The sequence below is a fragment of the Micromonospora desertarenae genome, from assembly GCF_056150265.1.
Genome location: NZ_JAXCFQ010000006.1, coordinates 1 through 56,465 on the forward strand (window position 1 = coordinate 1; position 56,465 = coordinate 56,465).

The 56,465-nt window shown below is 73.3% G+C and carries 55 protein-coding genes, 1 tRNA gene and 1 pseudogene (1 of these 57 running past the window's edge); 32 read left to right on the plus strand and 25 right to left on the minus strand.

Features of this window, described 5'->3' with window-relative positions; all coding sequences use genetic code 11:
* Positions 1-795, minus strand: a 795-nt coding sequence (locus tag SM577_RS14215; RefSeq protein ID WP_474587076.1) for an MFS transporter, incomplete at its 3' end; no start/stop codon positions are given.
* A gap of 17 nt (positions 796-812) precedes the next feature.
* Positions 813-1,352 (minus strand): ArsR/SmtB family transcription factor, encoded by a 540-nt coding sequence (locus SM577_RS14220; RefSeq protein WP_474587077.1) that lies wholly within the window; start codon positions 1,350-1,352, stop codon positions 813-815.
* Between the two features lie 630 nt (positions 1,353-1,982).
* Here SM577_RS14220 and SM577_RS14225 point away from each other — a divergent pair.
* Entirely contained in the window at positions 1,983-2,645 is a 663-nt protein-coding gene (locus tag SM577_RS14225) for an HAD family hydrolase (RefSeq protein ID WP_302918362.1), read from the plus strand.
* Here the strand turns inward: SM577_RS14225 and SM577_RS14230 are convergent.
* From SM577_RS14230 to SM577_RS14240, 3 genes and pseudogenes are all read right to left on the minus strand, one after another.
* Positions 2,629-3,378 (minus strand): annotated as a pseudogene (locus SM577_RS14230) (IS5 family transposase). The gene SM577_RS14225 and the pseudogene SM577_RS14230 sit on opposite strands and share 17 nt — an antisense overlap.
* A gap of 46 nt (positions 3,379-3,424) precedes the next feature.
* Positions 3,425-4,000 carry a DinB family protein gene (locus SM577_RS14235; protein WP_474587078.1) on the minus strand — a complete coding sequence of 192 codons (576 nt, stop codon included), beginning with the start codon at positions 3,998-4,000 and terminating at the stop codon, positions 3,425-3,427.
* Positions 4,001-4,039: 39 nt separating this feature from the next.
* Positions 4,040-4,411, minus strand: coding sequence for a hypothetical protein (locus SM577_RS14240; protein WP_474587079.1), 372 nt, complete (start codon positions 4,409-4,411; stop codon positions 4,040-4,042).
* Positions 4,412-4,571: 160 nt separating this feature from the next.
* On the opposite strand from SM577_RS14240, the gene SM577_RS14245 reads away from it, so the two are divergent.
* On the plus strand, positions 4,572-4,958 hold the full coding sequence (locus SM577_RS14245) for a YybH family protein (RefSeq protein WP_302918359.1): 387 nt from the start codon (positions 4,572-4,574) through the stop codon (positions 4,956-4,958).
* A 117-nt stretch (positions 4,959-5,075) separates the two neighbouring features.
* Here the strand turns inward: SM577_RS14245 and SM577_RS14250 are convergent, their stop codons facing one another.
* Together SM577_RS14250 and SM577_RS14255 are read right to left on the minus strand one after the other, a co-directional pair.
* Positions 5,076-6,275, minus strand: coding sequence for a low temperature requirement protein A (locus tag SM577_RS14250; RefSeq protein ID WP_302918358.1), 1,200 nt, complete (start codon positions 6,273-6,275; stop codon positions 5,076-5,078).
* Positions 6,276-6,416: 141 nt separating this feature from the next.
* On the minus strand, positions 6,417-6,875 hold the full coding sequence (locus SM577_RS14255) for a carboxymuconolactone decarboxylase family protein (protein WP_474581175.1): 459 nt from the start codon (positions 6,873-6,875) through the stop codon (positions 6,417-6,419).
* Positions 6,876-7,029: 154 nt separating this feature from the next.
* Between SM577_RS14255 and SM577_RS14260 the strand changes: the two genes are divergently transcribed.
* Entirely contained in the window at positions 7,030-7,890 is an 861-nt protein-coding gene (locus tag SM577_RS14260) for a sigma-70 family RNA polymerase sigma factor (protein WP_474587080.1), read from the plus strand.
* Positions 7,891-7,978: 88 nt separating this feature from the next.
* Here SM577_RS14260 and SM577_RS14265 read toward each other — a convergent pair whose 3' ends face one another.
* From SM577_RS14265 to SM577_RS14285, 5 genes are all read right to left on the minus strand, one after another.
* Positions 7,979-8,170, minus strand: a complete 192-nt coding sequence (locus SM577_RS14265; RefSeq protein WP_302918355.1) for a general stress protein CsbD — start codon at positions 8,168-8,170, stop codon at positions 7,979-7,981.
* Positions 8,171-8,294: 124 nt separating this feature from the next.
* Entirely contained in the window at positions 8,295-9,140 is an 846-nt protein-coding gene (locus SM577_RS14270) for a hypothetical protein (protein WP_302918354.1), read from the minus strand.
* Positions 9,141-9,226: 86 nt separating this feature from the next.
* A complete protein-coding gene (locus SM577_RS14275; RefSeq protein ID WP_474587081.1) occupies positions 9,227-9,811 on the minus strand; it encodes a hypothetical protein in 585 nt (194 codons plus the stop codon).
* A 190-nt stretch (positions 9,812-10,001) separates the two neighbouring features.
* Positions 10,002-11,099, minus strand: coding sequence for a DUF4352 domain-containing protein (locus SM577_RS14280; protein WP_302918352.1), 1,098 nt, complete (start codon positions 11,097-11,099; stop codon positions 10,002-10,004).
* A 188-nt stretch (positions 11,100-11,287) separates the two neighbouring features.
* Positions 11,288-11,938 (minus strand): 4'-phosphopantetheinyl transferase family protein, encoded by a 651-nt coding sequence (locus tag SM577_RS14285; RefSeq protein ID WP_474587082.1) that lies wholly within the window; start codon positions 11,936-11,938, stop codon positions 11,288-11,290.
* A 226-nt stretch (positions 11,939-12,164) separates the two neighbouring features.
* On the opposite strand from SM577_RS14285, the gene SM577_RS14290 reads away from it, so the two are divergent.
* A complete protein-coding gene (locus tag SM577_RS14290; RefSeq protein WP_302918350.1) occupies positions 12,165-12,425 on the plus strand; it encodes a hypothetical protein in 261 nt (86 codons plus the stop codon).
* Between the two features lie 392 nt (positions 12,426-12,817).
* Here the strand turns inward: SM577_RS14290 and SM577_RS14295 are convergent, their stop codons facing one another.
* The gene (locus SM577_RS14295; RefSeq protein WP_474587083.1) at positions 12,818-14,506 is read right to left on the minus strand and encodes a dolichyl-phosphate-mannose--protein mannosyltransferase; all 1,689 of its coding nucleotides are present in this window, start codon (positions 14,504-14,506) and stop codon (positions 12,818-12,820) included.
* Positions 14,507-14,598: 92 nt separating this feature from the next.
* Between SM577_RS14295 and rsmI the strand changes: the two genes are divergently transcribed.
* Positions 14,599-15,438 carry a 16S rRNA (cytidine(1402)-2'-O)-methyltransferase gene (gene rsmI, locus SM577_RS14300; RefSeq protein WP_474587245.1) on the plus strand — a complete coding sequence of 280 codons (840 nt, stop codon included), beginning with the start codon at positions 14,599-14,601 and terminating at the stop codon, positions 15,436-15,438.
* A 105-nt stretch (positions 15,439-15,543) separates the two neighbouring features.
* Here the strand turns inward: rsmI and SM577_RS14305 are convergent, their stop codons facing one another.
* Positions 15,544-16,470 (minus strand): hypothetical protein, encoded by a 927-nt coding sequence (locus SM577_RS14305; protein ID WP_474581153.1) that lies wholly within the window; start codon positions 16,468-16,470, stop codon positions 15,544-15,546.
* A 150-nt stretch (positions 16,471-16,620) separates the two neighbouring features.
* Here SM577_RS14305 and metG point away from each other — a divergent pair, with 150 nt between their 5' ends.
* Positions 16,621-18,423, plus strand: a complete 1,803-nt coding sequence (metG, locus tag SM577_RS14310) for a methionine--tRNA ligase (RefSeq protein ID WP_474587084.1) — start codon at positions 16,621-16,623, stop codon at positions 18,421-18,423.
* A 59-nt stretch (positions 18,424-18,482) separates the two neighbouring features.
* Here the strand turns inward: metG and SM577_RS14315 are convergent, their stop codons facing one another.
* Positions 18,483-19,334, minus strand: coding sequence for an alpha/beta fold hydrolase (locus tag SM577_RS14315; RefSeq protein WP_474581152.1), 852 nt, complete (start codon positions 19,332-19,334; stop codon positions 18,483-18,485).
* 70 nt (positions 19,335-19,404) lie between these two features.
* The gene (locus SM577_RS14320) at positions 19,405-20,646 is read right to left on the minus strand and encodes a hypothetical protein (protein ID WP_474587085.1); all 1,242 of its coding nucleotides are present in this window, start codon (positions 20,644-20,646) and stop codon (positions 19,405-19,407) included.
* Positions 20,647-20,915: 269 nt separating this feature from the next.
* Between SM577_RS14320 and SM577_RS14325 the strand changes: the two genes are divergently transcribed.
* The 6 genes from SM577_RS14325 (at position 20,916) to SM577_RS14350 (ending at position 27,048) form a co-directional block, all read left to right on the plus strand.
* Positions 20,916-21,833: a TatD family hydrolase gene (locus SM577_RS14325; protein ID WP_474587246.1), complete on the plus strand. Its 918-nt coding sequence runs from the start codon at positions 20,916-20,918 to the stop codon at positions 21,831-21,833.
* Positions 21,830-22,732, plus strand: a complete 903-nt coding sequence (gene rsmA / locus SM577_RS14330; protein ID WP_474581172.1) for a 16S rRNA (adenine(1518)-N(6)/adenine(1519)-N(6))-dimethyltransferase RsmA — start codon at positions 21,830-21,832, stop codon at positions 22,730-22,732. Before SM577_RS14325 ends, rsmA begins: the two co-directional genes overlap by 4 nt.
* A 145-nt stretch (positions 22,733-22,877) precedes the next feature.
* Positions 22,878-23,831: a 4-(cytidine 5'-diphospho)-2-C-methyl-D-erythritol kinase gene (locus tag SM577_RS14335; RefSeq protein WP_474587086.1), complete on the plus strand. Its 954-nt coding sequence runs from the start codon at positions 22,878-22,880 to the stop codon at positions 23,829-23,831.
* Positions 23,832-24,012: 181 nt separating this feature from the next.
* A complete protein-coding gene (locus tag SM577_RS14340; RefSeq protein ID WP_302918342.1) occupies positions 24,013-25,812 on the plus strand; it encodes an ABC-F family ATP-binding cassette domain-containing protein in 1,800 nt (599 codons plus the stop codon).
* A 114-nt stretch (positions 25,813-25,926) separates the two neighbouring features.
* Positions 25,927-26,382: a DUF4383 domain-containing protein gene (locus SM577_RS14345; protein WP_302918341.1), complete on the plus strand. Its 456-nt coding sequence runs from the start codon at positions 25,927-25,929 to the stop codon at positions 26,380-26,382.
* Between the two features lie 183 nt (positions 26,383-26,565).
* Positions 26,566-27,048 carry a DUF4383 domain-containing protein gene (locus SM577_RS14350; RefSeq protein WP_302918340.1) on the plus strand — a complete coding sequence of 161 codons (483 nt, stop codon included), beginning with the start codon at positions 26,566-26,568 and terminating at the stop codon, positions 27,046-27,048.
* Positions 27,049-27,055: 7 nt separating this feature from the next.
* Here the strand turns inward: SM577_RS14350 and SM577_RS14355 are convergent, their stop codons facing one another.
* Entirely contained in the window at positions 27,056-27,745 is a 690-nt protein-coding gene (locus SM577_RS14355) for a TetR/AcrR family transcriptional regulator (protein WP_302918339.1), read from the minus strand.
* A 107-nt stretch (positions 27,746-27,852) separates the two neighbouring features.
* A complete protein-coding gene (locus SM577_RS14360; protein WP_474587087.1) occupies positions 27,853-28,815 on the minus strand; it encodes an acyl-CoA desaturase in 963 nt (320 codons plus the stop codon).
* Between the two features lie 136 nt (positions 28,816-28,951).
* On the opposite strand from SM577_RS14360, the gene SM577_RS14365 reads away from it, so the two are divergent.
* From SM577_RS14365 to SM577_RS14405, 9 genes are all read left to right on the plus strand, one after another.
* Positions 28,952-29,800: a helix-turn-helix domain-containing protein gene (locus tag SM577_RS14365; protein ID WP_474587088.1), complete on the plus strand. Its 849-nt coding sequence runs from the start codon at positions 28,952-28,954 to the stop codon at positions 29,798-29,800.
* Positions 29,801-29,825: 25 nt separating this feature from the next.
* Positions 29,826-29,897 (plus strand) — tRNA-Gln (locus SM577_RS14370).
* A 92-nt stretch (positions 29,898-29,989) separates the two neighbouring features.
* Complete coding sequence (glmU, locus tag SM577_RS14375; protein ID WP_474587089.1) at positions 29,990-31,525, plus strand: bifunctional UDP-N-acetylglucosamine diphosphorylase/glucosamine-1-phosphate N-acetyltransferase GlmU; 1,536 nt, start codon at positions 29,990-29,992, stop codon at positions 31,523-31,525.
* Between the two features lie 60 nt (positions 31,526-31,585).
* Entirely contained in the window at positions 31,586-32,566 is a 981-nt protein-coding gene (locus SM577_RS14380; protein ID WP_302918336.1) for a ribose-phosphate diphosphokinase, read from the plus strand.
* 427 nt (positions 32,567-32,993) lie between these two features.
* Positions 32,994-33,683, plus strand: a complete 690-nt coding sequence (locus SM577_RS14385; RefSeq protein WP_302918335.1) for a 50S ribosomal protein L25/general stress protein Ctc — start codon at positions 32,994-32,996, stop codon at positions 33,681-33,683.
* A 94-nt stretch (positions 33,684-33,777) separates the two neighbouring features.
* Entirely contained in the window at positions 33,778-34,368 is a 591-nt protein-coding gene (gene pth / locus SM577_RS14390; RefSeq protein ID WP_302918334.1) for an aminoacyl-tRNA hydrolase, read from the plus strand.
* A 139-nt stretch (positions 34,369-34,507) separates the two neighbouring features.
* Positions 34,508-35,341: an inositol monophosphatase family protein gene (locus tag SM577_RS14395; RefSeq protein ID WP_302918333.1), complete on the plus strand. Its 834-nt coding sequence runs from the start codon at positions 34,508-34,510 to the stop codon at positions 35,339-35,341.
* Between the two features lie 72 nt (positions 35,342-35,413).
* Positions 35,414-36,322 carry a sulfate adenylyltransferase subunit CysD gene (gene cysD, locus SM577_RS14400; protein ID WP_302918332.1) on the plus strand — a complete coding sequence of 303 codons (909 nt, stop codon included), beginning with the start codon at positions 35,414-35,416 and terminating at the stop codon, positions 36,320-36,322.
* A complete protein-coding gene (locus tag SM577_RS14405; protein WP_302918331.1) occupies positions 36,322-37,626 on the plus strand; it encodes a sulfate adenylyltransferase subunit 1 in 1,305 nt (434 codons plus the stop codon). The genes cysD and SM577_RS14405 overlap by 1 nt, the downstream gene beginning before the upstream one ends.
* Positions 37,627-37,645: 19 nt before the next feature.
* On the opposite strand, the gene SM577_RS14410 is transcribed toward SM577_RS14405, so the two are convergent.
* The 3 genes from SM577_RS14410 to galE form a co-directional block, all read right to left on the minus strand.
* Positions 37,646-38,776 carry a tetratricopeptide repeat protein gene (locus SM577_RS14410; RefSeq protein WP_474587090.1) on the minus strand — a complete coding sequence of 377 codons (1,131 nt, stop codon included), beginning with the start codon at positions 38,774-38,776 and terminating at the stop codon, positions 37,646-37,648.
* Positions 38,777-38,867: 91 nt separating this feature from the next.
* The gene (gene galK, locus SM577_RS14415; protein ID WP_474587091.1) at positions 38,868-40,028 is read right to left on the minus strand and encodes a galactokinase; all 1,161 of its coding nucleotides are present in this window, start codon (positions 40,026-40,028) and stop codon (positions 38,868-38,870) included.
* Positions 40,025-41,047 carry a UDP-glucose 4-epimerase GalE gene (gene galE / locus SM577_RS14420; protein WP_474581145.1) on the minus strand — a complete coding sequence of 341 codons (1,023 nt, stop codon included), beginning with the start codon at positions 41,045-41,047 and terminating at the stop codon, positions 40,025-40,027. The genes galK and galE overlap by 4 nt, the downstream gene beginning before the upstream one ends.
* A gap of 142 nt (positions 41,048-41,189) precedes the next feature.
* On the opposite strand from galE, the gene SM577_RS14425 reads away from it, so the two are divergent.
* The 6 genes from SM577_RS14425 (at position 41,190) to SM577_RS14450 (ending at position 45,871) form a co-directional block, all read left to right on the plus strand.
* A complete protein-coding gene (locus SM577_RS14425; protein ID WP_474587092.1) occupies positions 41,190-42,212 on the plus strand; it encodes a hemolysin family protein in 1,023 nt (340 codons plus the stop codon).
* Positions 42,213-42,245: 33 nt separating this feature from the next.
* Positions 42,246-43,271, plus strand: a complete 1,026-nt coding sequence (gene trpS, locus SM577_RS14430; RefSeq protein ID WP_302918326.1) for a tryptophan--tRNA ligase — start codon at positions 42,246-42,248, stop codon at positions 43,269-43,271.
* Positions 43,272-43,317: 46 nt separating this feature from the next.
* Positions 43,318-43,881 (plus strand): 2'-5' RNA ligase family protein, encoded by a 564-nt coding sequence (locus tag SM577_RS14435; RefSeq protein ID WP_088996107.1) that lies wholly within the window; start codon positions 43,318-43,320, stop codon positions 43,879-43,881.
* A 76-nt stretch (positions 43,882-43,957) separates the two neighbouring features.
* Positions 43,958-44,884: a YihY/virulence factor BrkB family protein gene (locus SM577_RS14440; RefSeq protein WP_302918325.1), complete on the plus strand. Its 927-nt coding sequence runs from the start codon at positions 43,958-43,960 to the stop codon at positions 44,882-44,884.
* A complete protein-coding gene (locus SM577_RS14445) occupies positions 44,881-45,270 on the plus strand; it encodes a GntR family transcriptional regulator (RefSeq protein WP_302918324.1) in 390 nt (129 codons plus the stop codon). The genes SM577_RS14440 and SM577_RS14445 overlap by 4 nt, the downstream gene beginning before the upstream one ends.
* A gap of 157 nt (positions 45,271-45,427) precedes the next feature.
* Positions 45,428-45,871: a hypothetical protein gene (locus tag SM577_RS14450; protein ID WP_302918323.1), complete on the plus strand. Its 444-nt coding sequence runs from the start codon at positions 45,428-45,430 to the stop codon at positions 45,869-45,871.
* A 34-nt stretch (positions 45,872-45,905) separates the two neighbouring features.
* Here the strand turns inward: SM577_RS14450 and SM577_RS14455 are convergent, their stop codons facing one another.
* The 3 genes from SM577_RS14455 to SM577_RS14465 all read right to left on the minus strand — a co-directional run bounded on the left by SM577_RS14455 (position 45,906) and on the right by SM577_RS14465 (position 49,338).
* On the minus strand, positions 45,906-46,274 hold the full coding sequence (locus SM577_RS14455) for a VOC family protein (protein ID WP_302918322.1): 369 nt from the start codon (positions 46,272-46,274) through the stop codon (positions 45,906-45,908).
* Positions 46,275-46,477: 203 nt separating this feature from the next.
* Positions 46,478-48,112, minus strand: a complete 1,635-nt coding sequence (locus SM577_RS14460) for a glycoside hydrolase family 13 protein (RefSeq protein ID WP_474587093.1) — start codon at positions 48,110-48,112, stop codon at positions 46,478-46,480.
* A 137-nt stretch (positions 48,113-48,249) separates the two neighbouring features.
* Positions 48,250-49,338, minus strand: coding sequence for a LacI family DNA-binding transcriptional regulator (locus SM577_RS14465; RefSeq protein ID WP_302918320.1), 1,089 nt, complete (start codon positions 49,336-49,338; stop codon positions 48,250-48,252).
* Positions 49,339-49,536: 198 nt separating this feature from the next.
* On the opposite strand from SM577_RS14465, the gene SM577_RS14470 reads away from it, so the two are divergent.
* The 4 genes from SM577_RS14470 (at position 49,537) to SM577_RS14485 (ending at position 55,571) form a co-directional block, all read left to right on the plus strand.
* The gene (locus SM577_RS14470; RefSeq protein ID WP_302918319.1) at positions 49,537-50,784 is read left to right on the plus strand and encodes a sugar ABC transporter substrate-binding protein; all 1,248 of its coding nucleotides are present in this window, start codon (positions 49,537-49,539) and stop codon (positions 50,782-50,784) included.
* Complete coding sequence (locus SM577_RS14475; protein ID WP_474587094.1) at positions 50,784-52,424, plus strand: ABC transporter permease subunit; 1,641 nt, start codon at positions 50,784-50,786, stop codon at positions 52,422-52,424. The genes SM577_RS14470 and SM577_RS14475 overlap by 1 nt, the downstream gene beginning before the upstream one ends.
* A 290-nt stretch (positions 52,425-52,714) precedes the next feature.
* On the plus strand, positions 52,715-53,527 hold the full coding sequence (locus SM577_RS14480; protein ID WP_302918734.1) for a sugar ABC transporter permease: 813 nt from the start codon (positions 52,715-52,717) through the stop codon (positions 53,525-53,527).
* A gap of 232 nt (positions 53,528-53,759) precedes the next feature.
* Positions 53,760-55,571, plus strand: coding sequence for a glycoside hydrolase family 13 protein (locus tag SM577_RS14485; RefSeq protein ID WP_474587095.1), 1,812 nt, complete (start codon positions 53,760-53,762; stop codon positions 55,569-55,571).
* A gap of 106 nt (positions 55,572-55,677) precedes the next feature.
* Here the strand turns inward: SM577_RS14485 and SM577_RS14490 are convergent, their stop codons facing one another.
* A complete protein-coding gene (locus SM577_RS14490; protein ID WP_302918316.1) occupies positions 55,678-56,280 on the minus strand; it encodes a TetR/AcrR family transcriptional regulator in 603 nt (200 codons plus the stop codon).
* 101 nt (positions 56,281-56,381) lie between these two features.
* On the opposite strand from SM577_RS14490, the gene SM577_RS14495 reads away from it, so the two are divergent.
* A protein-coding gene (locus SM577_RS14495; RefSeq protein WP_474587096.1) for a hypothetical protein crosses the window boundary here: on the plus strand, positions 56,382-56,465 show its 5' end (the start). The gene runs 915 nt beyond the window's last position; the window shows 84 of its 999 coding nt (coding positions 1-84); the start codon lies at positions 56,382-56,384; the stop codon falls past the right edge of the window.

A 56,465-nucleotide genomic window follows, 5' to 3' on the forward strand; every position in this document is an offset into this window, starting at 1 on the left:
GCCGAGCAGGCCGCCGGTGGCCTCCGCCGTGAGGAGCAGACCGAAGCCGAAGGCGCCGATGCCGAGACGCTCGTGGGCGAAGAGGGCGAGGACGGTCCCCACGGCGAGGAAGGCGACGTTCCCGACCGCCGGGCGCAGCGCGAGCCCGAGCAGCAACCGGTCCCGGAAGACGTACGAGGCCCCGGCCCGAGCCTGCCGCAGCAGCGACTCGCGGACCTGCGGTACGGGCCGGGGCACGGCGGGCAGGGACCGTACGAGCAGTGCGGAGAGCGCGAACGACAGCGCGTCGGCGAGCAGCGGAACCGCCCGCCCCAGCGCGAGCAGCGCACTGCCCGCAGGCGGCCCCGCGAAGCCGGACATGGCGGTCTGGGCCCCGCGCAGGCGGGAGTTGGCTCGCTGCAGGAGTGCGGGATCGCGGCCGAGCAGATCCGGCAGATAGGCCGTGGCGGCCGTGTCGAAGAAGAGCCCGCCGAGGCCGAGCAGGAAGGCAACGGCCGCGAGCAGCGGAATGCTCAGCACGTCGAACGCGGCCGCTGCCGCCGGTATCGCGAGCAGCAGCGCACGCGCCGCGTCCACGACCCACATCGTGCGCCGGCGGTCCCAGCGGTCCACCAGCGCACCGCCGAGCACCCCGAACAGCAGCCACGGCAGCGTCCCGGCGGCCGTGACGACGGCGAGCGCCATCGGATCCCGCGTCAACCCCAACGCGAGCAGCGGCAGCGCGGCATGCGACACCCCGTCACCGAGCGAGGACACCGTCTGCGCAGCCCACAGCCGCCCGAACCCGGTCGGCAACCTCTGAGCGTCTGAGGTCACTTGGCGTCCCCTTCGGCCTTCTCGCGCCGCGCCGGGTGGAACAGCGCGAAGACGAGGGACGCGTCCGGCAGCGACGGATCCGACAGCTCCCGGTACTCGTCCGCCAGCGCCGCCAACCGCGCCCCCAACTCCGCGAACTGCTCGTCGGTGAGCCGCAGGTGCGCCATCCGTACGTGCCGCTCGCCATCCCGCGGCGCTGCCTCCAGGTCCGCCACCGCGTGCCGCATCAGCACGTCCGGCCCTCCCTCGCCCGGATCCGGCAGCACGATCGTCCGCGCGGCCATGGCGTAGTACCGCTCGGTGACCCCCCGCACCTTCCGCGTTCGCACCACCTTCACCAGGCCGGCCCGTTCGAGCAGTCGAATGTGGTAGCTGGAGCTCCCCTTCGCGAGGCCCACTCGTTCGGCGATCTGCGTGATCGTCGCGGGCTCGAAGCGGAGCACGGCCATGATCCGGTGACGCGCGAGGCTGGAAATGGCGCGTAGCTGTTCGTCGGTGGTGACGTGAAACGTCTCGGGGAGGTCATCGATAGGCACGTGAGCAATGGTCAACGATTCTTGACCATTGCGCAAGGGGATTCTCTGCGGTCTGTCCGGCGTGGACGAGGAGAAGGGCCGATTCGGGGGAGCTACCTCATAAAGCGAGCGCCCAAAACGGCGAATACTCTCGCATAACGTCGCATGCTCAGTGAACAGGGTCACACCTGTCCGCCCGCCACGGTCAGCAGTGCTGCGCCGGGCTGATCACCCGGGGTCGATTCATGGAGGCGTGGCCCGCTGCTACTTCGGGCGGGGGAGTTTGGCGGCCGCCGAAGCAGGCGAGGAAGCAGCCGAACCAGCGATACCGGCGGACGGTCGCGAACCGGAACAACGTAAGACGAGGGCCCGGCGGTGGACCAGCGCCCGGGACTGGCTCGTGATGCGTCGGTCAACGGCCGACGCGGCTGTGATCGGCGGCGTACAGCTCCGGGAGCCGTCACACGGAGGATGACGATGACTGGGACCCCTCGCCGATCGCCAGCTCGCGTCGTTCCGCCGGGGTTCGCATCCGGGCGGGGGCGGATCGCCCTTGACGAGAGCGATGGCTGGGGCGGCCCTGCTAGGGCCTGTCTTAGAAGTGGGCGCACACCTTGATCCGGCGCGTGACACGGGTGCCATCCTTGGCCAGTGCTCTTATCTGATCATGTAGGCGCCGTCTTCTTCGATGTCGATGGCACGCTCGTTCCAGGGACGAGTTCGTCCACTTTCTTGGCCGACTTCCTCGGGCATCGCGACGAGGTGGCCAAGGCTGAGGATGCGTATGCCGCCGGTGTGTTGGACAACCGGCAGGTCTCGGAGCTGGATGCGGGGGGCTGGGCCGGGGTGTCCGAGAAGCAGGTCCTCGGCTGGCTCGATGGGCTTCCCCTGGTCCCGGGCATCGCGGAGACCGTGGCCTGGTGCCGGAGGAATGGCCTGGTGCCCGTGCTTGCAACCTTGGCCTGGTCCCCGGTCGGTAGCTACTTGGCCGGCCGCTTCGGGTTCCATTCGTTCAGCGGCCCCCGGCTGGAGAGCACCGACGGTCGGTTCACGGGACGAGTGGCCCGCCACTTCGATGAGTACGACAAGCGGGACTTCGCCCTCGCACAGGCGCGGAGCCTGGGGGTGGACTCCCGCGCTTGTGCGGCGGTCGGAGACAGCCGGTCCGACCTGCCGCTGTTCGCATCCATCGGATTGAGCGTGGCGTTCAACGCCTCGGAGACGGCCCGGGCGGCCGCGACAGCCACGGTGGACGACGATGACCTTCGCGGAGTGCTTCCGATCCTGAGCCGGTTGGTCACGGCCACTCGTTGATGGCCGCGACCAGCACGGTGGCCTCGTACCGGACGGAAAGCTTGTCGTACCTCATGGCCACCGCGCGGTGACGCTTGAGACGGTTGATTCCGCACTCCACCGCGTGGCGCTCCTTGTAGTCGTCCTTGTCGACCTTCGGCGGCCGGCCCCGTGTGGAGCCGCGCTTCTTGCGGTTGGCGATCTGGTCGCGCTTCTCCGGGATCGAGCACCGGATGTCACGTCGCCGCAGGTAGCCGCGGTTCGCGCGGGAACCGTACGCCTTGTCCGCGCGGACCTTGTCCGGCCGAGTACGCGGGCGTCCCGGGCTGAGCCGGGGCACGCGAATGCGACCCAGGACGGCCTGGAACTGCGGGGAGTCCCCGCGCTGCCCGGCAGTGATCACGAGTGACATCGGCTTCTGGGCCTGCTCGACAGCCAGGTGGATCTTGGTGGTCAGTCCACCGCGGGAGCGCCCGAGCCCGTGATCGTCGGGCTCGGTGAAGACGCCGCCGGGCGGCTCGACCTGCAGATCCCCCTTTCACGGGCACCGGCCGCGTGCTGGTGGGCGCGGGAGATCGTGGAGTCCACCGAGATGTCCCAGGTGATCAGACCCTTCGCATCGGCCCCGGCCTGACCGTATCCCGTTGATCAGCTGCCGCTTGCTGCACACCGGCGGTCGACCGGGCTTAACGCCCCTCGGCGGCAACGGCTCCAGAACTGTCCACTGAACATCTGTCAGATCTCCCCGAGCCACGAAGCGTGATCATCGCGCTCTCTTGATCCACTTCTGAAAACAGGCCCTAGTTGCCGCGTTTGCTGGCGTTGAGGGCGGCCTGCTCCACCCGCTGGCGGTAGTCCAGCCACCATGCCTCGTCGGCCCGGGGCAGGTTGTCGTTCCTGGGCAGCAGCCCGGCCGCGCCGTCGATGAGTTCCCGCACGATGTCAGCGTGGCCGGCGTGCCGTTGCGTTTCCGCGATGACGTGGACCATGACGCGGTGCAAGGTGACCTCCTCATCGCCCCACCACGGCACGCGGCCGACATCATCCAGCGCGAGGGCCTCGATGGTGGTGTCGGCGTGGGTGATCGCGCGGCGGTACCGGGTGACGAGCTCCTCGCGGGTCTCGTCCGCGGTCGCCCACATGTCGGCGTTGGGCTCCGCTCCGTCGTCGAGGTACGGCAGTTCCGGCTCGAACGGCCGGCCGAACACGAGACCGAAGTAGAGGGCCTCCATGGCCGCCGCGTGCTTCACCAGACCGAGCAGGTTGGTGGCGGTCCGGGTCAGCGGGCGCCGGATATCGTATTCGCTCAGCCCGTCGAGCTTCCACAGCAGCGAGTCGCGGCCGCCCTTCAAGTAGCTGTTCAGGTCTGCCTTCATGGCGGCACTATGCCATCCGGTTCGGTGTCGGCGCTGCCCTCACGCCTCCGGCGGGTCGTTCCGGCGCGCTGCCGCGACTATCCTCGCGTCCCGCCTCAGGTTCCAGAAGTAGGCGGCCAGCAGGAGGGCGAGGACCGCGTTCACGGTCAGGATCCGGGAGCCGCCGAGCAGCACCGCGACGGCGATCGACACCGCCCCCGCTGCCAGCAGGACACCGGGGGCGAGCCCCACCGCCTTCTGTCCCAGGACCATGCGGGCGTATTGCTGGGCGCACGTGTCCACGTCGGGATCGGGGTGGCGCTCTCCGCGCTTCGCCAGCCGCAGGACTTCCAGGCGGGTGGCGAACGGGATCCGGCGCCACGCCTTCTCGATCGTGCGTCGTTCAGATCTCGTTATCTGGATCTCCGGCACGGGCCGCAGTACAGCCGAGCCGAACGATCCTGTCAACGAGTCAGCGTCCGCCCGCGCGCCACCGAGCCCGGGCCGGCTCGGGTGGGTCGGGATGCGATCCTCGCGACGGCGTGGCGCGATCCCCGCATCCGGCGCTCGATCAGGTGGCAGGCTGAGACGCGTGGACAGGGGGCGGGTGGTCGACTGGCTTCGGGCCTACGAGCGCGCGTGGCGGACGCCGGGGACGGAGCCGCTCGCCACGATCTTCACCGAGGACGCGAGCTACCTACAGGGCCCGTACCGGACGCCGGTCGTCGGCCTGCCGGCGATCGCCCGGATGTGGGAGGCCGAGCGCGCCGGCCCGGACGAGGTGTTCGACATGACGAGCGAGATCGTGGCGGTCGACGGCGACACTGCGGTGGCGCGGCTGGAGGTCCGGTACGGCGACCCGGTCCACCAGGAGTACCGCGACCTGTGGATCATGCGCTTCGCCGAGGACGGGCGCTGCCGGTCGTTCGAGGAGTGGCCGTTCTGGCCGGCCCAGCAGACCGCCTCCCCGGAGAGCTGACCCAGCGATTCCGTACCCCCGAATCTCCGCCGGACGGCGGTTCGCTCCGGGTGAGCCGGTCGACGGCGGCAGGGCCGAGCAGGTCGGCGCTGGTGGCGCGGGCGGACCGCGAGGCGGCTAGAACGCCGGGTTCGTCTCCGGCCCGGGCCGGTGGACGAGCCCGTCGTAGACGGCGATCCCGGTCAGGATCAACGCGACGGCGAGGGCCGCCGCGATCGGCGGGAGCAGCAGCGTGACCGGAGCCACCACGGCCAGCGCCAGTACGCCGAGGGAGAGCACCCGGCAGCGCGGCTCGCCCCGGGACGGCCGGTCGAGGGAGGCCCGCCCGATCAGGAAGAGTGCCGGCCCGCCGAAGATGACGACCACCAGCGCCCAGTCGACCGGCGGGGCCGGGTCCTCGACGACCTGGCCGAAGCCGACAGCCGTGCAGATGACCCCGCCGACGATGAGCAGCAGGCCGAAGCTGGACCACTCGGAGAGCCGCATGGCCGCCTCGGTCGGCCGGCCGGCGGTCGCCGGATCGCGGGGCCCGCCGTGGTAGAAGTAGATCCGCCAGAAGGCCACGACGGCCAGGAAGGCGGCGACGAGCACGGCGGTCCGTTTGGTGGAGAAGCCCGGGAAACCGATGGCGGCGCCGGTTTCCAGCACCACCTCGGCGAGGGCGATCATGAAGAACTGGTTGTACCGCTCGGCGAGGTGGTCGAAGGAGATCGTCCGGTAGTTCGGCCGGGTGGCGCCGAGCCGGGGCGCGGGCCAGCTCAGCGCGAAGCCGAGGATCTCGATGCCGAGGGCGATGGTCCAGAAGACGCCGCGGCCGAGGCCGCCGCTGATGCCGCCGGCGATCCAGAACACGCCGGACAGCACGTGCCAGCTCAGCACCCGGGCCGGCGCCCGCCACGCCGGGTCGCCGCGCCAGGCCAGGGTCAGGTAGAGCGGGCGGCCCACCTGGATGAGGACGTACGTGACGGAGAAGATCACGCCGCGCTCGCCGAACGCCTGCGGCAACGAGACCGCCAGCACCAGCGTGCCGAACATCGAGGCCAGCAAGAGGATCTGGATGTCCGCCCGGCGGGGATCGTAGGCGCTGGTCATCAGCGCGTTGAGGGACCAGACCATCCACATCGCCGTGAAGAACAGCACCGTCTGGCCCGCCTCGGAGAGGAGCGCGTGCCGCAGGAAGGTGAGGTCGTCCGCGACCCGCCCGGCGAGCCGGGCGAGCGCGAACACGTAGACGATGTCGAACAGCAGTTCCAGGACGGTCGCCGAGCGGGGGATCGCGGTGTCTCCGAGGCGTCCCGCGCCGGCCCGCGTCACCATGTCCGACTTGTGATGATTTGCGCGTTCATCGGGGTCAGTTGTAGCACGGCCCCGTCCCGCTCGGGCCGGACCCGGTGAAGGCCGCGACCGTACGCGGGCGGCGGTCCGGCGACCGCCGCCCACGCCGCTGCCGGCGTCCGTTCAGCCCCAGTTCTGCGGTGCGGGCTGGCGGGTCGTGGCGTTCAACCGGTTGAAGAAGTTGGTGGTGGCCACCCAGAGCACCACCGCGGCCAGTTGCTTCTCGTCGAAGTGGCGCGCGGCCTCGGCCCAGACCTCGTCGGAGACCGGGTCGGCCCGGTCGGCGAGCCGGGTCGCGGCCTCGGCGAGCGCCAGCGCCGCCCGCTCGGCATCGGTGAAGTACGGCGTCTCCCGCCAGGCGGCCACCGCGAACAGCCGCTCCTCCGTCTCGCCCGCCTTCCGGGCGCCGCGGGCGCCGGAGTCGACGCAGGCGCTGCACCCGTTGATCTGGCTGGCGCGCAGGTGCACGAGTTCCAGCGTGCTGTTGGGTACGCCGGCGGAGTGCGCCGCCTTGTAGAGCAGGTTGATCGCCTGCACCGTGTCCGGGAGCAGTCCGGCGGGGTTGGGCATACGGGCCTGCACAGTCATCTCGTCCGGTCCTTCCTGTTACGCTCGCCGGCGTCCCTCGCCGTGGCGTTCTCGTCCGTCACCGAGATGTCGACAGCGGGACGGACGGCGTGACAGATGTGACGCCCGTCACGCGCAGGCCGGGGTGCCGGCCGGAATTGCGGGGGCGATGACTGACACCGAACTGTTGGCGCAGCGTTTCGAGGAGCAGCGTCCGCGCCTGCGCGCGGTGGCCCGGCGGATGCTCGGCTCCACGGCCGAGGCGGAGGACGCGGTCCAGGACACCTGGCTGCGGCTCAGCCGGGCCGACGTCGAGGGCATCGACAACCTGCCGGGCTGGCTCACCACCACGGTCGGCCGGGTCTGCCTCGACCGGCTGGGGGCGAGCGCCACCCGGCACGAACAGCCCGCGGACACCGCCGCCGACGAGCCCGGCACCGCCGACGAGGTCGATCCGGAGCGGGAGGCGCTGCTGACCGAGTCGGTCGGCCGGGCGTTGGACGTGGTGCTGCGGACCCTCGGCCCCACCGAGCGGCTGGTCTTCGTGCTGCACGACATGTTCGCCGTCTCGTTCGACGAACTCGCGCCCATGGTCGACCGCAGCCCGGCCGCCGTACGGCAGATCGCCAGCCGGGCCCGCCGCCGGGTGCAGCGCGGACCGTCGGCGCCGGAGACGGATCCGGCCCGGCAGCGCGGCGTGGTCGAGGCGTTCCTCGCCGCGTCCCGGGAGGGGCGCTTCGACGACCTGCTCACCCTGCTCGACCCGCACGTCGTCCTACGCTCCGACGCGACCGCCGCGGGGATGGGCGGGGCCGGAGCCGCGCACGGCTCCGCCGTCGTGGCCGCGTTCTTCTCCGGGCGGGCGCAGGGCGCCGTGCCGGCGTTCGTCGACGGCGCGCCGGGAGCGGCGGTGGTCGTCGGCGGCCGGGTCCGCCTCGTGCTCAGCTTCGTGGTCACCGACCGGATCATCGGCATCGAGGTGGTGGCCGACCCGGACCAGCTCGCGGCCGTGGACCTGGTCCTCGACTGACCGCCGGCGGTCCGCCGCCCACCGCCGGCGACACGGGAAGGGCCGTTTCCCCGGGGGAAACGGCCCTTCCCGGCGCCCGCAGGCCGGATCAGCCGGAGAAATCCTCCCGTACGTCCCGGGCGTCCTCCTGCACGTGCTCGCCGGGCTGTTCGCCCCGGATCCGGTCCCGCTGCATCACCCGTTCCGCCTGTGCCCGTTCGTCCTGGTTCATGTTGCCCAGCTGTGCCTTGGCGGGGCCGGCCACCTGCTCGACCCGGTCGTTCGCCCGTTCGAAGCTCATGTCGCCTCCCTGTCGCTCCGGGCGGATGCGCGGTCTCCGCCCCTGCGACCCGCGTCCCCGCCCGTCGGTACGGGAAACCCGGGGTGTGCGGGAATCCCGCTGCGGGCGAACGCGGATCAGGGGATCAGCGCCACTTCAGCCGGGCCAGCTCGCGCTCGAACTCCTGGAGCGTGAACGAGCCGCCCTCACGGGGCATCAGCCGCAGTGAATAGGTCACCCCACCGGCCTCCCACCACACCGTCCACCACCGTCCCCGCTGGCCGGTGACGTCCCCGTCGCGCGAGCCGATCCGTACCGTGGCGACGGCCTCGGACCGGGACGCCGCGATCGTCGGCTGCGCGCTCAGCAGCAGCCCGGAGCCGTCGGGGCCGTTGTAGCCGCGGTGCCAGCCCTCGTCGGTGGACATCCAGTGCGACTCGTACGGGCTCCACCGCTGGTCCGCGTCCAGGTCGGGCAGTTCGCGTTCGTGGTAGGTGGGATGGGTCGCGTCCGTCGCGGGATCGCGCAGCACGCGGTCGCCGAGGGGCTCCGGCAGCGACACCACGAGGGGTACGGCGGTGCCGCTGGCCGCGCAGTCGACCGAGTCGATGACCCGGCCGCGCACCGCGACGACGACCTGGGTGGCGTCCTGCTCGGTGACGGTGGCGCTCGGTTCGTACAACTCCTTGCACCTCGCCTCGCCGGGCCCGGTGTAGACGGTGACCCTGGTGCCGTCCCGGGCGACCAGCGCCGACACCCACGGCACCGGGCCCGCCCCGTCGGAGGTGGCCGCCGCCGTGGTCGGCTGCCCGGGCGTCCCCTCGACGGTGGCGGGCTGGCCGCAACCAGCGGTGAGCCCGAGCACGACGGCGACCGCCGCGGCCAGCACGCCTCGGCCGCGGCGCGCGCGTCCACCCGCCGGTGGGGCCGACCGCTGCCCGGCCGCCGGACGGCCGAGGTGCCGGTACGGGTCCTCGTCGTCGCTTCCCATCGCCGCTCTCGCCTCCTGTCCGGACGGGATCGGGTGACCGTGGCCCGCTCCGTCCCGTCCCGTCCCGGCGGCGCGGCGGTACGGCTTCAGCCGTCCCCCAGGCGGTCGGCCAGATCGGTGGCGAAGGCCAGCACCTGCTCCTCGGTGCTGACCACCCGGGGGAACACCACGATCCCCACCACCAGGTTGTTCACCCGCAGGAAGATGCTCCGGTCCCGGAGGTACGCCTCGTCGCCCACATCCGGCAGCCGCACGAAGCCGGCCGCCAGCCGGCGCAACTGCTCGGCGGCGGCGTCCGGCGCGTCGCTGCGGCGCGGGGTGGCGACGTAGTAGGAGACGGTGATCGTGGGCGCCGGGACGTAGCTCGGATGCTCCGGGGGCAGCAGCAGGTCGCAGTTGTTGGTGTCGTCCTGCTCCAGGGCGTACGCGGGGCCGAGCAGCCGTACGCTCGGCGCGACCGTGGCGCAGGCCGGCGGCTCGGCGCGGAACCGGCCCTCGTCGTGGAAGCCGCCGGCCAGGTAGGTGACCACGGCCGCGGCGAGCAGGACGGGGACGAGGACGGCCGCGACGAGCAGCGCCGGCCGGCGAGGGCGGCGCGCCGAGGGCGGCGGCCGGTCCTGCCCGGGGTCGTCGCGGAGGGCGGCCTCCCCGACCGGCGGCTGTGGGTGCATGGCCGGGGATCCTAGTCAGTGCGCGCCGGTCGCGGGGGGCCACGACGATGGCCCTCCGGACGCGGCCCGAGCTGCCACGTCCGGCGGGCGGTGCCGCGGGTGCGCCCCGGCCGCCTCGGGCCGGGGAGCCGGGCGGGAACGGCGAGGGCCGGCCCCGACCGGGACCGGCCCTCCAGGAGGGACGCTCGGACTACGGCTTCCAGGAGCCCGCGGCCTCGAACCGGTGCTGGTACTCCAGCGCGCCGTTCTTGTCGGCCACGTCGAACACCACGGTGCCCGTCCGCTTGCTGCCGGCCCGCAGGTTGTTCCCCGAGCTGAGCGTGTCGCCGCAGCCCGACAGGGCGCTGGCCAGGCCGTTGACGGTGGTGCCGTCGGCGGCCACCCACTCGAAGTAGAACGGGTTGATCGAGCCCTTGCCCTTGGTGACGCTGGCCGTCACGTGCGCGATCAGGTAGAGGCCCTTGTCGGGCTTCGGGGCGTACGAGCGGCAGCCCTTGGTGGCGGTGGTGAACTTCGTGACGGTGATCTCGACGGTGCCCTCGTCGTCGGAGAGCACCAGCGTGTCACCCGGCTTCATGTTGAAGGTCTCGCCGTCGGTCTCGCCACCGGCGGAGGCGCTCGGCGCGCCGCTGGGCAGGCCCGGCGCACCGGTGGTGATCGGGGTGGGCAGCGCCTCGGCCACCTCGTCGGCGGCCTTGTCCGCGCTCGCGACGATCGCCACGATGCCGCCGACGCAGCAGAGCAGGGTCAGCACGACCGCCGCGATCGCGATGATCAGGACCGTCTTCTTCTTGCCGCCGTTCGGGGCGACCGGCTGCGGGGCGCCGAGCGGGTAGCCGGGCGCACCGGGCGCCGGCGCCCCGTAGGCGCCGGGGACGCCCGAGGTGGGCGGCTGCGGTGCGCCGGAGACCGGCGGCGCCCACGGCTGCCCGGGGACCGGCGGCTGGGGCGTACCGGAGACGGGTGCCTGCGGCGCCCCCCACGGCTCGCCGGAGACCGGGGCCTGCGGGGCGCCGGAGACCGGCGGCTGGGGAGCGCCGGAGACCGGGGGCTGCGGCGCGGCCCACGGGTCGCCCCCGCCGGAGGCCGGCGGCTGCGGGGCGCCGGAGACCGGGGGCAACGGGGCCCACGGGTCGCCGGGCGGCTGCGCCGCCGGCGGGGGCGGCGGGTAACCGCCCTGGTCGGCGGGGAACTGCGGCATCGGGGCCGTCGGCGGGTACGGCTGCTGCTGCTCCGGGTTCTGCTGGTGGGGATCCTGCGGCCCGTAAGGGGGCTGGGGGTGGCTCACCGTACTCCTAGGCACCTGATGACGATCGAGAACTGCCTGACGCTACCGTGCGCAAACAACCCTGCATCATTCCGTGCCGGGTGCGAGTTGGTGGTCCCCTGTTCGGGTCGATGATCCGCCCTGCCGGCCAGGCGGGGTCACGGCGGGCCGGTTCGGGGCGCCGCCCCGGGCCAGCGTCGCGGAGCGGGTCAGGGCAGCAGGACCGCGGCGGTGCGGACCAGCCCGGCGTCCACGGTGAACCGGCCGGTGATCCGGGGCGGCGCGGCCACCGGGGCGGCGTCGAGGCGGGCCGGCGCGATGCGGGCGGTGAACGTCCCCGCCTCCGGGTCGACCGTGACCAGGGCGTCGTGGAAGTCCAGCCAGGTGCCGACGACCGGGTGCCAGACCTTGTAGACGGTCTCCTTCGCACTGAACAGCACCGCCGGCCAGGAGATCCCGGCGGGCAGCCGGGCGCAGCGCTCGTCCTCCTCGGGCAGGCAGATCAGCCGGCGTACGCCCGGATTGAGGTCGCGGTGCTGCTCGGCGTCCATGCCCACGGAGCGGACCTCGGTGGCCCGCGCGGCCGCCGCGGCGCAGTAGCCGCGGGTGTGCGTGATGCTGCCGACCACCCCGGCCGGCCAGACCGGCGACCGGTCGGCGGCCGAGGGTACGGCGGCGGAGGAGAGGCCGAGCGCGGCCATCGCCCGCCGGGCGCAGACCCGCCCGGCGGTGAAGTCGCGGCGGCGGGTCTCCACCGCCCGCTCGCCGAGGCAGTCCCGCTCGGCGGGCAGCAACTGCCCGGTCCAGTCGTCCGGCCCGGCCACCGCCACGGCCACCGCCGCCGGCAGCAGGTCACGCATCGGGGCCGTCCGCGGTACGCTCCCGGCGTGCCGGCCGGGCCGGTACCCGGTCGGCGCTGTGCCCCACCCTCGCCACGACTCGGCAACCTACCGCAACCGTGTAACGCGGCGGGAGTCACCGGCGCTTCACGCAGTGCCGACTGGGGAGCACCGGGTGCCGTCCACACTGTACGGAGGTCGGCGATCCGCGCGTCGTCGTCCTCGGACCGGAAAGGGCCGTGCCCCCATGAGCGGTGGTGCATCCGAGCTGGGCAACGACCACCTACCGGTGGTGCCCGCCTGGACCTGTGAGACCTGCGGCGGCGAGTGGCCGTGTGCCGCGAAGCAGCGCCGCCTGCTGGACGAGTACCGGGGCGAGCGCCCCGCCCTCGCCGTCTACCTCGGGTCCTGTCTCGCCGCCGCGACGCAGGATCTGCGGGGCATCCCGGAGCGCGTCCTCCAGCTGAGGTTCACCGGCTGGCTGCCGCGCCAGTCCAGATCCTGGTGACGCCGGGCGGGCCGAAGCCCGCCCCGCGCCGGACCCCGTCCACGGCGACCCGGTCCGGCGTGGCCGCGCGCGCCACCGCCGTCACCCGCCGCCGGCCCCGGCGCCCGCCGGAGACGGCTCGACATCGGCTGATGCACGCCGATCGAAGGGCGCAAATGTGTGGCAATCGGGTACGAATGCCACGCGTCGGCGATTGTCGGATGTAAACCATGTGTCCGGCGGCGCATCCGTCGGAAATCTGACCCAAGTCGACCCGTTGTGCCGGTGGTGCGGGGTGGTTAAGCTCTTCATGCGCGCCCCAATCGCCCGCTTCCCCCGTGGCAGGCGATCGGGGCGCGCATCTATGTGCGGAGGGCGTTTCCGGTGGTCACCGTCGGTATCGGCGCCGGCACTCAGATCCAGCGACCGTCCAGCCACATCCGCGCCGACCACTCCGCGTACGTCATCAGCTTCCCGACGAAGATCGGGTAGAAGTAGGCGAAGCAGAGCGCGACCAGCAGCACGTAGCCGCCGGCTATCACGCCCCCCACCAACCGGCGGTCCCGGCCGGCCTCCGGGTCGGCGGCCACCTGGTCATCGGGCGGGCCGGCCGGCGAGACGATCGCGCCGAGCACGTAGACCACGGCCAGCACCAGGAACGGCAGCGCCGGGGCGGTGTAGAAGGAGAACATCGTCCGGCCGTCGAGGGCGAACCAGAACCAGGGCAGCAGCCCGGCCGCCACGCAGAGCAGGATCGCCCCGGCCCGCCAGTCCCGCCGGGCCGCACCCAGCCAGGCCAGCGCCACCAGGGCCGGCAGGAACGACCACCAGAGCAGCGGCGTGCCGAGCAGCAGGATCTCCGAGGCGCAGCTCGGCGCCCCGCAGGCCCCGTCGCCCGACCAGTAGAAGGCCACCGGCCGGCCCAGCAGCAGCCACTGCCACGGCCACGACTGGTACTTGTGCGGGTCGTCCAGGCCGGTGTGGAAGCCGTACGCGGCCTTGTGGTACTGGAACAGGTTGTTCAGCGCCCCGATGACCGGGGTGTCGCTCAGCGGGGCGTTCGGGTAGTTCTCGGCGAGCCGGTAGTAGCCGTCGTCGCTGAGGAACCAGCCCGTCCAGGTGGCCAGGTAGGTGGCCACCATCAGCACCCCGGCCAGCACCAGCCAGGGCAGCTCGTCGAGCAGGGTGTCCCGCCACGGCCGGCGTACCCCGGCGGAGCGGCGCACGCCGACCTCCCAGAACAGCACCAGCAGCGCGAACGCCGGCAGGAAGTACAGCGCGCTCCACTTCACCGCGCAGGCACAGCCGAACAGCACCCCGGCGGCCAGCCGCCACCAGGGCCAGTCCCGCCAGCCGGTGTCCGGCCGCCCGGCCCGGCCCGGTCGGGACGGGTCCAGCCCGGCGTCGAGCGCGCGGGCCCAGCGGCGCCGCCGCGCGTCCCGGTCGAGCACCAGGGCGCCGAACGCCGCCAGCACGAAGAAGAGCAGGAAGATGTCGAGCAGCGCGGTGCGGGACAGCACCAGGTGGAAGCCGTCGAGGGCGAGCAGCAGCCCGGCGGCGCAGCCCAGCGCGGTGGACCGGAACAGCCGCCGGCCGATCCGCACCAGCAGCAGCACCGACAGGGTGCCGATCAGCGCCGCGGAGAAGCGCCAGCCGAACTCCGGCGCGGTGGTGACCAGGTGCCCGGGCACCGAGATGTTGTGCTCGGCGTCGGAGTAGCCGAAGGCCCACTCGCCGAGCCCGATCAGCCACTTGCCCAGCGGCGGGTGGACCACGTATGACGGGCCGCCGTCCTTGTAGTTCCACTCGACGCCCTTGTCGACCAGCCCCCAGCCGTCCCGGGCGTAGTAGATCTCGTCGAAGATCTTGCCGTTCGGGCCGCTCAGCCCGACGAAGCGGAGGATCGCCGCGATCGCCACGACCACGGCCGTGGCCAGCCAGGAGCGCCCGCCCAGCCGGGCGTCGACGGTGGCCAACCGCCGGCGCACCACGCCGGGGACGCCGCCGCCGGCCTCCTGCGACGCCCGCCCGGGGTCGCCGCCGGCCGGCGTGCGCTCCGCCTCCGTCTGACCCGCGCTCTGTGCTGTCGACGCACTCGTCACCCGGCGATCGTAGGCTCCGAAGGTGCCCGGTGGCGCCCGTCGTCTCCGATACCGGTACGACCGTCGATGAAGGAGCACCAATCGTGGGTGAAATGTCCGACACCGGGCGCCTGGTCCTGCTCGGCGCGCCGCTGGGCAACCCCGCCGACGCCTCCGCCCGGTTCCGCGAGGTGCTCGCCACCGCCGACGTGGTCGCCGCCGAGGACACCCGCCGGCTCACCCGGCTGGCCCGCGACCTCGACGTCACCGTCCCCGGGCGGATCGTCTCCTACTTCGAGGGCAACGAGGAGCGGCGTACCCCGGAACTGGTCGACGTGCTGGCCGCCGGCTACCTGGTCGCCCTGGTCACCGACGGGGGCATGCCGAGCGTCTCCGACCCCGGCTACCGGCTGGTCCGGGCCGCGCTGGACGCCGGCGTCCCGGTCACCGCCGCACCCGGGCCCAGCGCGGTGACCACCGCCCTGGCGCTGTCCGGGCTGCCCAGCGACCGGTTCTGCTTCGAGGGGTTCCTGCCCCGCACGCCGGCCGCCCGCCGGTCCCGGCTGCGCGCGCTGGCCGCCGAGGCGCGCACGCTGGTGCTGTTCGAGGCGCCGCACCGGATCGGCGCGGCGCTGGCCGACCTGGCCGCGGCGTTCGGCCCGGACCGGCCGGCCGCGCTCTGCCGCGAGCTGACCAAGACCTACGAGGAGGTGGTCCGCCGCCCGCTCGGCGAGCTGGCCCGGTGGGCCGCCGAGGAGGAGCCCCGGGGCGAGATCACCCTGGTGGTGGGGGGCGCGCCCGAGGTGGCCGCGGAACGCCCGGACGACGACACGCTGCGCGCGGCGGTGGCCGCCCGGGAGGCCGCGGGCCTGACCCGCCGGGACGCGATCACCGAGGTGGCCGCCGAGTTCGGCCTGCGCCGCCGCGAGGTTTACACGGTCGTGCACGCGTAGGGCGCCGCGTCGCGGCCCGGCCGCGTCGGCCCGGCCGGCCGGGAGCAGTCGGGGCGGTTCCGCGCCGCGCCGCCGGCAGCGCCGCCCGCGGCCGGGCCGGTCCGGCTACCAGGCGGCGACCAGGAAACCCGCGGTGATCAGCGCCGGGCCGGCCGCGGCGGCGGCCACCGCCCAGCGGCGGTGCCGGGGGTCGGCGAGCCGGGTGGCCCCGGTCCACCGGGCGGTCCCGGCCGCGCAGCCGGCCACCCCCAGCAGCCCGAGCAGCCAGCGCAGGTGGGCGCCGACGCCGTGGTCCGCGTACGCGGTGCCGCCGTCCGGGCCGGTCATCCGGGCGGCGAGGGTGGAGCCCGGCGCGGTGCGCCCGGCCGGCACCCCGCTGACCCGGACGCCGTGCGCGACGTACCGCCCCTCGGCGGCGGTGAAGATGCCCCGGCAGCGCTGGCCCAGCCCGCCGCCGGTGCAGTCGACCACCACCACGGTGCCCCGCGTGGCGTGCCCCAACGCGACCCAGAACGGGCCGGCGCTGACCCAGGCGAAGAACGCCGCCGCCAGGCTCAGGCCCAGCAGCACGGCCAACCCGCGCGGCGGGTCGGGCGGGCGCGGCGTCCGGTCGGCGCGCCGGGTCCGGGTCGCGCCGTCCCCCGCCGGCCGGTCGGCGGGCCGGTCCGGCCGGATCGGGGTGCCGTCCCAGTGCACCTCCTCGATCGGCGCCCAGAACTCCTCGTCGCCGTCCGGCGTACCCCCGTCGGAGGGCGACCCGCGGCGGCGGCGCCCCCGGTTCGGCTGCCGGACCGGGACCCGGCGCGGGACGGCGTCCACCGGCGCCCCGGTGGTGGGCTCGACCTCGACCGGTGGCCCGGCCGCCGGGTCGTCGGCGGCGGGGGCCGACGGGGTGGCCTCCGGCCGGGGATGCGGCGCGACGGCGCCGGCCCGTGGTGGCCCGACCGAGTCCCGGCGGGCGTCCCCGACGGCCGGTCCGGACGGACGCTCGTCGTGGTCGTGGGTCGCTCGTCTGCCAGTCACGATGTTCATTGGACACCGCCGTTGGAAGGCGGATTGGCAGTTCACGGCGCGTGTCGGTGACAAATCGGACCAATGGTCGAGGCGGCCCGGCCGGACCGCCGACCCGCGGAGCCCTATTGGTTCGCGACCGCGCCGCCCGGGTCACTAGGCTTGCTGGTCATGAGTCACGTTCTCGCGGCGGTAGCCTGGCCGTACGCCAACGGCCCGCGCCACATCGGCCACGTCTCCGGTTTCGGCGTTCCCTCCGACGTCTTCAGCCGGTACATGCGGATGGCCGGCCACGACGTGCTCATGGTCTCCGGCACGGACGAGCACGGCACCCCGATCCAGGTGCAGGCCGACGCCGAGGGGGTCACCCCGCGCGAGCTGGCCGACCGCTACAACCGGGTGATCGTGGAGGACCTGCACGGCCTCGGCCTCTCCTACGACCTGTTCACCCGCACCACCACCGGCAACCACTACGCGGTGGTGCAGGAACTGTTCGAGGGGATGTACCGCAACGGCTACATCGTGCCGAAGACCACCATGGGGGCGATCTCCCCGTCCACCGGGCGGACCCTGCCCGACCGCTACATCGAGGGCACCTGCCCGATCTGCGGCTACGCCAGCGCCCGCGGCGACCAGTGCGACAACTGCGGCAACCAGCTCGACCCGATCGACCTGATCAACCCCCGCTCGAAGATCAACGGCGAGACGCCGGAGTTCGTGGAGACCGAGCACTTCTTCCTCGACCTGCCGGCCCTGGCCGACGTGCTGCGGCAGTGGCTGGACACCCGCGAGGGGTGGCGGCCGAACGTGCTGCGGTTCTCCCGGAACCTGCTCGACGACCTCCAGCCCCGGGCGATCACCCGGGACCTGGAGTGGGGCGTACCGATCCCGCTGGAGGGCTGGCGGGACCGCGCGGACAAGCGGATCTACGTCTGGTTCGACGCGGTGATCGGCTACCTCTCCGCCTCCATCGAGTGGGCCCGCCGCTCCGGCGACCCCGAGGCCTGGCGGAAGTGGTGGTCCGCCGACGCCGAGGGCAAGGACGCCCGCGCCTACTACTTCATGGGCAAGGACAACATCGTCTTCCACTCGGTGATCTGGCCGGCGCTGCTCGCCGGCTACTCCGGCGAGGGGTCGCGGGACGGCGAGCCGGGCCAGCTGGGGCGGCTCAACCTGCCCACCGAGGTGGTCTCCAGCGAGTACCTGACCATGGAGGGGCGCAAGTTCTCCTCGTCCCGCCGGGTGGTCATCTACGTCCGGGACTTCCTGGCGCGTTACGACGCCGACGCGCTGCGCTACTTCATCGCCGCCGCCGGCCCGGAGAGCAACGACACCGACTTCACCTGGGCCGAGTTCCTCCGCCGCAACAATGACGAGCTGGTCGCCGGCTGGGGAAACCTGGTCAACCGGTCCATCTCGATGGCGGCGAAGAACTTCGGCAAGATCCCGCCGGTCGATCCGGCCGGGCTCACCGAGGCCGACGAGGCGCTGCTCGCGGTGGCCCGGGCCGGCTTCGCCACGGTCGGCGACCTGATCGCCCGGCACCGGCAGAAGCAGGCCATCGGCGAGGCGATGCGGGTGGTCGCCGAGGCGAACCGGTACCTCTCCGAGCAGGCGCCGTGGAAGCTCAAGGACGCCGCCGACAAGCCGCGGATGGGCACCATCCTGCACGTCGCCCTCCAGGTGGTCAGCGACGCCAACACGCTGCTCACCCCGTTCCTGCCGCACTCCGCGCAGAAGGTGCACGAGCTGCTCGGCGGCACCGGGGTGCACGCCCCGATGCCGGTCATCGAGGAGGTCGAGGACCTCGACGGCGGGCCGGCGTACCCGGTGCTGACCGGGGACTACACGGTCGGCGCGCGCTGGGAGTCGGTGCCGCTGGCGGTGGGCCGGCCGCTGGCCGCCCCGAAGCCGGTCTTCCGCAAGCTCGACCCGTCGATCGTGGACGAGGAACTGGCCCGGCTCGGCGGCTGAGCCGGCGTACGCGGAACGCGGCCCCGGGGGACTCCCCCGGGGCCGCGTCGCGTACGCGGTCAGGCGCGGGCCATCGCCGGCGCGCCGATGAACTCCATGATCGCGTTGTTCACCTCGGTCGGGTGCGTCCACGGGATGCCGTGCGGTGCCCCGTTCAGGGTGACCAGCTTGGCGTCGCGCAGCATCGGCGCCAGACGCTGGCCGGTCGCCGGGAAGGGCAGCACCTTGTCCTTGTCGCCCTGGATGATCAACACCGGGACGTCGATGTTCGGCACGTCGTTGCGGAAGTCGGTCAACCAGGCGTCCACCGAGTCGTGGCTGCCCTTCGCCGAGGCCCGCGCGCCGATCTCCCAGTGCGCCCGGTACGCCTCCTCGCTGACCACCTTGCCCTTGTTCTCGTCCCAGTTGAAGAAGTTGTTGCAGAACTGGGTGAGGAAGGCGAAGCGATCGTCGATGATCGCCTGCTTGAAGCCCTCGAAGAGGCTCTTCTCCACGCCCTGCGGGTCGTCCGCCGTCTTCAGCAGGAACGGTGCCAGCGGGGCCAACAGCACCGCCCGGTCCACCCGGTTCGAGCCGTACGCGCCGAGGTAGCGGGTCACCTCACCGGTGCCCATCGAGTGCCCGACCAGGATGGTGTTGCGCAGGTCCAGCTCGGTCATCAGCACGTCGAGGTCGGCGGCGAAGGTGTCGTAGTCGTAGCCCACGCTGGGCTGCGCCGAGTTGCCGAAGCCCCGCCGGTCGTAGGTGATCACCCGGTAGCCGGCCGCGAGCAGCGGACCGCTCATCTTCTCCCAGGTCGCCCCGCTGAACGGGAAACCGTGGATCAGGACGACCGGCTGGCCGCTGCCGTGGTCCTCGTAGTACAGGTCGATCGGGGCGGAATTCTCCGTACCCACGGTGATGAAGGGCATGCTCACTCCTGAAATCGGGCTCGTGGTCAACTCGCCCGGCGCATTCCCGCACCCCGGTCCGGTATTCCGGTCAGAGGTGGTAGGGCAGATCCACCACCCGGTCGTCGGTGACCTCCGCGGCCGGCGCCCAGGTCTCGTAGACGCCCCGTTCCTGGCACTGCGCCCCGGTAGCGGCCACGGCGTCCGGATCCGGCCGGCGCAGGCGGATCCGCCGCCAGCCGGCCTCCTCCCGGAGCACCAGGCAGTCCACCCCCCGCCAGCGGGCGTGGCGCAGCCGCCGGGCCACCGCCTCGACCGGGTAGCGGGCGGCCCGGGTCATCGCCAGCACCCGGAACCCGCCGGGCAGGTCGGCCACCGCCTCGTACTCGCCGCCGCCGTACGCGCCGACCAGCTGGGTCGAGCGGGGCACCTCGCCGGTCGGCAGGTACTCCTGGTCGGGGGAGAGCCCCGGCACCGCGGCGAGCAGGTGCCGCCACTGCGGGCCGACCATCCGCAGCCAGCCCCGCTGCTCCGCCTGGTAGCTGTAGAGCACCACCTCCACCCCCTCCGCCGGATAGGCGAGCAGGGTGGCGTTGGCCGGCATCGGCAGGTCGGCGAAGTCCCGGGTGACGAACTCCGGGACGAGCTGGCTGCCGCTGGGCACGAACCCGGTGCCCAGCACCGGCGGGCCCAGCCGGTCCCGGGGCGGCAGGGCGGTCAGCCCCCGGTGCGCCGCGCCGACCGGCGCCTCGTAGTCGCCCGGGTCGGCCGCCCGCCAGCGCAGCACGTACGTCACGTCGCCCGGCCCGCTGTCGGAGTCGGTACGCAGCACCGCGGTGGCCGCCGCACCGCGCAGGTGCGCCACGTCGTGCTCCCGGTAGCAGAAGCCGTGCGGCAGCCAGCCGCGCAGGTAACCGGCGAGCTGGCCGGGGGAGAGCACCTTGACCATCCGGGTGCCCCGCCGGATCAGCGCCGAGCCGCGCACCGCGGCCAGCACCGGGTCGCCGGCGGCGGCCGGCTGCTGGCTCAACTGTTGCACCTGGGCGAAGCCGCGTTCCCGGTGCGCCGGCAGCATCAGCGGCGCCTCCGGCTCCTCGGCCGGCGCCGGCGCCCCGTACACCGCGCTCACCTCGGTGACGTGCACGAACCGGCGCCACGGCAGCGCGCTGCCCGGCCGCGGTGACCGCTCGAAGCCGGCCACCTCGTCGGCGCTGAACACCTCGTACGCCGCACCCCGGGCGATCTCCTCGGCCGGATACACCGCGCCGCCGTACGCCACCCGCAGCCCGGTCCGCTGACCGGCGTCCCCGCCGGCCCGGGGCAGGACACTCATGCCGGCACTCCGCTTTGCTCCGTGCCGTCATGAGGCATGTCCGCGCTGAGTCGATGATTCGCTCGCTGTCGCTCGCTCATGCCGGCACTCCGCTGCGCTGCGTGCCGTCATGAGGCATGTCCGCGCTGAGTCGATGATTCGCTCGCTGTCGCTCGCTCATGTCGTCACCTCCCCACCACGGTCCGCTCACCCATCCCGCGACCGTAGAGTCGCCCTGGGTAGCCGAGGTGAACGTCAGGTGGCGCTCGGGTGGACCCGGCCGGTGTGTGATCCTTTGGGTGATGACCGAGCCAACCGAAGAGACGACCGGGCGCGAGTCCCGGCGCGCCCGGGCCGCCCGCCGCGCCGGGGAGTTCCCGCCCGCGCCCGAGCCGCTGCCCGGCCCGGTGCTGGACAGCCACACCCACCTCGACATCACCGTCAGCGAGGCCGGCGTACCCGGCGGCGGGCCGGCCGACGACCCGGTCGCCGCGGCCGTCGCCCTAGCCGCCGCGGTCGGCGTCGACCGGCTGGTGCAGGTCGGGGTGGACGTCGACTCCTCCCGCTGGGGCGCGGAGACCGCCGAGCGCCACCCGGCGGTGCTGGCCACCGTGGCGCTGCACCCCAACGAGGCGCCCCGGCTGGCCGACCTGGACGAGGCGCTGCGCGAGATCGAGGCGCTGGCCGCCCGGGACCGGGTCCGCGGCGTCGGCGAGACCGGGATGGACTTCTACCGCACCGGCGACGAGGGCCGCGCCGCCCAGGAGGAGAGCTTCCGGGCGCACATCGCGATCGCCAAGCGATACGGCAAGGCCCTGGTCATCCACGACCGCGACGCGCACGCCGACGTGCTGCGGATCCTCGACGACGAGGGCGCGCCGGACACCGTGGTGCTGCACTGCTTCTCCGGCGACGCCGACTTCGCCGCCGAGTGCGTGCGCCGCGGCTACCTGCTCAGCTTCGCCGGCACCGTCACCTTCGGCAGCGCCGGCCCGCTGCGCGAGGCCGCCGCGCTCACCCCGCTGGACCAGATCCTGGTGGAGACCGACGCCCCCTACCTCACCCCGATGCCGCACCGGGGCCGGCCCAACGCCTCGTACCTGATCCCGCTGACCGTCCGGTCGCTGGCCGCCACCACCGGCGCCGACCTGGACGAGCTCTGCGCGGCGATCTCCGCCACCGGCGACCGGGTCTTCGGGCCGTGGTGAGCCCGGCCGGCGCCGAGCCGCCGCGCGGGCCGGGCGGCCTGCTCGGCCCGGCGGAGATCCGGGACCTCGCCGCCCGGCTGGGCGTCGCGCCCACCAAGAAGCTGGGCCAGAACTTCGTGCACGACCCGAACACCGTCCGCCGGATCGTCACCGCCGCCGGGCTGACCCCCGAGGACGTGGCGCTGGAGGTCGGCCCCGGCCTCGGCTCGCTCACCCTGGCCCTGCTCCCGGTCGCCGCGCACGTGCACGCCGTCGAGATCGACCCGGTGCTGGCCGGGGCGCTGCCGGAGACCGCCGCGCGGCACGCCGGCCCGGACGCCGGCCGGCTCACCGTGCACCGGGCCGACGCGCTGCGCGTCGGCGCCGCCGACCTCGCCGAGCCGGCGCCGACCGCGCTGGTGGCGAACCTGCCCTACAACGTGGCCGTGCCGGTGGTGCTGCACCTACTCGCCGAGTTGCCCAGCCTGCGGCACGGCCTGGTGATGGTGCAGAAGGAGGTGGCCGACCGGCTGGTCGCCGGCCCCGGCTCCAAGGTGTACGGCGTGCCGTCGGTCAAGCTCGCCTGGTACGCCCGGTCCCGGGCCGCCGGTCGGGTGCCGCCGAACGTGTTCTGGCCGGTGCCGAACGTCGACTCCGGGCTGGTCGCCTTCACCCGCCGCGAGCCGCCCCGGCCGGACGTACCCCGGGAACGGGTCTTCGCCGTGGTGGACGCGGCCTTCGCGCAGCGCCGCAAGACCCTGCGCGCCGCGCTGGCCGGCTGGGCCGGCGGCGCCGACCGGGCCGCCGCGGCGCTCACCGCCGCCGGTGTCGACCCCGGCGCGCGCGGTGAGTCACTCACCGTGGAGCAGTTCGCCGCCATCGCCGCGTCGGCTCCGGCCGCCGCCCCCGCCGCCCAGTAGGCTGGCGCCGGGTCCGCCGAGGGCCGCTGCACGTGTACCCGTACCCCCTGGTCGGCGGCCGGTGCGAGCCTGGCCGCCACTGCGCCGAGGAGCAGATCGTGGAGAAGCCGTTCGAGGTCCGCCCGTGCCCGCGGGACGACGTCCCGTGACCGAGGCGTGGCGACCGGACGACGAGGACGAGCGGCGGCGGGGCGCCAGCGGGCCGGTCCGGGTACGGGTGCCCGCCAAGGTCAACCTGCACCTCGGGGTGGGCCCGCTGCGCCGGGACGGCTACCACGAACTGAACACCGTCTACCACGCCATCTCGATCTACGACGAGCTGACCGCCCGCCGCGGCGACACGCTCACCCTCACCATGGCCGGTGAGGGCACCGGTGAGCTGGCCCTGGACGACTCCAACCTGGTGATCCGGGCGGCCCACGCGCTCGCCGGGTACGCCGGCGTCCTCCCGCACGCCCGGCTGCACCTGCGCAAGCAGATCCCGCTCGCCGGCGGGCTGGCCGGCGGCAGCGCCGACGCCGCCGCCGCGCTGGTCGCCTGCGACGCGCTCTGGGGCACCGGGCTGTCCCGCGACGAACTCGCCGGCATCGCCGCCGACCTCGGCTCCGACGTGCCCTTCCTGATCCACGGCGGCACCGCGCTGGGCACCGGCCGGGGTGAGGCGGTCAGCCCGGTGCTGGCCCGCCCCACCTCCTGGTACTGGGTGGTGGCCATCGCCGACGGCGGGCTCTCCACCCCGGCCGCCTACGCCGAACTCGACCGGCTCCGCGCGGCCGGCACCGCCCGCCCCCCGCTGGGCAGCACCGACGCGCTCCTCGCCGCCCTGCGCCAGCGCGACCCGCGGGTGCTCGCCGCCGCGCTCGGCAACGACCTCCAGGACGCCGCGCTGGCCATGCGCCCGTCGCTGGCCGCCACCCTGAAGGCCGGCGAGGCGGCCGGCGCGCTCGCCGGCCTCGTCTCCGGCTCCGGGCCGACCTGCGTCTTCCTCGCCACCGACGAGGCGCACGCCGGGCGGATCGCCGCCGAGCTGACGGCGGCCGGGGTGTGCCGGGAGGCCCGGGTGGCGCACGGACCGGTCGCCGGGGCACGCATCGTCTGAGCCGGTCATCACCCGCCGCCCGCCGGCCTGTCGGGCCCTCGGGGCGGGACGGAACAAGCGGGTGCGCGGGGCGGTTGACCGACAGGGGCCCGGCGCCCGGCCGGACGGGCACGGCGCCCGCGTACCCTCGACTGTCACAGGCGTCCCGCACCCGGGACGCCTTGATCATGGGAGGTGGGTAGTGGCCAACATCGTCAACCTGGACCGGGTGTCCAAGGGCTACGGCGCCGCCGGGCCGCTGCTCACCGACGTCTCGCTCGGCCTGGACGACGCCGACCGGATCGGCGTCGTCGGGCTCAACGGCGCCGGCAAGTCAACCCTGCTGCGGCTGCTCACCAAGCAGGAGGAACCGGACGACGGCCGGGTCACCCACCGCCGCGACCTGCGGGTCGCCTGGCTGCCGCAGAGCCTCCAGCTCGCCCCCGACGCCACCGTGCGGGACGTCGTGCTCGGCACCGCCTGGCTCGGCGAGAGCATGGGCGCCGAACACGAGTGGGCCGGCGACGCCGGTGTGCGCGCCATCCTCGACGGGCTCGGCATGCCGCACCTCGGCCTGGAGCAGCCGGTCGGCCCGATGTCCGGTGGCGAGCGCCGCCGGGTCGCCCTGGCCGCGCTGCTGGTGCGCGACTGCGACCTGCTCATCCTCGACGAGCCCACCAACCACCTCGACGTCGGCGGCGTGGACTGGCTGGCCCGGCACCTGCTCGGCCGCAAGGGCGCCCTCGTCGTGGTCACCCACGACCGCTGGTTCCTCGACGCCGTCTGCACCACCACCTGGGAGGTCGCCGACCAGACCGTCCGGTCCTACGACGGCGGCTTCGCCGCCTGGACCCTGGCCCGGGCGGAGCGCGAGCGGGTCGCCGCCGCCACCGAGGCCCGCCGGCAGAACCTGCTCCGCAAGGAGATCGCCTGGCTGCGCCGCGGCGCGCCGGCCCGCACCTCCAAGCCGCGCTTCCGGATCGAGGCGGCCAACGCGCTGATCGCCGACGTGCCACCGCCGCGCGACACCATGTCGCTGCAGAAGCTCGCCACCGCCCGGCTCGGCAAGCAGGTGTACGACCTGGAGCAGGTCACCCTGCACGCCGGGCCGAAGACCATCCTCGACGGCGTCACCTGGCAGGTCGGGCCCGGCGACCGGATCGCCGTCCTCGGCGCCAACGGGGCCGGCAAGACCACCCTGCTCCGGATGCTCGCCGGCGTCACCCGCCCCGACGACGGCCGCTTCGCCACCGGCTCCACGGTGCGGGCGGCCTTCCTCTCCCAGGAACTCGCCGAACTCCCCGGCCAGCTGCGCGTGCTCGAAGCGGTCGAGGAGGTCGCCCGGCGGGTCCAGCTCGGCGACCGGGAGATCTCCGCCGCCCAGCTCGCCGAGATCTTCGGCTTCGACGACCGGCGGCTCTGGACCCCGGTCAGCGACCTCTCCGGCGGCGAGCGGCGCCGGCTGCAGATGCTCCGGCTGCTCGCCGGAGAGCCGAACGTGCTGCTCTTCGACGAGCCCACCAACGACCTGGACACCGACACCCTGGCCGCGCTGGAGGACCTGCTCGACTCCTGGCCCGGCACCATCGTGGTGGCCAGCCACGACCGCTACCTCATCGAACGGGTTACCGACACCGCGTACGGGATGTTCGGCGACGGCCGGCTGGTGCACCTGCCCGGCGGCGTCGACGAGTACCTGGCCCGCGCCGCCGGCCGGGCCGCCCCGGCCGAAGCCCTGACGCCCACCCAGCCGAAGGCCCCCGCGGCCGCCGGCATGTCCGCCGCCGAGGCGCGGCAGGCCCGCAAGGAACTGGCCCGGCTGGAACGGCAGGTCGCCAAGCTGGAGCAGAAGGAGACGGCGCTGCTCGACCAGCTCGCCGCGCACGCCACCGACTACGCCAAGGTCGCCGAACTCGACGCCCAGCTCAAGGAGCTGCGGGGCGAGCGGGAGCGGACCGAGGAGGCGTGGCTGACCCTCGCCGACGAGATCCCGGCGAGCTGACCGGCCCCGCCGCACCCGGGTCCCGGCACACCGGGACCCGTGTGCGGCGTCACACCTCGACGTGCGGGACAATCGTCGGCGAACCCTCACCCGAACGGCGTTGGAGACTCAGAGATGGCCCACACCCCCGTCAACCACCCCGCGCGGCCGGTCTACCGGGCGATCGGCGGGCTCACCGGTCTGTACCTGGTCGTCTTCGGGGTGCTCGGCATCATCGCGAGCGCCGGCAACGAGGTCCTCGCCCAGGACGACACCCGGGCCCTCGGGCAGGGCACCAACCTCGGCTTCTCGCTGATCAGCATCCTGATCGGGCTCGCCGTGCTGGCCGGCACCGCGATCGGCCGCAACGTCGACGTGGTGGTCAACCAGTGGCTGGCGTACCTGCTGATGGTGGTCAGCCTCGCCGGGCTCGCGTTCATCCAGACCGAGGCCAACATCTTCAACTTCAGCATCGCCACCGTCATCGTGCTGATGGTGCTCAGCCTGGTGCTGCTGATGGTCGGCATGTACGGCAAGGTCGGCACCGACGAGGAGCGCGAGGCGTTCGAGAAGGCCCGCCTCGTCCTCTGATCCAGGGTTGCGCCTCCGGATTCGCCGGAGCCCGACCTGCCCCGCGCAGGTCCGGCTCCGGCGAAGTCGTTTCCGGGCCTGATCGTCGTTCGCCGAGGACCCGGCTGGCGGTTCGGCAGACAGGTGCGGGTGGCCCGGGTGACAATCCTGGTGAATCGCAGCCATTCGGACGGAGGACGGGCGATGGTGCACTTCCCGGTGAACCATCCGGCACGGCCGATCTACCGGGCCCTGGCCGGGCTGGTCGGCCTCTACATCCTGGTCTTCGGCGTCTGGGGCGTCGCACAGACCTGGGGTGACCCGCTCTTCGAACGCGACGGCCACTGGGTGCTCGGGCTCCGCACCAACCTCGCCTTCGCCCTGGCCTCCGTGGTGTTCGGGATCGTGCTGATCATCGGGGCCTCGCGGCGCGGCAACCTCGGCCACTACATGAACCTGACCGCCGGGATCGTCTTCCTGGTCACCAGCATCCTCATGATGTCCGTACTGCAGACCGAGGCCAACTTCCTCAACTTCTCGATGTCCACCGTCGTGGTCTCGATGATCTTCGGCCTCATCCTGCTCGGCACCGGCCTGTACGGCAAGGTCGGCACCGACGAGCACGCGGAGGAGCTGCGGACCCACCGCAACCACCCGGTGCACGAGTCCCACCTGCGCCGGTCCTGAGCGCCGGTCAGCGCCTCCGCACGGTGATCAGGCCCGGCTTGGCCTCCAGGTGCGACAACCCGTTCCAGGCCAGGTTCACCAGGTGCGCGGCCACCGTCTCCTTGCGCGGCTTGCGCACCTCCAGCCACCAGCGGCCGGTCAGCGCCACCATGCCCACCAGCGCCTGCGAGTAGAGCTCGGCCAGCTTCGGGTCGTAGCCCCGGCTGGAGAACTCCGCGCCCAGGATGTGCTCCACCTGGTGCGCCACGTCGTTCATCACACTGCTGAAGTTGCCGGTCGCCGACATCACCGGCGACTCCCGCACCAGTACCCGGAACCCGCTGGTCTCCTCCTCGATGTAGCCGAGCAGGGCCAACGCCGCCTGCTCCAACAGCTCCCGCGGGTGACCGGCGGTCAGCGCCGTGGTGATCCGGTCCAGCAGGGACCGGACCTCCCGGTCCACCACCACCGCGTACAGCCCCTCCTTGCCACCGAAGTGCTCGTAGACCACCGGCTTGGAGACCTTGGCGCGGGCCGCCACCTCCTCTATCGAGGTGGCGTCGAAACCGCGCTCGGCGAAGATCTGCCGGCCGATCGAGATCAGCTGCTCCCGGCGCTGCGCCGCCGACATCCGCACCCGCGAGGTGGCCTTGCCCGCCGCCGCCGGGACCACCCGCCGCCGGCCGGTGCCCGCGTCCTTGCCCGCGGCGTCCGCCATGTCGTCACCTCGCCGGCGTTCGGTGACGCCCTGTCGTGGGATGGGGCCAGCGCTTCGCTCGGTCACCCGGCAATACTGCCAGGTAACCCCCGCCGGCACTGCCCGGTTTACGGCTCGGCGACCGGCTTCACGAGTTTCGCGGCGATCCGCTCGGGCTTCGGCCACCGCACGTTGTAGGCCGCGCCGACCTTCTCGAGCAGCCAGATCACCCGGGCCGAGATGTCCACCTGCCCGCGCAGCACACCGTGCCGGGCGCTGGTCGGGTCGGCGTGGTGCAGGTTGTGCCAGCTCTCACCGAAGGACAGGATCGCCAGCGGCCAGAAGTTGGACGCCCGGTCGCCCTGGCGCACCGCGAACGGGCGCTCGCCGTAGACGTGGCAGACCGAGTTGATCGACCAGGTCACGTGGTGCAGCAGCGCGATCCGCACCAGCCCGCCCCAGAAGAGCGCGGTGAGCGCGCCCTGCCAGGACCAGGTGAGCAGGCCGCCCATCAGCGCCGGGCCGAGCACCGAGACGGTGACCAGCAGCGGGAAGAGCCGGTCCACCCGGCGGATGTCCCGGTCGGCGAGCAGGTCCGGCGCGAACCGCTCCCGGTTGGACAGCTCGCGGCCGAAGAGCCAGCCGACGTGGGCGTGGAACATCCCGCGGGTCAGCCCGCCGAGGCTCTCGCCGAACCGCCACGGCGAGTGCGGGTCGCCCTCCTGGTCGGAGAAGGCGTGGTGGCGGCGATGGTCGGCGACCCACTGGATGATCTCGCCCTGCACCGCCAGCGAACCGGAGACGGCCAGCGCGATCCGCAGCCACCGCTTGGCCTTGAACGAGCCGTGCGTGAAGTAGCGGTGGTAGCCGACCGTGATGCCGAGCCCGGACACCACGTACCAGAGCAGGGCGATGGCCACGTCGGTCCAGCTCAACCAGCCACCCCAGGCGACCGGGACGGCCGCGATCAGGGCTACGAAGGGGATCACGACGAACGCCCAGAGGGCGACCAGGATGCCTGGGGACTGCGCCCCCTGGGTAAGTGGCTTGGGGCCGGCGGCGTTGTTCGGGTCGAGCAGAGAGGTCGACATGGCACCTCGCAGAGGGGTCGGACAAGATCGCAAAGTTACGCCTACGTCACCGTAACTTGTGGCACCGCGCTTCGCACGGGAGAGTTCCGGGAATGAATGCCTGAGAACGTCGTACGGGTGTTCTAATCTGCTGCTCATGGTCGATTCGCTCGCCGCCGAGGTGCGCCGCCTGCGCTCCGCCGAGCAGCTCTCCGTCCGCGAGATCCGGGCCCGCACCGGCCTCAGCCGAACCAAGGTCTACGAGTTGCTGCGCGGGGTGCCGGCGCCCGAGCGGGTCCGCCGCCCCAACGCCAAGGACGACCTGCGGGCCGAGGCGGTCGAGCTGCGCGCGCTCGGCCGGTCGGTGAACGACATCGCCCGGCAGCTCGGGGTCGCCAAGTCCACCGCCTACCAATGGGTGAAGCACCTGCCGCTCGACCCGGACGACGAGGCTGCCGAGCGCCGTCGCGGCCACGTGGCGCGGATGACCGAGGCGCGCTGGGCGGCTCACCGGCAGGCGCGCGACGCCGCGCGGGCGGTTGTCCGGCAGCGTGCGGCCGAGACGGTGGGCCCGCTCGGCGAACGCGATCTCCTGCTGCTGGGCGCGGCGATCTACTGGTGCGAGGGCACCAAGTCGAAGCCCTGGCGGCGCGACGACCGCGTGCAGTTCGTCAACAGCGACCCCGGCCTGCTGGCGCTGTTCCTGCGCTTCCTCGACGCGTGCGGCGTCGAGCGGAGCGTGCCGACCTACCGGGTCAGCATCCACGAGACGGCCGACGCCGACGCCGCGGCGCGGTGGTGGGCCGGGAGGCTCGGGCTGCCGACCGGCCGCTTCCGGCGCGCCACCCTGAAGAAACACAATCCGGCCACCGTGCGCCGAAACACCGGCGACGGCTATCGTGGCTGTCTGGTGATCACGGTGCCGCGCAGCCGCGAGCTCTACTGGCGGATCGAAGGTATGATCACCGAGCTGTTCCAGATCTCCGGCGGCACGGACGTGAATTGACGGGTCGCCGAGATTGACACGCTATTGGGGTGTGGGGTAACGGCAACCCGCAGGCCTTTGGAGCCTTGAGCTCCTGGTTCGAATCCAGGCACCCCAGCTCAACGCATTCGTTGTGGCCGCGCCAACGGCGACCCGCCGTCTGGTTAGCATGGCCGCGAGACTGTCCGTCGTCCCGACTGGAGCCGCGTCGTGTCCCAGCCCCACACCCGCACCGTCGTCGTGCTCGCCGCCGGTGAGGGCAAGCGGATGAAGTCGGCGCTGCCCAAGGTGCTGCACCCGCTGCTCGGCCGTACGCTGCTCGGCCACGTGCTGACCGCCGCCGCACCGCTCGGCGCGGACCGCACGGTGGTGGTGGTCGGCCACGGCGCCGACCAGGTGCGCGGCCACCTGACCGAGATCGCGCCCGAGGCCACTCCGGTGCTCCAGGCCGAGCAGCTCGGCACCGGCCACGCGGTCCGGATCGCGCTGGACGCCGCGCCGGACGCCACCGGGACCGTCGTGGTGATCAACGGTGACGTGCCGCTGCTCCGCCCGGAGACGGTCGCCGCGCTGGTGGCCGCGCACGAGGGCGAGCGCGCCGCGGCGACAGTGCTCGCCGCCGAGGTGCCCGACCCGACCGGCCTGGGCCGGATCGTCCGCAACGCCGACGGCCGGCTGGAGCGGATCGTCGAGGAGCGCGACGCCACCGCCGTGCAGCGCGCGATCCGCGAGATCAACGCCGGGATCTACGCGTTCGACGCGGCCCGGCTGCGGGACGCGCTGGGCAAGCTCTCCACCGACAACGACCAGGGCGAGGAGTACCTGACCGACGTCTTCGGCCTGCTGGTCTCGGCCGGCGAGCCGGTGGCGGTGCACGTCGCGGCCGACCACGTCGAGACGCTGGGCTGCAACGACCGGGTCGAGCTGGCCGCGCTGCGCCGGCTGCTGCGCGACCGGGTGAACGAGGCCTGGATGCGGACCGGTGTGACCCTGCTGGACCCGGACACCACCTGGATCGACGTGACCGTCGCGCTGGACCGGGACGCGGTGGTGGACCAGAACACCCAGCTGCGCGGCGGCACGGTGGTCGGCACCGGCGCGGTGGTCGGGCCGGACGTCACCCTGATCGACACGGTGGTCGGCGCCGGCGCGACGGTGCTGCGCAGCCACGCGGTGGGCGCCGAGATCGGCCCGGGGGCCAGCGTCGGGCCGTACGCGTACCTGCGGCCGGCCGCGCGGCTGGCCGAGAAGTCGAAGGTCGGCACGTTCGTCGAGGTGAAGAACTCCGAGGTCGGCGAGGGCGCCAAGGTGCCGCACCTGTCGTACGTGGGTGACGCGACGATCGGCGCGAAGGCCAACATCGGCGCGGCGACGATCTTCGTGAACTACGACGGGGTGAACAAGCACCGCACTGTCGTCGGCGAGGGGGCCTTCGTCGGCTGCGACACCAGCCTGATCGCCCCGGTCGAGGTGGGCGCCGGGGCGTACGTGGCGGCGGGCAGCGCGATCGCCCAGGACGTGCCGCCCGGCGCGCTCGGGGTCACCCGGGCGCCGCACCGCAACATCGAGGGCTGGGTGGCGCGCAAGCGGCCCGGCACGGTCTCCGCGGCGGCGGCCGAGCGGGCGCAGCGGGCGGCCGAGGGTGCGTCGGCCGGGGCGGGTGCCGCAAGCGAAGGTGAGGCAATCCACGGGGATGCCGACGCGGTGGGCCCGGCGTCTGGCAGGGGAGATACTGCAACCGAATAGTCCCCGGCCCACCACCACCGCGCGCCGGGCACCACCGACCACAACGGGAGCAGACGGGCCATGGGCAGCATCGTCGCCGAAAACCGCAAGAGCCTGATGCTCTTCTCCGGACGGGCCTTTCCGGAACTGGCCAGGGAGATCGGCGAGGTGCTCGGCGTCGCGCCGACGCCGGCCGACGCGTACGACTTCGCCAACGGTGAGATCTTCGTACGGTTCAAGGACTCGGTGCGTGGTTCGGACGCCTTCGTGGTGCAGTCCGTCACGCACGGGGTCAACACCTGGGTCATGGAGACCCTGATCATGATCGACGCGCTGAAGCGGGGTTCGGCGAAGCGGATCACCGTGGTCCTGCCGTTCTACCCGTACTCGCGGCAGGACAAGAAGCACCGGGGTCGGGAGCCAATCTCGGCCCGGCTGATCGCCGACCTGCTCAAGACCGCGGGCGCCAACCGGATCCTCACCGTGGACCTGCACACCGCGCAGATCCAGGGCTTCTTCGACGGCCCGGTGGACCACCTCTTCGCGATGGACGTGCTCGCCGAGTACGTCCAGCACAAGTACGCCGGCCGGCCGATGACCGTGGTCGCGCCGGACTCGGGCCGGGTGCGGGTGGCCGAGCGCTGGACGGACCGGCTGGGCGGCTGCCCGCTGGCCTTCATCCACAAGACCCGGGACCCGTTGAAGCCGAACCAGGTGGTGGCGAACCGGGTGGTCGGCGAGGTCGAGGGGCGGGTCTGCCTGATCGTCGACGACATGATCGACACCGGTGGGACGATCTGCCGGGCGGCGGACATCCTCCGGGAGTCCGGCGCGGCGGACGTGGTGGTCGCCTCCACCCATGCCCTGCTCTCGGACCCGGCGACCGAGCGGCTGAAGAACAGCCCGATCAGCGAGGTCGTGGTGACCAACACGCTGCCGCTGCCGCCGGAGAAGCAGCTCGACAAGCTCACCGTGCTGTCGATCGCGCCGCTGCTGGCCCGGGCGATCCGTGAGGTGTTCGACGACGGGTCGGTGACCACCCTGTTCGGCGGCCTGAGCTGACCGGCCGGCGGGGGTCGGGCGACGCCTGATCCCCGCCGCCCGGCGGGCACCGGCCCGGATTCGCCCCGAGCGCGGTGCACAACGCCAGGGCCCGGCCCGTCGCGATCGGCACGGCCGGGTGCGCGCCGGGTGCGGCCGTGGAGATTCGCCCCCCGGCGGGGGAGTCCTGGCCGGCCGGCTGGGGGGCGTCGGGGTGGCCGCGGCGCGCAGACCTGGGGACTGCCGGAGAGCGCGGAATCAGCTCGGGTAGACTGGTGCGGTTGCCACGGCGAGGGTGCCCGGCGGGCCGCTGACAAGCGCCGCACGGAGGCACCGTGATCGACGCGGTGCTCCGGGCAGTCGTTCATGACGCATGAGCCCCAGCGAGCCCCTCGCCCCAGCACCGCCAGACGACAAGCCGCCGCAGCGAAGCATCAGGAGTTTCCCCGTGTCCGAGGTAAAGATCAGCGCCGAGCCCCGTACCGAGTTCGGCAAGGGTGGTGCCCGTCGTACCCGCCGGGCCGGCAAGGTGCCCGCCGTGCTGTACGGCCACGGCGAGAAGCCCAAGCACATCGCGCTTCCCGCCCGGGAGTTCGCCGCGGCGATCCGTAAGGGTGGCGCCAACCAGCTCTTCGCGATCGAGGTGAGCGACGGCACCCAGGCGCTGGCGCTGCCGAAGGCGATCCAGCGTGACCCGATCAAGGACACCTTCGAGCACGTCGACCTGCTGCTGGTCCGGCGCGGCGAGAAGGTCACCGTCGACGTCCCGGTCCAGCTGACCGGTGAGGCCGCCAAGGACACCCTGATCGTGCACGACCACGACACCCTCTCGGTGACCGCCGACGCCACCAAGGTGCCGGACCACCTGGAGGCGTCGATCGAGGGCGCCGAGGCCGGTGTCCAGGTCACCGCCGGTGACGTGGCGCTGCCGGCCGGCGTCGAGCTCGCCATCGACCCGGAGCTGCCGGTCGCCACGGTGACCGCCGCCCCGACGGCCGAGCAGCTCGAGGCCACCCTGCCCGAGGTCGAGGAGGCCGCCGAGGAGGCCGAGGCCGAGGTCGGCGAGGTCACCGAGGGCGCCGAGGAAGCTCCGGCCGCCGAGGGCGAGGAGAACGCCGAGGCGCGTACCGAGGCCTGATCGGTTCGCTTCGTGCGACAGGCGTCCCCGAGCGGTTGGGGGCGCCTGTCGGCGTATTCGGATCTGGTGGCAGCGACAGCGGGAGGGGCGGGTCGTGACGGACGAGGCGGGGCCGTGGCTGGTGGTCGGCCTGGGCAACCCGGGCCGGGAGTACGCGGGTAACCGGCACAACGTCGGGTTCATGGTGGCCGACCTGCTGGCCGGGCGGCTGGGCGCGAAGTTCGGCCGGCACAAGCGCGCGGTGGCGGAGGTCGCCGAGGGCCGGCTCGGTTTCGGCGGGCCGAAGCTGGTGCTGGTGAAGCCGCTGACCTACATGAACCTCTCCGGCGGGCCGGTGGCGGCGCTGGCGCAGTTCTACAAGGTCGCTCCGGGTCAGGTGATCGCTGTGCACGACGAGCTGGACATCGGCTACGGGCAGTTGCGGGTGAAGTGCGGCGGCGGCGAGGGCGGGCACAACGGCCTGCGGTCGATGTCGAAGTCGCTGGGCACCAAGGACTACGTGCGGGTGCGGTTCGGCATCGGTCGGCCGCCGGGCCGGCAGGACCCGGCGGACTACGTACTGTCGGATTTCGGCGCGGTGGAGCGCAAGGAGCTGGAGTTCCTGGTGGACCGGGCCGCGGACGTGGTGGAGTCGGTCGTCACCCGCGGCGTGGAGCCGACGCAGAACCTCTACCACGGCTCGTGAGCCGGGCGGGGCGTCCGGGACCGGGCGTCGCCGGCGGGTAGTCTGCGCCTTTCGCCCGAGTGGTGCCGACCGGCGGCGCGGGTCGTCGCCAGGCGCGTCGGGTGGCGCGGGATGGGACGAGGCGACGGGAGCGGAAGTCATGGGCAGTCCTCCGATGATCGACGGCGCGTTCGCCCGCTGGCTGGCGGCCCGGGCCGGTCAGGCGCTGCTGGCGCTGCGGGCCGAGCTGGGGTTCGCCGACGCGGGAGCGCTGAAGTCGGCCGGGGACAAGGTCTCGCACGACCTGATCCGGACCGAGCTGGCGCGCTGGCGGCCGGGTGACGCGGTCCTCTCCGAGGAGGACGAGGGGTCGCGGCTGGCCTGGGCGGCGGAGGTGAACACCGGGGCGGTGTCCCGGCTGACCGCCGACCGGGTGTGGATCGTCGACCCGCTGGACGGCACCCGGGAGTTCGGCGAGGAGGGGCGCTCGGACTGGGCGGTGCACGTGGCGCTCTGGTCGCGTACCGCGCCGACGCCGCACGGGCTGGTCGCCGGGGCGGTCGGGTTGCCGGCGCAGCAGCGGGTGCTGGCCACCGACTATCCGCCGGCGTACCCCCCGCTGACCCTGGAGGCGGCGGCCGCGGGTGGGCGGCGGACGCTCCGGCTGGCGGCCAGCCGGAGCCGGCCGCCGGTTTTCCTCACCGACCTGGCGGAGGACGTCGGGGCGCACCTGGTGCCGATGGGCTCGGCCGGTGCCAAGATCGCGGCGGTGGTGACCGGCGAGGTGGACGCCTACATCCACGCCGGCGGCCAGTACGAGTGGGACTCCGCGGCGCCGGTGGCTGTGGCGACGGCCACCGGGCTGCACGCTTCCCGGATCGATGGTTCTGCGCTGAAATACAACGAGGCGGATCCGCGCCTGCCCGACCTGCTGGTCTGCCGTGCGGATCTCGCCCCCCGGTTGCTTGCGGCGTTGCAGAGACATTCGGGGTAGCCTGAGCGTCTTCCTGACGTACCCGACCGGAAAGGTCTGGAATCGGATGAGCGAGCGAATCGAGCCCCGCCCGTGACCCGCCCCGCCTACCAGGTCTCGCACCTCGACGCGCTGGAGGCCGAGAGCATCTTCGTGATGCGCGAGGTGGTCGCCGAGATGGAGCGGCCGGTGCTGCTCTTCTCCGGCGGCAAGGACTCGATCGTGATGCTGCGGTTGGCCCAGAAGGCGTTCGCGCCGGCCAACATCCCGTTCCCGGTGATGCACGTGGACACCGGGCACAACTTCCCCGAGGTTCTCGAATACCGGGACCGGCGGGTCGCCGAGCTGGGGTTGCAACTGGTGGTGGCGAGCGTGCCGGAGGCGCTGGCCAGCGGGTTGGTGCGCGAGTCGGCCGACGGCATGCGCAACCGGATCCAGACCCCGGTGCTGCTGGACGCGGTGGAGAAGCACCGCTTCGACGCGCTCTTCGGCGGCGCCCGCCGGGACGAGGAGAAGGCCCGGGCCAAGGAACGGGTGTTCAGCTTCCGGGACGAGTTCGGCCAGTGGGACCCGAAGAACCAGCGTCCCGAACTGTGGGCGCTCTACAACGGCCGGCACCACCCGGGCGAGTCGATCCGGGTCTTCCCGCTGTCCAACTGGACCGAGCTGGACGTCTGGCACTACATCGCCCGGGAGCGGATCGCGCTGCCGTCGATCTACTACGCGCACGAGCGCGAGGTGGTCGAGCGGGACGGGATGCTCTACGCGGTCAACGAGTTCTTCCGGCCGCGCGCGGGTGAGGAGCGGTTCAAGGCGCGGGTTCGCTACCGCACGGTCGGCGACGCGTCCTGCACCGCCGCCGTCCGTTCGGACGCCGACACGGTGGAGAAGGTCATCGAGGAGGTCGCCGCCACCCGGATCACCGAGCGCGGTGCGACCCGGGGCGACGACCGGGTCAGCGAGGCCGCCATGGAGGACCGCAAGCGGGAGGGCTACTTCTGATGACCACCGAGACCGTGGCGCCGGCGGCCACCGAGACCTCCGGCCGCCCCATGGACCTGCTGCGTTTCGCCACCGCGGGCAGCGTGGACGACGGCAAGTCGACCCTGATCGGCCGGCTGCTGTACGACACCAAGTCGCTCTTCACCGACCAGCTCGCCGCCGTCGAGGCGGTCAGCGCGGCGCGCGGCGACGAGTACACCAACCTGGCGCTGCTCACCGACGGCCTGCGGGCGGAGCGGGAGCAGGGCATCACCATCGACGTGGCGTACCGCTACTTCGCCACCCCGCGGCGGAAGTTCATCATCGCCGACACCCCCGGGCACATCCAGTACACCCGGAACATGGTCACCGGGGCGTCCACCGCCGACTTGGCGCTGATCCTGGTCGACGCCCGCAAGGGCCTGGTCGAGCAGTCCCGCCGGCACGCCTTCCTCTGCTCGCTGCTGCGGGTCCCGCACCTGGTGCTCTGCGTCAACAAGATGGACCTGGTCGACTTCTCGCAGGAGGTCTTCGAGCGGATCGCCGACGAGTTCACCGCGTTCGCCGCGAAGCTGGAGGTGCCGGACCTGACCGTGGTGCCGGTCTCCGCGCTCAGGGGCGACAACATCGTCAGCCGGTCGGAGAACATGCCCTGGTACGAGGGGCCGTCGCTGCTGCACCACCTGGAGCGGGTGCACATCGCCAGCGACCGCAACCTGGTCGACGTCCGGTTCCCGGTGCAGTACGTGATCCGCCCGCAGTCCACCACCGTGACCGACTACCGGGGCTACGCCGGTCAGGTGGCCTCGGGCGTGCTCAAGCCGGGTGACGAGGTGATGGTGCTGCCGTCCGGGTTCACCAGCCGGATCGCCGCGGTGGAGACCGCCGACGGGCCGGTGGCGGAGGCGTTCCCGCCCATGTCGGTGACCGTACGCCTGGAAGACGAGCTCGACATCTCCCGGGGCGACCTGATCTGCCGGCCGAACAACGCCCCGGCGGTGGCCCAGGACATCGAGGCGATGGTCTGCTGGATGGACGAGACCCGGCCGCTCCAGGTCGGTGGCAAGTACGCCATCAAGCACACCACCCGCTCGGCCCGGGCGATCGTGCGCGGGCTGAACTACCGGCTGGACATCAACTCGCTGCACCGCGACGAGGCGGCCGGCGAACTGCGGCTCAACGAGATCGGCCGGGTGCGGCTGCGGACCACCATCCCGCTGCTCGCCGACGAGTACCGGCGCAACCGCACCACCGGCGGCTTCGTCATCATCGACGAGACCACCAACCGTACGGTCGGCGCCGGCATGATCATCGAAGCCTCCTGACCCGGCCCCGGCGCGCCGGTCAGGAACCTCCGGTCGGGGCGCCCGGGGTCGACAGGGTGGTGCGGGCGGCGAGCCGGGTCCAGATCCGGTAGCCGAGCCAGCGGACGGCCGGCGCGGCGCGGCGGCCGAGCTGGCGCCAGGCGCGGAACGCGAAGATCGCGCAACCGGGGACCAGCAGCAGCGCGCCCGGCACCGGCGCGAGGCTGCCGACCACCAGACCGGCGGCCACGGTCAGGCTGAGCAGCAGGCAGAGCAGCACCGAGGTCGAGCCGAGCTGCCGGCGCAGCTGCCACCGCACCGCCGCCGGCTGCCGGCGCCAGGCCAGCACGCCCGCCGCGGCGACCAGCGGCGGCACCGCCACCGCGGCGGCCAGCCGGGCGGGCCGGCCCGCGTCGCCGAGCGCGCCGGCGATCGTCGCGAACAGCGCCCAGTGCCCGAGGGCGGCCAGCACCAGCAGGTCGAACAGCCGCCAGCACAGCGCGGCGGCGACCGCCTCGTGCGCGGCGGCGGCCCCCGGGTTCTGCGGGTCGGCGGCCAGCGCGGCGGTGAAGCCCCGGGCGGCCCGCCCCGCCCGGTCCCGCGCGGCGTCCAGCAGCGCGAGTTGGCGCAGCGCCGGTTCGTACGCCGGGTCCAGGGCGAGGGCCTGCCGGCAGGCCGCCCGCGCGGCCCGCGGCCGGCCCATCCGGGCGTGCAGGCGGGCGTCGAGCAGGTGTACGTCCGGGATGTGCCGGGCGAGATCCAGCGCGGTGTCGGCGTACCGGCGGGCGACCACCACCCGGGTCGGGTTGCCGAGGGTGAGCAGCGCCTCGGCCAGCAGCGCGTTCGCCTCCCACGACCCCGGCGCCAGGTCCAGCGCCCGCTGGGCGGCGGCCGCCGCGTACCCGGCGTGGCCGGCGGCCAGCAGGATCCGGGCCTTCTCGGCGAGCAGGTGCTCCTTGGCGGTGGCGAAGCCCAGCGCCCGGCCGACCACGCGCATGGCCTCCGCGAGCTGGCCCAGCTCCCGGCGGCAGCGGGCCAGCATGAGCAGCACGCCGACGTGCTCGGGCTGCTCGGCGAGCTGGTCGGTCAGCACCCGTGCCGCGTCGGCGTGCCGCCCGACCCGGATCAGCGCCAGCGCCCGTTCCTGCGCGGTCACACCGGCGTCGCCCACGTCGCCTCCCCAGTCCGTCGCGTCGCCCGCCGGGACACCCTACCGACCGTCGCCTTCGGACCGTCGCCTGGCGGCGGGCCGGGACGGCGGCTCAGTCCAGGCGGGTGGCGCCCGGACCGGGCAGCACGGTCACGTGCCCGGGGGCGGTGAAACCGCGCTCGGCGTACGCGGCCGTGACGGCGGCGGCCACCGGCTCGGCGGCGTCGGCGTCGACCAGGGCGAGGACGCAGCCACCGAACCCGCCGCCGGTCATCCGCGCACCGAGCGCCCCAGCCGCCAGCGCCGCCTCGACGGCGGTGTCGATCTCCGGCACGGTGATCTCGAAGTCGTCCCGCATCGAGGCGTGCGAGGCGGTCAGCAGCGGGCCGATCTCGCGGATCCGGCCGGCCCGCAGCAGCGCGACGGTGTCCAGCACCCGCTGGTCCTCGGTGACCACGTGCCGGACCCGCCGGCGGGTCTCGTCGTCGTCGAGGCGGGCGAGCGCGTCGTCCAGCCCGGCCACCGTGACGTCGCGCAGCGCCGGTACGCCGAGCAGCTCGGCGGCGTGCTCGCAGGACTTGCGGCGGGCCGCGTACTCGCCGTCGGCGTGCCGGTGCGGGGCCCGGCTGTCGACCACCAGCATGGCGAGCCCGGCGGCCTCCAGGTCGAACGGGATGTGCTCGACCGACTCGTCGCGGCAGTCGAGGAAGAGCGCGTGCCCGGCCCGGCAGCGGATGGCGGCGGACTGGTCCATGATCCCGGTCGGCGCGCCGACGTAGGCGTTCTCAGCCCGCTGGGCCAGCCGGGGCCGCCGCTCGGCGGGCAGGTCCAGCCCGGCCAGGTCGACCAGGGCGGCCAGCACGGCCGACTCCAGCGCGGCCGAGGAGGAGAGCCCGGAGCCGAGCGGCACGTCGGAGGCGATCGCCAGCCGGGCGCCGGGCACGCTGTGGCCGGCCTCGCGCAGCGCCCACACCACCCCGGCCACGTACGCGGCCCAGCCGGTGACCCGGCCCGGCGCGGCGACCTCGGCGGCACCGAAGGTGACCGTCTCGCCGGTCAGCTCCGACCAGACGGTCCAGGTCTCGCCGGGCTGGGTGGCGGCCGCCGCCACGGTGCGCAGGGAGAGCGCGAAGGGGAGCACGAAGCCGTCGTTGTAGTCGGTGTGCTCGCCGATCAGGTTGGCCCGCCCGGGAGCCGCCCAGCGGCCCGCCGGCTCCGCCCCGTACGCCTTGCGGAAGCCGGCGGTGGCGCGGGCCGCGACGTCGTCGGTCACCGCTGCTCCAGCACGTGGGCGCGGTAGAAGGCCCAGGCGTCGCCGACCATGTCGTGCAGGGTCGGCTTCCGCGGCACCCAGCCGAGTTCGCTGCGGGCCAGCGCGGACGAGGCGACCAGCTCGGCCGGGTCGCCCTCGCGGCGCGGCGCGACCTCGACCGGCACCGGGTGCCCGGTGACCTCGCGGACCACGTCCACGACCTGCCGGTTGGTGAAGCCGCTGCCGTTGCCGAGGTTGTAGATCCGGTGCTGGCCGCCGGTCGCGGTGTCCAGCGCGAGCAGGTGGGCCCGGGCCAGGTCGGCGACGTGGATGTAGTCGCGCACGCAGGTGCCGTCGACGGTGGGGTAGTCGTCGCCGAAGAGCTGGAGCTTCTCCCGGCGGCCGGCGGCCACCTCGAGCGCGATCGGGATCAGGTGGGTCTCCGGGTCGTGCCGCTCGCCGAGCGCGACGTCGCCGTCGAGGTGCGCGCCGGCCACGTTGAAGTAGCGCAGCGAGACGGCGGCCAGGCCGTGCGCGATCGCCTCGGAGGTGAGCGCCATGTCGACGGCGAGCTTGGTGGCCCCGTACGTGTTGGTGGGGGCCTTGACGGCGGTCTCCGGGATCGGCAGCTCGGTGGGATTGCCGTAGACGGCGGCGGTGGAGGAGAAGACCAGCCGGGGCACCCCGGCGGCGCGGACCGCGTCGAGCAGCGCGAGCGTGCCGACGGTGTTGGTGTGCCAGTAGAGCTCGGGCTTGACCATCGACTCGCCGGCGGCGATCAGGGCGGCGAAGTGCAGCACCCCGTCGAAGCCGGCCTCGGGGGTGACCACCCGGGCCGCCTCGTGGATGGACGCCTCGACGTGGGTCGCCTCGGGGGCGAGCGCGGCCCGGTGCCCGGTGCGCAGGTCGTCGAGGACGACCACCTGGTGCCCGGCGTCCAGCAGCATCCGGGTCACCACGCTGCCGATGAAGCCGGCGCCGCCGGTGACGAGCAGTTTCACGTCGGTCCCCTCCTGCCTGGCCGCTCCGGCCGCGACCATGTGGTGATCACCCTACGGCCGCCGGTCGGGGCGTGCTCCGCGTCCGCTCGCTCGCCATTCCATCATAAACTCTCACGATTAAACAGAGCCGAACATATGCGGTTGCGGGTGGCGACGGCCTCCGCTGTCTACCATCCAAGGCATGCGGGAAGCGGGTCGTCCCGGGCTCCGGCGGCGGACGCGGGAGCGGCCGCGCCGCGAACCGGGCCCGCTCGCCCGGGCGGTCGCCCGGGTCGTGGTCCGCGCCGCGGACGGCGCCACCCGGCTGGTGACCGACCTGCTCGGTGCCAGCCCGGCCGCCGGCCGGGAGCGGATCAGCGAGGCTGACCTGCGCGACCTGGTCGCCGCCAACACGCTGCTGGACCCGGAGGAACGCCGGATCATCGACGAGGTGCTGGTCGCCGGCGCGAGCCTGGTCCGCGAGGTGATGATGCCCCGCACCGAGGTGGTCTTCCTCTCCGCCCGGCTGTCCATCGCCGAGGCGGCCCGGCTGGTCCGCGCCGAGCCGCACACCCGCTACCCGGTGGTCGACGGCACCCACGACGACGTGGTCGGCTTCGTGCACCTGCGCGACGTGCTGCTGCGCCCCGAGGGCGACCCGTGCGCCACGGTCGGCGAGTTGACCCGGGAGGTGAAGCGGCTGCCGGGCAGCAAGCGGGTGCTCGCCGCGCTGACCGAGATGCGCCGGGAGGGGCACCACCTGGCCGTGGTGGTCGACGAGTACGGGGGCACCGCCGGCATCGTCACCTGCGAGGACCTGATCGAGGAGCTGGTCGGGGAGATCCACGGCGAGTACGACGGCCCGCCCGAGCCGGTGCGCGCCGGCCTGCCCGCGGTGGTGGACGGCCGGCTCAACCTCGCCGACTTCGCCGAGCGCACCGGGGTGCGGCTGCCCGCCGGCCCGTACGAGACGGTCGGCGGGTACGTGATGGCGGCGCTGGGCCGGCTGCCGGTGGCCGGCGACGAGGTGCCGGTGGCCGTCGGGCCGGAGGGCGGCCCGGCCGGGGCGGGGGAGCCGCCCGGCGGGTGGCTGCTGCGGGTGCTGGCCCTGGAGGGGCGCCGGGTGGCCCGGCTCGCCGTCTCCGCGGTGCGCCTGCCCGAGCAGCGCCGCGAGGTCGACGCGCCCACCGCTACCGGCCCCAACCGACCCGTGGGGCCGTCATGACGGCCGCCGGGCGTTGCTGACAGAATTGCCGGCATGTCCGACGTTCCCGCCCGCCCCCGTGTCTTCTCCGGCATCCAGCCGACGGCCGACTCGTTCCACCTCGGCAACTATCTGGGTGCGGTGCGGCACTGGGTGGCGTTGCAGGACACCCACGACGCCTTCTACTGCGTGGTCGACCTGCACGCGATCACCGCCGGGCACGACCCGAAGGTGCTGCGGCAGCGCTCCCGGCTGGCCGCCGCGCAGCTGTTCGCGGTCGGGCTGGACCCGGAGCGCAGCACGCTCTTCGTGCAGTCGCAGGTGCCCGAGCACCCGATGCTGGCCTGGGTGCTGGGCTGCATCACCGGCTTCGGCGAGGCCAGCCGGATGACCCAGTTCAAGGACAAGTCGCAGAAGCAGGGCGGCGAGCGGGCCAGCGTCGGCCTGTTCACCTACCCGATCCTGCAGGCCGCCGACATCCTGCTCTACCAGGCCCACGCGGTGCCGGTCGGCGAGGACCAGCGCCAGCACCTGGAGCTCTCCCGCGACCTGGCCCAGCGGTTCAACTCGCTGTTCGGCCCGACCTTCACCGTGCCCGCGCCGCACATCGTGAAGGACACCGCGAAGATCACCGACCTGCAGGACCCGACCGCCAAGATGTCGAAGTCCAGCTCCTCCCCGGCCGGCATCATCGACCTGCTGGAGGACCCGGCCCGGTCGGCCAAGAAGATCCGCTCCGCGGTCACCGACACCGGTCGGGAGATCGTCTTCGACGCCGAGACCAAGCCCGGCATCGCCAACCTGCTCACCATCTACTCCGCGCTGAGCGGGCGGAGCATCGACGACCTGGTGGCCGCCTACGCCGGCAAGGGCTACGGCGACCTGAAGAAGGACCTGGCCGAGGTGGTGGGCGACTTCGTCCGGCCGATCCAGGAGCGCACCCGCGGCTACCTCGACGACCCGGCGCAGCTGGACAAGCTGCTCGCCGCCGGCGCGGAGAAGGCCCGCGCGGTCGCCGCCGCGACCCTGCGCACCGCGTACGAGCGGGTGGGCTTCTTCCCGCCGGTGCGCGGCGAGTAGCGCCGCGCGGCGCGACGGTACGGGTGACGGGTCGGCGGTCGGAGGGGTGGCGCGAAGCGTGGACGGCAGCAACGGGGCGCCGGGGGTGGACGACACCATCCAGATCGGGGTCGCGGTGGACATCCCCGAGCCGTGGGGGGCGATGCTGACCCGACGCCGGGCCGAGGCCGGCGACCCGCAGGCCGCGGACATCCCCGCGCACGTGACGCTGCTCGGGCCGACCGAGATCCCGGTGGCGACGCTGCCCGCCGTGGAGCGGCACCTGGGCGCGGTGGCCGCCGCCCACCTGCCGTTCACCCTGCACCTGCGCGGCACCGGCACGTTCCGGCCGGTGACCCAGGTGGTCTTCGTCGCGGTCGCCGCCGGGATCAGCGAGTGCGAGCTGCTGGCCGCCGCGATCAGCGCCGCCCCCGAGCTGCGGAGGGAGGCCCGCTTCCCGTACCACCCGCACGTCACGGTGGCGCAGGACGTCGCGCCGGAGGCGCTGGACAAGGCGTACGAGGACCTGGCCGACTTCTCCGCGATGTTCGAGGTGGAGGCGTTCACCCTCTTCTCGCACAGCGGGCAGGCCCGGTGGCAACCACGCCGGGACTTCCGGCTGGGCGGCTGACTCCGCCGGCGGCCGGGACGGGCACGCGGCGGGCGGGTTGCCCGCGCGGCGGCCGGGGATCGGCGAGGATGACCGCGTGAACGTGTTCGGCCGCCTGGAGGCGGGCATCGGTCGCCGGTTGGACGCCGCCCGCCACCGTTCCGGCGCGTTCGACCACCTCTGGCGGGCCGGCGCACTCTACGCCGACCTGCTGGGCGGGCGGCTGGCCGCGGCGATCGCCTACTACGGCTTCTTCGCGGTGTTCGCGCTCGCGCTGGTGGCGTACTCGATCTTCGGCGCGATCCTGGAGGACAACGACGAGGTCAGCCTCGCGGCCGCCGACTTCCTCCGGGAGAACCTGCCGTTCCTCGACCCGGTGCAGATCGCCGAGAGCAGCGGCACGGTCGGCGTGGTCGGCCTGGTCATCCTGGTCTTCACCGGGATCGGCTGGGTGGAGGCGATCCGCTCGTCGCAGCGGCTGATGTACGGGTTCAACCAGCAGCCGGGCAACCTGGTGGTCCGCCGGCTGGTCGACCTCGGCGTGCTGATCGTCGTCTTCGTGCTGCTCGGTGTCTCGGTGGCCGCGGTCGACGCGCTGGAGTCACTGCTGCGCTTTCTGCTGCGCAGCACCGGCTCGGTCGGCCTCACCACGATCAGCGCGCTGCTGAGCGTGCTGGTCAACGCGGTGCTGGCCACCCTGCTGCTGGTCGCCGTGCCCCGGCTGCGGATGAGCCGGGCCCGGCTGCGCCCGGTGGTGCTGCTGGTCGCGGTCGGCATCACGCTGCTCAACACCGTCGGGCGCTACTACGTGGTGCGCACCGAGCGGAACCCGGCGTACACCGTGGTGGCCGGGGCGGTGGGTCTGCTGCTCTACCTCTACCTGCTCAACCAGTTGCTGCTCTTCGGCGCGGCGCTGGCCGCGACCAGCTCGCGCGGGCGGGTGGTGGACCTCGCGGCGGGCGACCCGCCGCCGGGCGACCTCGACGTGGACACCGATCCCGGCACCCCGGGCGGGGCCGGATGAGCGAGCGGGAGGAGCCGGTGCTGATCGTCGTCGACCAGGACTCGTCGGTGCCGCCGTACGAGCAGGTGCGCGGGCAGCTCGCGGAGATGGTCGGCGACGGCCGGCTGCCGGTGGGCACCCGGCTGCCCACCGTCCGGCAGCTCGCGGCGGACCTGAACCTGGCCGCGAACACGGTGGCCCGGGCCTACCGGGAACTGGAGGCGGCCGGCCTGCTGCGCACCCGGGGCCGGCACGGCACGTTCGTCGCGCCCGGGCGGGACGACGCGATGGACCGGTTGCAGCGGGCGGCGGCCGAGTACGCGGCGCAGGCGGGCCGGCTCGGGGTGCCACCCGCGGCGGCGCTCGCGCTGGTCCGCGCCGCGCTGGACGCGGCCCGGCCGGGCTGACCGGGACACCCTCGCCCCGGGCCGCGCCACAACGGCGGGGCCGAGGGCGACGGGTGGCCGATGCGCGGACCGGCCCCGTGTCCCGCGCTCTCCGGCGGCCGGACGGGAATGGGAGATTGCCGCCCGGGAGTCCGGCGGGACGGACCATGATGGGCCGGTGGGCGCACTCGTGACGTTGGACCTGCCGGACGACTCGCCGATGCTCGGCCTGCCCTGGATCATCACCTTCGGCCCGCTCGGCGACGCCGACGAGTGGGAGCCGGTGGTCTGCGGCCCGTACGAGCGGGCGCACGCGCTGGCGCTGGCCGAGGCGGTGGTGGCCGAGGAGCAGCTGATGGCGGTGGTCGAGCCGCTGCTGCCGGCGGTCTCCGCGGACCAGATCCGGGGCGAGATCGCGGCCGCGCAGATCGCCGCCGAGGACGAGATCGCGCAGGTCGAGGAGGCCGACCTCTACGGCGACTTCGAGGACACCATCGACGAGGAGCTGGAGGCGGCCGCCGCGGCGGACCAGCGCACCGAGCCGACCCGCGCGCCGAGCGAGGCCGAGCTGCGGGAGGGCTTCCGCCGGATCGCGGCGAAACTCACCGGCACCGGGTCCTGAGCCCGGCGGCGGCCGGTGCCGGCGGCGCGGCCGGTCAGCCGCGCCGGGGCGGGCCGTCCAGCACGCAGAACTCGTTGTCCTCCGGGTCGGCGAGGACGACGAAGCCCTCCTCGCCGGTCTGCCCCACGTCGGCGTGCCGGGCGCCCAGCTCCACCAGCCGGCGCACCTCGGCCGCCGGGTCACCGTCGGCGACCAGGTCCAGGTGCAGCCGGTTCTTGTCCCGTTTCGGGGTGCCGCAACCCTGCAACCAGACGGTGGGCGCGCCGATCGCGTCCGGCGGCGGGTACAGCTTGGCGCTGCCGTCGCCGCCCTGCTCGACCCGGTAGCCGAGCGCCGCGGACCAGAACGCCGCCATCCGGTCGACGTCCGTCACGTCGAGGGTGTACTGAGCCACACGTGCCATCGCAGACCACCTCCGGGGGACCGTCGAGGCACCTCCTACCCCGGCGGGCGGCGGCGACACGTCCGGAATGGACGCCGGCGCCCCGCGGAGCGGACTCCACGAGGCGCCGGCGCCACCTCACCCCCCACCACAAGGGGTCGGTGGCCCAGCCGCCCGTCGGCGCGGGGCACAACGGACGACCAGGTCGATGACGGGTTACCCGCTCAGCGCCGTTCGAACCAGGCAGCCGCGTCGACTCCGAGCAGGTGGCCGGAGCCCTGCCCGGTGAGCGCCTCGCTGGCGGCGATCGGCTCGCCGTAACCGTCGATCAGGGCCGGGGCGCCGCTGATGTTGACCACGCAGGTCAGCACGGCGTCAGCGGCGGCGCGGCTGAAGGCCAGCACGCCCGGCGCGGTCTCCAGCCAGGTCACCGGGCCGGCGTCGGCCGCCAGCGCCGGGTGCTCCCGGCGGATCCGCAGCGCCGTGCGGTAGAGCTCCAGGGTCGAGCCCGGCACGCCGGTCTGGGCGGCGACCGAGAGGGCCTGCCAGGTCGGCGGCGCCGGCAGCCAGCTCAGCTCGCTGCCGGCCGGCCCGAAGCCGTACGGGGCAAGCTCGCCGCTCCACGGGATCGGCACCCGGCAGCCGTCCCGGCTCTCCCCGGTGCGCAGGAACGCCGGGTCCTGGCGCAGCTCGTCGGGAAGGTCGAGCACCTCCGGCAGGCCCAGCTCCTCGCCCTGGTAGAGGTACGCGCAGCCGGGCAGGGCGAGCATCAGCAGGGTGGCCGCGCGGGCCCGGCGCAGCCCCTCCGGGCCGTCACCGTAACGGGTGACGTGCCGCTGCTTGTCGTGGTTGGAGAGCACCCAGGTGGTGGGCGCGCCGACGATGGTGGCCTCGGCCAGCGCGGTGTCGATCACCTTGCGGAACGACTCGGCCGACCAGGTCGCGTCGAGGAAGTCGAAGCTGAACGCCTGGTGCAGCTCGTCGGGGCCGATGTAGCGGGCCAGCCGCTGCGGCGTCTCGGCCCACGCCTCCGCGACCGCCATCCGGCCGCCGGGGTAGCTGTCCAGGATCGGTCGCCAGGCGCGGTAGATGTCGTGCACCTCGTCCTGGTCGAAGTAGGGCAGCCGGCCCTTGCCGAGCAACTCCACCTGGCGCTGGCCGGTGGTCATCGTGCTGAAGCCGACGTCCGGCAGGCCCTCGGCCTTGATCATGCCGTGCGCCACGTCGATCCGGAAGCCGTCCACCCCCCGGTCGAGCCAGAACCGCAGGATGTCCTCGAACTCGGCGCGCACCTCGGGGTGCCGCCAGTTCAGGTCCGGCTGGGCCGGGTCGAACAGGTGCAGGTACCACTGGCCGTCGGGCACCCGGGTCCAGGCCGGGCCGCCGAAGATGCTCTCCCAGTCGTTCGGGGGCAGTTCGCCCTGCTCGCCCTTGCCGTCGGCGAAGAGGTAGCGCGCCCGCTCGGCGGAACCGGGGCCGGCGGCCAGGGCGGCGGAGAACCAGGGGTGCGCGCTGGAGGTGTGGTTGGGCACCAGGTCGACGATGATCCGCAGGCCGAGCGCGTGCGCGTCGGTGATCATGGCGTCGAAGTCGGTGAGGGTGCCGAACATCGGGTCGACGTCGCGGTAGTCGGCGACGTCGTAGCCGCCGTCGACCATCGGCGAGGTGTAGAAGGGGGTCAGCCAGAGCGCGTCCACCCCGAGGTCGCGCAGGTACGGCAGGCGCTCGCGGATGCCGCGCAGGTCGCCGATGCCGTCGCCGTCACTGTCGGCGAAGCTGCGGACGTAGACCTGGTAGACGACGGCGGAGCGCCACCAGTCGGCGTCGGAGGTCTGCGGGGTGGGGTGGCTTGCGGTCATCGAGGCGTTCCCCGTTCTGTGGCGCGGGACGGCGGCATCCCGCGCGGTGCTGGGCGCAAGGGTGCCTGAGCAGAATGCCGCTCCGGCGTTGCAAGAGTCAAGCAGTCTTTGCGCAAGAAATGACGCCGGTCATCGGATCAGGCCGGCACGGCGAGCGCCGGTGGGGCCGGCCGCTGCCCGCCCACCCCGCCGCTGACCGGCCGGTCGCCGGCCGCCCGGGCGACCGCTGTCGAGCCGCGCACCACCAGCTCCGGGCGGAACAGGTACTCCGAGTGCGGCGCGGCGTGCCCGTTGATCTCGTCGACCAGCGCCCGCACCGCGGCCACCGCCATCGCCGCCACCGGCTGGCGCATGGTGGTCAACGGCGGGTCGGTGAACGCCATCAGTGGCGAGTCGTCGTAGCCGACCACGGAGAGGTCGGCCGGCACCGACAGGCCGCGCTGCCGGGCCGCCCGGATGGCGCCGAGCGCCATCAGGTCCGAGCCGCAGACGATCCCGGTGACGCCGCGGTCGAGCAGCCGGCCGGCGGCGGCCTCGCCACCCTCCACACCGAACAGCGACAGCTCGGCCAGCTCGTCGAGGTCGGCGGCGGGCAGCCCGGCCAGCCGGCCCATCGCGCTGCGCCAGCCGGCCACCTTCCGCCGCACCGGCACGAACCGGTCCGGCCCGGTGATCAGGCCGATCCGGCGGTGCCCGAGGGCGACCAGGTGGGCCACCGCCAGCTCCGCGGCCTCGCCGTCGTCGCAGGAGACGAAGGGCGCGGCGATGCCGGGCACGTAGCCGTTGATCATGACGACCGGCAGCGGGCGGGCGATCAGCGCCCGGTAGCGGTCGTGGTTGGCGGCGGTGTCGGCGTGCAGGCCGGAGACGAAGACGATCCCGGAGACCTGCCGGTCCAGCAGCATCTCCACGTACTCGTCCTCGGTGACCCCGCCGGCGGTCTGGGTACACAGCACGGGGGTGAACCCGCTCTGCGCCAGCGTCGACTCGATGACCTGGGCGAAGGCGGGGAAGATCGGGTTGTCCAGCTCCGGGACGACCAGGCCGACCAGCCCGGCGCTGCGCTTGCGCAGCCGGGCCGGGCGCTCGTAGCCGAGCACGTCGAGGGCGGTCAGGACGGCCTGCCGGGTCTCCGGGGCCACTCCCGGGCGGTCGTTGAGCACCCGCGACACCGTGGCCTCGCTGACTTCGGCCTGTTGGGCGATGTCGGACAGTCGAGCGCGCATGGCGGCACTTTAGCTCACGGGCAAGTTCTTGCGTACACTCTTGCAAACCCTTCCATTCTCTGCAACGCCTTGCTAACGTCCCCGCAACATGCGAGAGCAGCGGCGCAGCACCCTAGCGCCGGTTGGCAAGAACTTACAGAGGTTTCCACTGGCGGGCCGCCCTTCCCCCGGCGGGCCGCCATGACGACAGGAGTACCGATGCGCATCCGTACCGCGGGTGTGGTCGCCGCCTTCGCCCTGGCGCTCGCCGCGTCCGGCTGTGGCGGCGGCAGCGACGAGCCGGCCGCCAACGAATCCCCCAAGGCCGCCGGTGGCAAGCTGGTGATCTGGGCCGACGACAAGCGGACCGCGGCCCTCAAGCCGTTCGCCGAGAAGTTCGGCCAGGAGAACGGCGTCACCGTCGAGGTGCAGGCCGTCTCCAAGGACCTGCAGACCAACTTCGTCACCGCCCACCAGCAGGGCAGCGGCCCGGACGTGGTGGTCGGCGCGCATGACTGGATCGGCAACCTGGTGCAGAACGGCGCCATCGACCCGGTGCAGCTCACCGCCGAGCAGAAGAGCGGCTTCAACGCCACGGCGGTCAAGGCCGTCACCTTCAACGGCCAGCTCTACGGCGTGCCGTACGCGATGGAGAACCTCGCGCTGATCCGCAACACCGAGCTGGCCCCCGAGGCGCCGAAGACCATCGAGGAACTGGTCGCCACCGGCAAGAAGCTCAAGGCGGAGAAGAAGGCCAGCGAGATCCTCTGCCTGCAGTCCGGCCAGAACGGCGACGCGTACCACATCTACCCGCTGTACACCTCGGCCGGCGGCTACCTGTTCGGCACCGCCGCCAACGGCGACTACGACCCGAAGGACCTGGGCGTGGGCAAGCCGGAGTCGATCGAGGCGTTCAAGAAGATCGCCGCCCTCGGTGAGAAGGGTGAGGGTGCGTTGAAGCGCTCCATCACCGCCGAGAACTCGATCGCCACCTTCGGCGCCAAGAAGTGCGCCTTCCTGGTCTCCGGCCCGTGGGCCATCGCGGACGCCAAGAAGGCGAACATCAAGTACGACATCTCCCCGGTCCCCGGCTTCGCCGGTGGCAAGGAGGCCCAGCCCTTCGTCGGCGTCCAGGCGTTCTACGTGGCGGCCAAGGGCAAGAACAAGGCGCTGGCCCAGGAGTTCGTGGCCAACTACGTCACCACCCCCGAGCTGGCCGTGGCGCTGTACAACGCCGAGCCCCGCCCGCCGGCGCTGACCGCCGCGCTGGACCAGGTCAAGGGCACCGACCCGGACCTGGCCAAGTTCCAGGAGGCCGGCAAGAACGGCCAGGTGCTCCCGGCGATCCCGGCGATGGCCGCGATCTGGGACCCGTTCGGCAAGGCGCAGGCCGCCATCATCGGCGGCGCCGACCCGGCCAAGACGATCACCGCGGCCGGCAAGACCATCTCCGGCCAGATCAAGTAATGAGCACGCCGCTGTCCGGCCCGGGACCTGCCCAGCAGGTTCCGGGCCGGGAGCCCGTCGGCTCCGGGCTCCCGCGCTCGTCCCGTACCGCGCGGAACCACGCGCCGATCACCGTGACCGGCCTGCTGGTCAAGGTGGTCCTGCTCGGCCTGGTGGCCGGGATCGCGATCTGGGCGGCCTTCCCGCTCATCGAGGCCGAGAAGTGGGCCGGGCTGGCCCTGCTGGCGGTCACCACCGCCGGACTGTTCTACCTCTACCTCACCCGCCGGCACGTCCCGGCCAAGTACCTGGTCCCCGGCACGCTCTTCCTGATCGCCTTCCAGGTCTTCCCGGTGCTCTACACGGCGAGCACCGCGTTCACGAACTTCGGCGACGGACACCGCGGCAGCAAGGACGACGCGATCGTCGCCATCCAGACCGCCTCGGTGCAGCAGGTCCCCGGTTCCACCGAGTACGCGCTCTCCGTGGCCACCACCGGCGATCCCGCCACCGGCCCGCTGGTCTTCCTGGTCACCGACCCGGCCACCGGCACCGTCTCGGTCGGCGACGCCGAGGGGCTGCGCCGGCTCGACCCGGCCGACGTGACCGTCGCCCCGGGTGGCAAGGTCACCGCCGCCGACGGCTACACCGTGCTGAACTTCGGCCAGGCCGGCGCCCGCAGCCAGGAGATCACCGACCTGGTCGTGCCGACCGCCGGGGGCGCCATCCGGTCCACCGGCCTCACCCGCGCCTACGAGGGCAAGGCCATGCGGGCGTACGACGCCGGCTGCGACTGCGTCCGGGACGCCGAGAGCGGCAAGACCTGGACCGCTGACGAGTCCAGCGGCGCCTTCGTGGCCGCCGACGGGGAACGGCTGGCGCAGGGCTGGAAGGTCAACGTCGGGTTCGACAACTTCGCCCGGGTGCTCACCGAGCCCGCCATCTCCGGCCCGTTCTTCGGCACGCTGGTCTGGAACTTCGCCTTCGCGATCGGGTCGACCGGGCTCACCTTCCTGCTCGGCTTGGCCATCGCGCTGACGCTGCACTCGCCCCGGCTGCGCGGCACCAACCTCTACCGGGTGCTGCTGATCCTGCCGTACGCCATGCCGTCGTTCGCCATGCTGCTGGTCTGGCGGGACATGTTCAACACCGACTTCGGCCTGGTCAACAACCTGTTCGGGCTCGGCGTGGACTGGTTCGGCCAGGACTGGACGGCCCGCGCGGCGGTGCTGCTGGTGCAGCTCTGGCTCGGCTACCCGTACATGTTCCTGGTGGCCACCGGCGCGTTGCAGGCGATCCCGCGCGAGCTGACCGAGGCCACCTCGGTCGACGGCGCGTCGCCCTGGCAGTCGTTCCGGTCGGTCACCCTGCCGCTGCTGCTGGTCGCGCTCTCCCCGCTGCTGATCGCGTCGTTCGCGTACAACTTCAACAACATCAACGCGATCTGGCTGACCACCGAGGGCGGGCCGTTCCCGGCCGACAACCCGACCAACGGGGCCACCGACCTGCTGATCACCTACACCTACCGGTTGGCGTTCGGCGCCCAGGGTGCGGAGTTCGGCATGGCCGCGGCGGTGTCGATCTTCATCTTCGCGATCGTCGCCACGGTCTCGGCGATCAGCTTCCGGCGCACCCGCAAGCAGGAGGAGGTGTACTCGTGAGCGCGAGGAGTGAGCTTGCGAGCCCCGCAGTCGCGAACGGAAGGTGGCTCCGGTGAGCGCGAGGAGTGAGCTTGCGAGCCCCGCAGTCGCGAACGGAAGGTGGCTCCGGTGAGCGCGAGGAGTGAGCTTGCGAGCCCCGCAGTCGCGAACGGAAGGTGGCTCCGGTGAGCACCCTCAGCAGCAGCGGTGTCCGGGCCGCCGGCGACACGGGCGGCGGCGCGCCGGTCGCCAACCGCAACGCCCGGGGCGGGCAGCGCGGCCGTTGGTTCCGCCAGGTCGGCTGGCGGCACCTGGTCGGGGTGCTGGCGGTGGCGTTCAGCCTCTTCCCGATCCTGTTCGTGCTCTCCGCGGCGCTGAACCCGCGCGGCACGCTCTCCTCGACCGAGCTGGTGCCGACCGAGGGCGTGTCGTTCGAGAACTTCGGCAACCTGTTCGACCGGACCGCCTTCGGCCACTGGTTCCTCAACAGCCTGCTGATCGCCGGCACGGCGAGCTTCGTGTCGATCTTCCTCTCCGCGCTCGCCGCGTACGCCTTCTCCCGGATGCGCTTCGCCGGCCGGCGGATCGGGCTGCTCACCCTGCTGCTGATCCAGATGTTCCCGCAGTTCCTGGCGATCGTGGCGATCTTCCTGATCTTCACGACGGTCACCGACCTGTGGCCGGGCATCGGGTTCAACACGCCCTGGGGGCTCTTCCTGCTCTACATGGGAGGCGCGCTGGGCGTGAACACCTGGCTGATGAAGGGCTTCTTCGACACCCTGCCCCGGGAACTGGACGAGTCGGCCACCATGGACGGCGCCACCCACGCCCAGGTGTTCTTCCGGATCATGCTGCCGTTGGTGGCGCCGATCCTGGCGGTGACCGCGCTGCTCTCCTTCATCGGCACCATCAACGAGTTCATGATCGCCAACGTGTTCCTCACCGACACCGAGTCGAAGACCCTGGCGGTCGGCATGTTCGGCCTGGTGGCCGGCGAGCGGAACAACAACTTCGGGATGTTCGCGGCGGGCACCCTGCTCACCGCGATCCCCACCGTGCTGGTGTTCCAGCTCCTCCAGCGCTACATCGTCTCCGGGCTCACCGCCGGAGCCGTCAAGGGATGACCCGCGGGGGTGACCGCTCGCCGTCGCGGGCGGCGCCACCGCACTGAGTGGCCGCCGCCCGGACGGGCGGCGGCCACCCCCGCACCGCGCCACCGCGGCGGTGCGAGCTGCGCGGCAAGGGCGTCGTGTCGACGTACACCGGAGCAGTCACGGGCCGAACGCCGCGACCGGGAGACCGGCCGCGGCGGGCGCCCCCTCCTCTCCCCGGCCGACCAACCCGAAAGGTCCGACCATGCCGATCCAGCCGCACCACGACGGGTCCGAGCTGTACGTCCCCGACCAGCAGCCGTCGCTCGGCGACACCGTCGACGTGTTCGTCCGGGTGCCCGCCGGCGCCGACGTGCGCCAGGTGCACGTGCGCACCACCGGGGACGGTGAGCCCCGGTTCGCCGAGGCGGTCGTCGACCGCACCGCCGGTGACGAGGTCTGGTGGCGGGCCGCGGTGCAGGTCCGCAACCCGGTCAGCAACTACCGGTTCCTGCTCACCGGCGCGCGCGGCCACCGCTGGCTGAACGCCGCCGGGCTGGTCGACCACGACGTGCCGGACCACGGCGACTTCCGGCTGGTCTCGTACGACCCGCCGCCGGCCTGGGCCCGGGACGCGGTGATCTACCAGATCTTCCCGGACCGGTTCGCCCGCTCGGCCGCCGCCGACGGCCGGCCGCTGCCCGACTGGGCGATCCCCTGCAACTGGGACACCCCGGTCATCGGGCGCGGCCCGGAGACCCCGCGCCAGTTCTACGGCGGCGACCTGGACGGCGTCACCGAGCACCTGGACCACCTGGACCGGCTCGGCGTCAACACCGTCTACCTGACCCCGGTCTTCCCGGCCCGCTCCAACCACCGTTACGACGCGGCCAGCTTCGACACGGTGGACCCGCTGCTCGGCGGTGACGCGGCGCTCGCGCGGCTGGCCGACGCGGTGCACGCCCGGGGCTGGCGGCTGCTCGGCGACATCACCAGCAACCACACCGGCGACGCCCACCAGTGGTTCACCGCCGCCAGCTCGGACGTACGCGCACCGGAGCGCGAGCTGTACTACTTCGACGAGATGACCGGTGACTACGAGTCCTGGAACGGGGTCAAGTCGCTGCCGAAGCTGAACTGGGGCAGCGCCGAGCTGCGCCGGCGCTTCGCCACCGCCGACGACGCGCTGCTGCGCCGCTGGCTGCGCCCGCCGTACGGGCTGGACGGCTGGCGGGTGGACGTGGCCAACATGACCGGCCGGCGCGGCGCCGACGCGTACACCCACGAGGTGGCGGCGCTGCTGCGCCGGGTGGTCGCGCAGACCCGCGCCGACGGGCTGCTGATGGCCGAGCACGGCCACGACCACACCGGCGACCTGGACCGGGACGGCTGGCACGGCACGATGAACTACGTCGGGTTCACCGACCCGGTCTGGTCCTGGCTCCGCCACGGCGACCAGCCGGTGCCGAACTTCCTCGGCACCCCGGGCGGGGTGGCCCGCCGGGACGCCGACGCGGTGCTCGCCACCATGAACTCCTACCGGTCGCTGATCTCCTGGCGCTCGTACGTGCACTCGTGGCAGCTGCTCGGCTCGCACGACTCGGCGCGGATCCGGACGGTGGTCGGCGACGCGGCCCGGCAGGAGGTCGCCGCCGGCCTGCTCGCCACCATGCCGGGCATTCCGATGATCTTCGCCGGCGACGAGCTGGGGCTGACCGGCGACAACGGCGAGGGCTCGCGCACGCCGATGCCGTGGCACCGGCCGCAGAGCTGGGACGCCGGCACGTTCGCCGCCTACCGGGCCCTGATCGCGCTGCGGCACGCCGAACCCGCGCTGCGCCGGGGCGGCCTGCGCTGGCTGCACGTCGACGCCGACACGCTGGTGTTCCTGCGGGAGGCGCCGGCCGGGGCGGTGCTGGTGCTGGCCCGGCGGGCGGCCGGCGCGCCGGTCCGGTTGACCGGCCTGCCGGCCGGCGAGAACGTCTACGGCGGCGCCCCCGCACTGCGCCCGGACGGAACCGGCGCGGTGCTGCTGCCCGGCGACGGCCCGACCTTCCAGGTGTGGCGCCTGCCCTGACCACCCACGCCCCCGCCCTCGCCCGCTTCGGGCCGCTCGTTCAGTGAACGAGTGGGCATTCTCGGCGCAATGGCCACTCATTCACTGAACGAGCGGCCGCGCGGGGTCAGCGGGCGGGGGTAGCGGACAGGAGGGCGCGGACGCCGGCTAGGTAGGTCGCGCGGTCCGGGCCGCCGGTCAGGATGCGCTGGGTGAACCAGCCCGGGACGAGGGCGAAGAGCGCCGCGGCGATGGCGTCCGGGTCGGTGTCGGCGGGCAGCTCACCGGCCTGCTGGGCGCGCCGCACCAGCAGCCCGAACTGGGTGCGGAAGCCGGTGTACTTCTCCGCGACGAAGGCGGCCAGCGCCGGGTCGCGCTGCGCCTCGCCCCAGACCTGGATGGCGATGCGCAGCACGCCGTCCGCGCCGAGCTGGGTCTCCACGTACGCCAGGATGCGGTCGAGCGCCTCGACCAGCGGCAGCGGCGGGTCGTGCCGGGCCAACCCGGCGAGCACGTCGCCGGCTCCGCTGACCGCCTCCTCGGCGATGGCGTTGATCAGGTCGGTCTTGCTCGGGAAGTAGCGGTAGACCGCGCCGACGGAGAGGCCGGCCTCGGCGATCACGTCCTGCATCGAGGTGCGGTGAAAGCCCTCGCGCAGGAAGCAGCGCCGGGCCGCGTCGACGATCTGGCGGCGGCGGGCGGCGAGGTGTTCGGCCGAGACACGTGGCACGGGATACATCGTAAAGCGAACGTTCGTTCTTGACAGCGGGGTGGCGTGGGAGGAGCCTGAAACCTGATAGAGAACGAGCGTTCGTTTTAGGAGATGGGGACATGTCGACCCGTACCCGCTCGCCCCTGCTGCTCGCCGTCCTGGCCGCCGCCCTGGTGGTGGGCGTCCAGGCACTGCTCGTACCG

Coding starts and splice junctions, on each gene's coding strand:
- SM577_RS14260 (WP_474587080.1), top strand. CDS start 7,030: ATGACTGACACCGAACTGTTGGCGCAGCGTTTCGAGGAGCAGCGTCCG.
- metG (WP_474587084.1), top strand. CDS start 16,621: ATGAGTCACGTTCTCGCGGCGGTAGCCTGGCCGTACGCCAACGGCCCG.
- SM577_RS14235 (WP_474587078.1), bottom strand. CDS start 4,000: ATGAAGGCAGACCTGAACAGCTACTTGAAGGGCGGCCGCGACTCGCTG.
- SM577_RS14470 (WP_302918319.1), top strand. CDS start 49,537: ATGCGCATCCGTACCGCGGGTGTGGTCGCCGCCTTCGCCCTGGCGCTC.
- SM577_RS14290 (WP_302918350.1), top strand. CDS start 12,165: ATGAGCGGTGGTGCATCCGAGCTGGGCAACGACCACCTACCGGTGGTG.
- SM577_RS14475 (WP_474587094.1), top strand. CDS start 50,784: ATGAGCACGCCGCTGTCCGGCCCGGGACCTGCCCAGCAGGTTCCGGGC.
- SM577_RS14250 (WP_302918358.1), bottom strand. CDS start 6,275: ATGGTGACGCGGGCCGGCGCGGGACGCCTCGGAGACACCGCGATCCCC.
- SM577_RS14380 (WP_302918336.1), top strand. CDS start 31,586: ATGGGCAGCATCGTCGCCGAAAACCGCAAGAGCCTGATGCTCTTCTCC.
- SM577_RS14345 (WP_302918341.1), top strand. CDS start 25,927: ATGGCCCACACCCCCGTCAACCACCCCGCGCGGCCGGTCTACCGGGCG.
- SM577_RS14350 (WP_302918340.1), top strand. CDS start 26,566: ATGGTGCACTTCCCGGTGAACCATCCGGCACGGCCGATCTACCGGGCC.
- SM577_RS14460 (WP_474587093.1), bottom strand. CDS start 48,112: ATGACCGCAAGCCACCCCACCCCGCAGACCTCCGACGCCGACTGGTGG.
- SM577_RS14455 (WP_302918322.1), bottom strand. CDS start 46,274: ATGGCACGTGTGGCTCAGTACACCCTCGACGTGACGGACGTCGACCGG.
- SM577_RS14265 (WP_302918355.1), bottom strand. CDS start 8,170: ATGAGCTTCGAACGGGCGAACGACCGGGTCGAGCAGGTGGCCGGCCCC.
- SM577_RS14465 (WP_302918320.1), bottom strand. CDS start 49,338: ATGCGCGCTCGACTGTCCGACATCGCCCAACAGGCCGAAGTCAGCGAG.
- SM577_RS14425 (WP_474587092.1), top strand. CDS start 41,190: ATGCGGGAAGCGGGTCGTCCCGGGCTCCGGCGGCGGACGCGGGAGCGG.
- SM577_RS14395 (WP_302918333.1), top strand. CDS start 34,508: ATGGGCAGTCCTCCGATGATCGACGGCGCGTTCGCCCGCTGGCTGGCG.
- galE (WP_474581145.1), bottom strand. CDS start 41,047: ATGGTCGCGGCCGGAGCGGCCAGGCAGGAGGGGACCGACGTGAAACTG.
- SM577_RS14365 (WP_474587088.1), top strand. CDS start 28,952: ATGGTCGATTCGCTCGCCGCCGAGGTGCGCCGCCTGCGCTCCGCCGAG.
- SM577_RS14485 (WP_474587095.1), top strand. CDS start 53,760: ATGCCGATCCAGCCGCACCACGACGGGTCCGAGCTGTACGTCCCCGAC.
- SM577_RS14285 (WP_474587082.1), bottom strand. CDS start 11,938: ATGCGTGACCTGCTGCCGGCGGCGGTGGCCGTGGCGGTGGCCGGGCCG.
- trpS (WP_302918326.1), top strand. CDS start 42,246: ATGTCCGACGTTCCCGCCCGCCCCCGTGTCTTCTCCGGCATCCAGCCG.
- SM577_RS14275 (WP_474587081.1), bottom strand. CDS start 9,811: ATGCACCCACAGCCGCCGGTCGGGGAGGCCGCCCTCCGCGACGACCCC.
- SM577_RS14445 (WP_302918324.1), top strand. CDS start 44,881: ATGAGCGAGCGGGAGGAGCCGGTGCTGATCGTCGTCGACCAGGACTCG.
- SM577_RS14355 (WP_302918339.1), bottom strand. CDS start 27,745: ATGGCGGACGCCGCGGGCAAGGACGCGGGCACCGGCCGGCGGCGGGTG.
- SM577_RS14270 (WP_302918354.1), bottom strand. CDS start 9,140: ATGGGAAGCGACGACGAGGACCCGTACCGGCACCTCGGCCGTCCGGCG.
- SM577_RS14405 (WP_302918331.1), top strand. CDS start 36,322: ATGACCACCGAGACCGTGGCGCCGGCGGCCACCGAGACCTCCGGCCGC.
- rsmI (WP_474587245.1), top strand. CDS start 14,599: ATGTCCGACACCGGGCGCCTGGTCCTGCTCGGCGCGCCGCTGGGCAAC.
- SM577_RS14320 (WP_474587085.1), bottom strand. CDS start 20,646: ATGAGTGTCCTGCCCCGGGCCGGCGGGGACGCCGGTCAGCGGACCGGG.
- SM577_RS14305 (WP_474581153.1), bottom strand. CDS start 16,470: ATGAACATCGTGACTGGCAGACGAGCGACCCACGACCACGACGAGCGT.
- SM577_RS14315 (WP_474581152.1), bottom strand. CDS start 19,334: ATGCCCTTCATCACCGTGGGTACGGAGAATTCCGCCCCGATCGACCTG.
- SM577_RS14360 (WP_474587087.1), bottom strand. CDS start 28,815: ATGTCGACCTCTCTGCTCGACCCGAACAACGCCGCCGGCCCCAAGCCA.